Genomic DNA, 57671 nt, shown 5'->3' with positions numbered 1-57671 from the left:
TCTTCACCTTGTGAAATAGGGGCGGCTTCCCCTGTTAATTGGCTCACAATATATTGATAGGTTTTAATAACGACAATTAAAAATAAAAACCCCCATAAGTCTTTACGATATTCATAAAGTAGCTCAAACCACACCAACCCAAAGTCATACTGCATACCTTGTATGATGTAAATGAGTTTGCGAATAGCGACCATGATCCCTACATGCAATAACGAAAAAATAACGCTCGCGAATAAGTAAATGAGTAATGAGCGGGGGATTTTTTGCCAATTAAAAGGCTGGGTTTTTAATAGCCAAACTAAAGCGGGAAAAAGCAGTAAAGTACCAATAGCGCTTGAATACTCCCATACAAACGGCTCCCAAAGCATAAAAGTAAGTGGACCATCACGCTGGGCTTCCATAATGTTTGAGCTGGCATTTATAGTGTTGTTTATAAAAATATAACTACATAAAAATAAAGCAGCGTACCAAGTTTGGTGGCGTTGAAAGTGCGATAAAGTGATCATTATTATTGTTACTCTTTAAAAGGCCGTAATTAGACTAGCAAGAGAGTGATAGATCACCAAGTTTATCATCCCTGATATCCACCGTTTATCCCTACTGGCTGTTTTATCAGCCTTTTGTGATTGTTTAACGCAGTGTGTTGTTCATAGTTACTATTAATTAGTCATAAGCTAAATCTAACATGAACCTTAAATTAGTAATTAAAAACACAACACGTATGCTATTAAAGCCATGGTTAAATGCGTTTAACCAAGCCGAAGAATTACCACCGCGCTGTTATGATTTAGATTGGCTAAGAGTACTTGCCTTTGGCTTATTAATTTTTTATCACATAGGTATGCTATACAGTGAAAATTGGGGTTTTCATTTTAAAAGCCAGTACTTATCCAGCAGCATTGAAAATATCATGCTCTTATTATCACCTTGGCGGATGGGGCTAATTTGGTTTATTTCAGGTGTGGCGCTGCGCTTTATTGTTGCGCGTTTTAACCTAGGTATGTTTTTAACTACGCGCAGTGTAAAAATATTACTGCCTTTATTGTTTGGCATTTGGTTTATAGTGCCTATTCAGCTTTATGCGCAAATGAGCCAAGAGGTTGGTTTATCTATGAGCTTTTGGCAGTTTTATAGCCAGTTTTTTGATTTAACCAATCCTTTATTTGAAAAATACCAAGCAGGTATTTGGCCACATGTTGATGTAAATCACCTGTGGTATTTACGTTCCTTATGGCAATTTACTTTATTGCTGGTGTTAGTGCTTCCGCTGCTTCATCACGCTACTGCGCAAGCAATTATCACGCGTTTATGTAATCGATCCTTATTTACTGTTTTCATCACCTTGTTATTGCCGCTGTGTATTTTAAAGTTGAGCTGGCCAAGCGATACATTCAGATACCCCATGGGCGCGCTGTTTTTACTATACGGTTACTTGCTTGCGTGGCAGCCTGCATTTTTCAGTCAGCTACTTCGCCATTGGCGAGTGTTACTCGGTGCATTTATTGTTGGTTATTTGCTTGTGGTAGTGGGTTATCACATGATTTGGCTAAACCCTGCTGCCAGCCAATGGCAAATTACTAGTATTGATATGCTATATACTGCGCAACGATTAGTCGGCGTGTTATTAATGCTGGCATTAACAAAACGTTTTTTGAATCACGATCACCCTAAACTGGCTTTATTAAACGGTGCAGTATTCCCTTTTTATCTATTACATCAAAGTGTAATTATTGGTCTTGCGTTTTATTTGTCAAAACTTCAATTGGGTGGTTTTGTGGAGCCATTGCTTATACTGAGCCTCACTTTCATTATTTGTTGGCTGGTATTTATTGTTGCGCGCCGTGTCGACCTATTAAGCCCATTGCTAGGGATTAAAGTCACAGGGAAATATAAAGCATGGCAAGTTAAAGCAGGCTTTGGTTGTGGGCTAATATTAGTAAGCCCGCTGATCTTTAGATTGATTTAGCATCAAAAATATAATTTAGAATATTTTTTAAATGGTTGGTTTTAGGTGGTATGTGCTACAAAACTCGGTTAGATTAAAAGATTACTCTGTGGTTATAACTACAACCTTGGCAAAGCAAACTTATTTTAGGGATGATTGATGCGTTTTTTCTTACTGCTTGTTTTTTTATGGGGCTTGCCTAGCGTAGCTTTTGCTACAACAGCACCTAATTCAACGCCTGTAAATTCTGCTCCGATTATAGCTAATACGCAAAATAGCCAAGATTTGATGTATCAGCAACTATTTAGTATGCAAAGCCAGCTTGTTCGACTAGATGAAAAGCTACAGCAACAAAAATCACTCGGTAATGATATTAAGACCTTAGAAGCGGCGCAGCAAGCACTCAAAGTTCAACTTGCTAACTTACAAACTAAACTCGACGCGCAAAAGAATCTACAAGCTAATAAATTTATTGGTTTTAGTGGGCGAATTGGTGATTTAAAAGACTCAATAAATTGGTGGTTTTCTATATTAACGATTTTTCTCGCATTGGGCGGTTTACTTATTTATAAGCTAAGTAGAAAAGAAGCAGAAAATGTAGCGCATCAACAGATGGAAGGCTTTATTAGCAGTAATGCGGATAAAATTTTAGCCAATGCGCAAGTTTCTTTGGAAAAGCAATTAGGTGAGGCTAATACATCTGTTGAATATTTAAAGAAATATATCGATGAAGCCCATCAGATTATCGAAGAGAAGAGAAAAGAAGTTGAAGCAGCGGCTGACGATGTGCAAAGGTCTATTGCAGAGAAACAAGAGCCAAATCCTGAATCATTAAGAATATTAGAAAATAGCACTAATAAAATAAGTAAAGGGCATACAACAGCGCGTGAATACTTAAACCTAGCAAGTGTTGGCTATGGGAAAAATAACTATAAAGAGGCTCTAAAATATCTAAATTTAGCTATTAATACTTTGAAAGAGAGTGAAAAACAAACTCGATTTCATGCACAGCTGTTATGGAATACAGCTATTGCCCATTCTATGTTGCATGATGTAAATGCTGAACTTAAAGCTTATGATGGGTTAATACAAAACTTTAAAAGTATGCATAATGAAGAAAGTTGGAGTTTTGTTGCAAGAGCGATGTTACACCAAGGTGTCGTTTATGCTAAGCAAGAAAAGTTTGAAGACGCACTCGCCAGCTATGCGGCTTTGATTGAGCGGTTCAAAGACTCATCGAATGAAGAGATTCAAATTCAGGTGGCTAGGGCGATGGCTAACCAAGGTTTTGCTTATGGTCAGCAAGAAAAGTTTGAAGACGCACTCGCCAGCTATGCGGCTTTGATTGAGCGGTTCAAAGACTCATCGAATGAAGAGCTTCAAATTCGGGTGGCTAAAGCGATGGGTAACCAAGGTGTTGCTTATAGTAAGCAAGACAAACTTGAGGATGCACTCAACAGCTACGCAACCTTGATTGAGCAGTTTAAAGACTCATCGAATGAAGAGCTTCAACTTCAAGTGGTTAACGCGATGGCTAACCAAGGTGTTGCTTATGGTCAGCAAGGCAAGTATGAGGATGCACTCAGCAGCTTCGCAACCTTGATTGAGCAGTTCAAAGACTCATCGAATGAAGAGATTCAACTTCAAGTGGCTAACGCGATGGGTGACCAAGGCGTTACTTATGGTCAGCAAGGCAAGTTTGATGATGCACTCAGCAGCTTCGCAACTTTGATTGAGCAGTTCAAAGGTTCATCGAATGAAGAGATTCAAAAAACTATAGCTAATTCAAGAGCAAATATAGCTGAACAGGCTTTACTTTATGAAGCGCCAGAACAAGTCCTTACTCGTGTTGCAGAGGCTGAAAAATACTCAGAGAACCCACAGATCTTAGCCGTAATGCAGTTTATTCGCTTTCTACTTGACAATAAAACGATTGAGGAGGTGTTTACTGCTTTAAACGCAATCCCAACGGAAATGACATTAGCCTGGGGCTTTAGAGAGATTAAAGATTACCTAACCGATAATTTTGAAGGTACAAAGCAACAACAGATTCAAGCTGTTGTGCAGTATTTTGAGCAACATAAAGATATTGAGCGATTAAGGGTTGAATTAGGAATTAAAGGCTAGCTCAATACAAGTTAACTATCGCCGTAAATGACGACCTACAATATGCAATTAAATATCTTTGATTTTTATCGCGGGGTTACCGACAACAACAGTGTTCGCAGCCACACTTTTAGTTACTACTGACCCTGCGCCCACAACAGCGTTATCGCCAATGGTAACACCAGCCAAAATAATAACTCCCGCGCCAATCCACACGTTATTGCCGATTGTAATTGGTGCTGCAAAGTTTTCTTTGTTGAGCCGCTCTGTGGGGTTAACCGCATGAGAGACTGCCAGTAGCTGAACATTCGGGCCGATTAAACAATCGTCGCCAATGCTTATCGCACCTTCATTAATTGGAGCATCTAGCACAGTGCAGTTAATGTTTATAAAAGTACGATCACCAATTTTTATTTGTGAGCCATAGTCACAATGAAAGCCAGCTTCAATAATGACGCCCGAGCCGGAGTTAGCAAACAGTCCTGTTATGCGTTTTAAGTTGCCTTTACTTGGGCTTTTATTAAATAAACGGCATATTTCATGGGTGGCTTTGCGTGACTCGCGGGTACTTTTATCTAAGCTGTTAAATTGTGTGTTCATTATGACTCTTCAGGTAAACCGATGTGGGCGTGACCACGCTTGTAATCAATAGTAACTAAAAAATGTTTTAACACATCGTAACCAATAAGGCCTTCTACATTTCGACCTTTAATACGTGTGTTTGTTGCTTCAAACTGGCTTTTAAGGTTTGCTGTTTCACCTTCGTCGGGAATGCTAACGTGTACATTTTCCATTTCAAAAGGGCCAAACTTTAACCAAGGAATACGAAAGTTTTCAGTAATAGCGCTGGTGGTTGCACCTCTGCTAACTTGAGATTCACGCTCAATATTTTCAATCCAACCCATTCTGCGGGCTACGTTACGGTTAACTATTATTCCGCCATTGTTGCCGGTATCAAGGATTAACCAAATTGATTTACCTTCACTTAGCTCAACTTCAACAATAGGCATTCCAGAGCCTTTTTGTTTTTCCATCTTGATGTTTTTTATTTTACCCAAGTCCAAAGCATCATGAGTGACCAAGCGCATTTTTTGATTTGGGTAATCAAGTTGCATTATAAACTGTCGGAAAAAGCCAGCACCAAATAGCAGCGAGTTTTCATGATGACCTAGGTTTATTTCTACCGCATCATTAATCGTGGTCTCCATACCAAATAAATCGATAGGCACGTTATTATAAGTGGTTTTATCTTCAATACCGTACACCCCGCGTACTCGTGTTTTGCCCCCTTTATCAAGGTTGAGCTCATTCTTACTAATAAAGCGAGGATTAATACCATTTAATTGGGCGCCGGTATCTAGAATAGCCTTACTTGGAACGCCTGATACGGTGGTGGGAACTTTTATGTGACCATTTTCTAACGTGAAATCTAGCCAGGGTGTGACGCCTGCCAATACCGATGAACTAACGATGCCTAAGCACAGTGTAAGTAATAGTTTCATTATTATTCCTTTAACTTATTGTTTTTTATTGTTGTTATTTAACTATTGTGCAGGAAATTAAAATAACGTGCAAGATTAAAAATTGTCCATATACAAATGCATTTGTTTCGTTTAAAATCTCGCTTCTTTCGAAACGAAACTTACGATTAGGTATTTAATGACCAAACGAAACACTCAACAGCGTAGGCACACCATTCTAAGCCAAGTAAATGAACAAGGCGAAGTGAGTGTAGAGGTACTGGCTGAGCAGTTTCAAACGTCTGAAGTAACTATTCGAAAAGATTTAACAGCGCTTGAGAAAAGTGGTTTATTACTTCGCCGCTATGGTGGTGCTATTGCATTACCGCAAGAAATCGTTGCAAATAGCGATTCGCTTCGCAAAATGGCAATCGCCCAAGCAGCAGCAAGCCTCATTAAAGATCACAACCGCATCATTATAGACAGTGGTCGCACAACGGCTGCGATGATCCCTGAGCTGGCTAAAAAACGCGGATTAGTGGTCATGACTAACGCAATCAATGTAGCTAACCGTTTGCTTTCACTAGAAAATGAACCAACATTATTGATGACCGGAGGGACGTGGGATCCTCATTCTGAGTCGTTCCAAGGCCAAGTAGCGGAGAACGTTTTACGCTCTTACGACTTCGACCAGCTTTTTATTGGCGCTGATGGCATTGATGTTGAAAGAGGAACTACCACCTTTAATGAGTTAGTAGGCCTAAGCCAAGTAATGGCTGAAGCTGCTCGTGAGGTAATCGTGCTGGTTGAGTCTGAAAAAATTGGACGTCGAATACCTAATTTAGAACTACCTTGGCAAAGTGTAACAACACTTATCACCGACAGTGGCCTTGCGCTTGATACACGTAAGGCACTTGAAGCATGCGGTGTAAAGTTAGTTTGTGCCGAGGTTGAATAGCAATTTTCAATTTAGTTAAAAGTAAACCGACAACATTTGCTTTTATCTTGTAATCATTATGACAACACATACGGCCTAAAATTTAATTTTGGCACGTGCAAATGGAGAATATTATGTGTGGAATCGTTGGGGCAGTTGCAGAACGTCCAGTAAATAAAATTTTAGTAGAAGGTTTAAAGCGCCTTGAGTACCGTGGTTACGACTCAGCAGGTGTAGCACTTTTAGAAGGCAACACGCTGAACACCGTAAAAGCGGTTGGTAAAGTAGCTAACCTTGATAGCGCCCTTGAAAATGCCGGTGTAAAAGGCACTACCGGTATTGCACATACGCGTTGGGCAACCCATGGCGGCGTAACTGAAGCAAATGCGCACCCGCACATTTCAAACAGCGAAATTGCCTTAGTACATAACGGTATTATTGAAAACCATGCGAGCCTGCGTGAAGCGCTTAAAGGCGACGGATATGAGTTTTTATCAGATACTGATACCGAAGTAATGGTGCATTTAATTCATCAGCTTCGCCAACAGCACACAACTTTATTAGCGGCAGTGCAAGCGGCTGTGAAACAGTTTGAAGGTGCTTTTGGTACAGTGGTATTTGATAAAGCTAACGATAACGAAATTATCGTGGCTCGTTCAGGCAGCCCGCTAGTAATTGGTTTAGGCCTTGGTGAAAACTTTATTGCCTCTGATCAGTTAGCGTTATTACCAGTAACACGCAGCTTTATTTACCTTGAAGAAGGCGATGTAGCACGTATTACTCGTGACAGTGTAGAAATCTTTGATGCAAACGGTAACGCTGTTGAGCGTGAAGTGATTGAATCAAACATCACGCAAGATGCATCAGGTAAAGGTGAATACCGCCACTACATGCTAAAAGAAATTTATGAGCAGCCACTTGCTGTACGTAATACATTAGACGGGCGTTTAAATGACGACCGCGTTGCTATTGATGCTTTTGGCGACAGTGCACAGCAAATTTTTAAAGACGTAAAACACGTACAAATTATTGCCTGTGGTACTTCGTATCACTCAGGTATGGTTGCTCGCTACTGGCTTGAGCAATTTGCTGGTGTGAGCTGCAATGTTGAGATTGCCTCTGAATTTAGATACCGCCAATCGTTCGTACACGAAAATAGCCTACTTGTGACAATTTCACAATCAGGTGAAACAGCCGATACATTAGCTGCACTTCGTTTAGCGAAAGAGCAAGGTTATATGGCCTCAATGACCATTTGTAACGTGCCAGGTTCATCACTTGTGCGTGAATCTGACTTAGCTTTTATGACCAAAGCGGGCGCTGAAATTGGTGTTGCGTCTACTAAAGCATTTACCACACAATTAGTTGGTTTGTTAATGCTTACTGCGTCTGTAGCGCAAGAAAAAGGCTTAGATCAAAGCGTGATTGTTAACGCGATTAAAACGCTGCCAAACAAATTAGAAGAAGCGTTATTGCTAGCTGATGGCATCGAAGATTTAGCTGAAGAGTTTGCTGATAAGCATCACTCACTATTTTTAGGCCGCGGCTCACAATACCCAATCGCGATGGAAGGCGCGCTTAAACTTAAAGAGATTTCATACATCCACGCTGAAGCATATGCAGCTGGTGAACTTAAACACGGTCCATTAGCGCTTATTGACGCTGACATGCCAATTATTGTTGTAGCACCAAACAATGAATTGCTTGAAAAGCTTAAATCAAACGTAGAAGAAGTCCGTGCGCGCGGCGGTATTATCTATGTATTCGCTGACAAAGATTCACACTTTGAGTCAGACGACACAATGCGTGTAATTAACGTAAACCACGTAGATGACGTGATTGCCCCTGTGGTATATACAATTCCATTACAGTTACTGTCGTACTACGTAGCGGTAATTAAAGGCACAGACGTTGACCAACCACGTAACCTAGCGAAATCGGTTACTGTTGAGTAAAATCAACAGGTTGGTAAATCCAGAATAAAAATTAAAAAGGCGCTCAATGCGCCTTTTTTTATGCCTGAAACTCTGTTAGCTTAAGTAACTCATTATTCTCTAAGGGATTAGTTATGCGTTTATTTGCTGTGCTGTGTTTTATTATCTTTAGTATTTTTAGTTCACAAAGTGCCTTTGCACAATCTGGCACTAAACAGCAAAGTGCTGATTACTCTGTGCACACACATACATTTAAGTCGGCTGTTTTAAATGAAGAACGCACCGTTGTCGTTCAATTGCCTAAAAGCTACCAAGCTGAGTCCGATAAAGTTTATCCGGTAATATATCGCTTAGATGGTGAGGGTAATATACCGCTTGCCAGTGCTGTCATTGAGCGTTTACAAAATGATAATCGTGCGCCTGAGGTTATTATTGTCGCTATTGAAAACACTAATCGACTCCGAGATTTTTATCCTACAGTGAATAAAGAGCCGCAGGGTCCTGTCGGTGAAGGGGGCGGCGCGGCAAAGTTTTTAGCGTTCTTTGAACAAGAACTTATTCCTTTAGTAAATAAAAACTATCGTACGCATAATTATAAAGTGATTGCTGGCGCATCTGCTGGTGGTGTATTTGCGCTATACGCGTTGCAAGCCAAACCTGAGTTATTCCAAGCGCACATTGCTTATAGTCCTGCGGTATGGTGGAACTATGGCGCGTCAGTAAAAAGCACAAAATCGTTTATCGCTAAAAACAAAGAGCTTAATAGTTACGTTTATATGAATATCGGCGAAGAAGCCGGCATAATGCGTGAAAGGTACGATGAATTACAGCAATCACTACAATCGTATAAAGTACGAGGGTTACGCTTTTTTAGTGATGCGTTTGATGGCATCTCGCATAACTTAACTTCTGCTGCTGGCGCATTTAATGCTTATTACCACTTATTTTTACCTAAACAAATGCCCATAAGTGCTTTAACTGACGAGGTAGCCTCTATTAATACATACTACAAAACTTTGTCTCAGCAATGGGGTGAGCAGGTATCTCCACCCGATCGTGCTGTTAGATTACTTGGTTACAACCTAACGGACAGCAAGCAGTTTACCCGCGCTATAGAGGTGTTTAAGTACAATATAAAAAACTACCCAAAATCAGTTGATGCGCTTTCAGCCTTGTCCTACGGTTATGAAATGCAAGGTGATACTCGTCAAGCACTTGCACAAATGGAATCTGCTTTAGCAATCGCAGATGATTCATACCCTTATATAAATTACCTAAAAGAAACAAAAGCTAGGCTGCAAGCAGAACTAAGTAAGCGCTAATAATATTGCCAACTTAGTTGTTGGCTTTTTATGAATGCCTCGATAGGCTTGAAACACTGACACTGACACTGACACTGGCACTGACACTCTAATTCACTTGTGTTTCTATGAGGGGACAAGGTTCTGTAACTATAATTACTAAAATTCGGCAAAAAGCAATATCACAAATTAGCTCGTAACTTGTAGCTCGAAATTCGTGACTGTTAACTAAACCACATAAAAATCACTAATCCCTACTTAACGGGCAATAAATACGCTAAAATTGCAGGCTATTTTTAGTAATGAGCCGCACTTTTTATGACCTCAGCCGCAAACCCTAGTAATTTCAACGAACTTGGCCTTATTCCAGAGCTAATTGCTCGATTGTCTGATCTTGAATACACGCAACCTACGTCGATTCAGGCTAAAGCAATTCCAAGTATCTTGGCGGGAAGTGACTTAATTGCTGGGGCGAATACCGGCTCAGGTAAAACAGCAACGTTTGCATTACCTATGTTGCAAAAAGCTTTCCTAGAGCAGGGCGCTAAAAGTACTGCAAGTAAGGGTAACTTTGTAACAGGGCTTATTTTAGTGCCGACTCGTGAGCTTGCTACGCAAGTGGCCGATAGAGTTAAATCATACTCTGCAAACTTTAATGGCGCGATTAAAACAGTAGCTGTGTTTGGTGGTGTGTCGGTTAATACCCAAATGCAGGCACTTCGTGGTGGCGCTGATATTATTGTGGCAACACCAGGTCGTTTACTTGATTTAATCTCAAGCAATGCGATTAAGCTAGATAATGTAACCACGCTTGTGCTTGATGAAGCTGACCGTATGCTAAGCCTTGGCTTTACTGAAGAACTTGCTGAGCTATTAGCGTTAATGCCTGCTAAAAAACAAACTATGTTGTTCTCAGCGACCTTTCCTGAGCAAGTAACACAATTAACGCAAGAGCTGCTAAATAATCCAGTTGAAATACAAGTACAAAACAAAGAAGAGAGCACACTTGTACAGCGCGTGTTTAGTGTTAACAAAGGCGAGAAAACCACGGTTTTAGCGCATTTAATTAAAACTCATAAATGGCGCCAAGCACTGATTTTTGTGAACGCCAAAAAAGACTGTGAGCACTTAGCCAGCAAACTTGAAAAACGCGGTGTGAACGCGCAAGTATTCCACGGCGATAAAGGCCAAAGTGAACGAACTCGCGTAATAGAAAAATTTAAAGCGGGTGAGATTGAAGTGCTTATTGCAACCGATATTGCCGCCCGTGGTTTAGATATTGAAAAGCTGCCAGTGGTAATAAACTTTAACCTACCACGCAGCCCCGCTGATTACATGCACCGTATTGGCCGAAGTGGCCGTGCTGGTGAAGTAGGTTTAGCGTTATCACTAATTGATTACGAAGACTTTCATCACTTTAGAATCATCGAGAAGAAAAACAAACTACGTTTAGAGCGCGAAGAGGTTACAGGCTTTGCTGTAAACCAAGCCAACCTTGATGCCGCCGAGGCGCTTAAAAACGACAAGCCAATGGCTAAGCCTGAAGGCACCGGTAAGAAAAAGAACAAGAAGAAAGACGATATTGAAGATGTATGGAGTAGCTGGCGTCGTAAGTAGAACTACTTTTTAATGGCGATATAAAACGAAAAAGACGCGCCGGCGTCTTTTTCATTGAGATTGTATAACTAAGAACAATACTTAATCCAGAGCGTATTTTTCCTCAAACTTAGCCACTTGCTGTAAAATCTCATCAACACTCTCTTGTAATTCACCGCCCATTTTAGTGAGTTCATGGGGGAATTCATCCTGCATCAACGTCATTAAGGCATACCAAACAGGTTTGCACTTATCTTTTAAGGCATAACCGGGTAATTCGAGTAGCTCTTTTGCTTTATATAGCTGTTTTTTGGCCATAAGCAAAGTCAAATAAAGCGTAATGTCATAATCATTATGCTCTCCATCCATATCTAGCCATTGTAAAAATAACTTATCGCTTTGTGGTAAATGCTCAGTCCAAAGCAGAATAACGGCGTAGGCGTAATTATTAGAAAAGTTCGGGTCCTGTTCATAATCAGTTTTAATTAATTGTAATGCCTTATTTAAATCATAGCTTTGTTCAAAGTATAGCCAAGCTAAATATTCCTGAGCACTAGATATACCCGCATTAATAGCTTTTAAATAATAGCTTACAGCTTTATCAAAGAGCCCTTGAATATAATATATTTGACCAAGATTAAGTAATGCTCTGTTGTCATTATTTTCCAGTGCCTTTAAATAGTAACTCTCAGCTATATTAAATTGGTCTTGTTCGAAATATACATTACCTAAGTTAATTAAGACGGAATGATTTCCTTTTTTATACGCTGTTTGGTAGTGGTCTTTCGCTTTTTCGAATAGTCCTTGCTGGCAATATAGAGCTCCTAAATCTAGAAATGCATCGTTATCTCCATATTTAATTGCTAATTGATAGTAATTCTCAGCCTTTTCAAACTGATCTTTCTTAGCGTATAAATGACCTAAATAGAATGGTGCGTTATTGTCATTATTCTCACTGGCCTTTAAATAATAAGTTTCAGCTTTACTAAGCTGGTTTTGGTCGTAATACAAGTGGCCTAAATAGATAAGTGATTTGGTGACACCACTGTCAGCAGCTTTAAGGTAGTACTTCTCAGCCTCTTTAAAACACTTTTTCTCATGATACAGCATCCCTAAACAAAAAAGTGCATCATTACTACTCCCGCGCTTGAGAGACTGTAAATAATAGTACTCAGCCTCTTTAAAATTTCTGTTTCTGTAATAAATGTGAGCTATAAAAAATAAAATGCTAGCGCTATTTTTTTGTGAATTAATGAGCAGTCTAATTGCTACATCGACCTTATTTTTATCAGCTAATTGAAGGGCTTCTCTTATAACTTCTTTGTCTGACGCTGAAAGGTCATTTATGAAACTAGAGTTTTTTGAAGTTAAATAGGCTTTGGTGCTTTCCTTCATTTCATGTTCGATGTGTATATCTAAACCAGCATAACTGAGGGCTTCACACATGTGATAAACGTAAGACTCATGAATTTTACCATCGCGAATCGCATTCATAAAACCTTTGGCTCTACGCTCAAGATCCGCAGGGCTGCACCACGACGTTAAAAAGTTAACTAGCCACTCGACTTTTTGACGATCTTTTTTACGGCCAAAGCGCATTAAATACCAAATATTAAAAAATCGCTCTTCAATTTTATAAATCTTATTTTTACCGATGGAAATAGATTCAACAATGCCGTACTTAGTTTCTAATTGCTTAAGCTGGGCGGATACGGTTTTACTTTCTAAGCGGGTTTTTTTGGCAATATCTTTAGTACTGATGCCATCCCAGTTCATTGCTATGGTGTGCGTTATATCTTGTAACGTCTCAGGTAGGTCGTCCATGCGGTGTTTATACAAAGGGGTGGCATCATCGAGTATTTTTAATAAGTCATCAAATGCATTACCGCCATCATCGACAAAAATATCAAATAGCATCACCATTGTTCTTGGTACACCACCGGTTAAGCGGCGTAAAGTTTCTATGCGCTCGGGGGTATTTTTAATAATATAGGCTATTTTTTTCTTTTGTTGCTCATCGCCCATGCTGGCAAGAAAATCAAAACACTCTTGTTTATTTAAGCCGATAAGTTTAATAATGTTGAAAAACTCGTAAAACGGTTTTCCGTAGTCAAAATGCTGCTCGAGCATTTTAGTTGAGCCACCAATGATTTTGAGAGTTGGCGATGTGAGGAGTATTTCTCTGAGTCTGCGTTGCTCTTTTTCTTTTAATTTGCCTAGTAGCTCGTCAATGTTGTCTATCAACAGTAATAGTTTTTTATTTTTTGCTTTTACTGCTTTTTCTAAGTATGAAAAGCTTTTTAGTTCGTAATCGGCATCGTCAAAATGGCTTTCCATATCATCATGTATGCAAGCAAAGTCATCTTCAGCTGTGCATTGTAAGTAATCAGCAATTTCTTCCCATAGGCGGCTAAGCGAACGAATTTGATATTGTTCTTCTGAGAATTTTATAGGAATTAGAAAGTCGGCTAATGTTGGTTCAGCTTCTACTGCGAGTTTTATTTTTCTTAAAAGAGTTGTTTTGCCCTGACCTCGCTGGCCGACAATTATAAAGTGTTGGCTAGGAACTGTGTAATCACTGTTTTTAATGTCATCAAAAATGTCGTCAAAATCATGATTGCGTACAACAAACTTAGCTAAAAATTCTGTTTCATCAATTTCATCAGGCGTGTATTTATAGCGTGAGTAATTAGTTTGCGACATTTTTGTTCCACCACATTCTTAAGATCGGAGAGTTAAATTGATAGGTTTTATTGTTGTCGTTGTTGTTAATGTAGCCATCGTATATTAATGAGTGCAGGCAATCTTTTGCTTCACTGTCGTTTAAGTTATGTTTGCTGGCAATATTCATGATATCGAGAAAGTTAGTCTCTTTTTGGTTGGAAATAGCGTTCAGTACTTCTTTACAAAATAAATATTCATTTTTGCCTAATGCGGTTTTGAGTTTACTTTGCCAGCTCTCAAAGTGATTGCGATTATCTAGTGCATTATGAATTGCTTGATCAATAACCGTTTGGTCAAGTTTTTGCTCTCTTCGGTATATTTTTTTAATTTCTTGCGTAATGAGTTGGATATAAAACGGGATCAGCCAGTGTATGGTATTAAGTAAATAATCAATATCTGTTTGATTGATTTTAATCTCTGCACTTTGAAACAGTGCTATTGTAAACTTCTCTGCTTCGGGAGTCGTTAAAGGTGGGACTTTTATATTGTTTAAATCGTTAATGTGTTTAATTGCATCAATTTTGGATACTACGCTTTCTAAACCTATTGAGCCTGCGTAGATAAAAGTCACTTTTTGTGAAAACTTTTGATCTTGTCGTAATTCTCTATGGGCTTTTAGTAGGCTAATAGCGTTCTTAGGTTCTTCGTACTTTATTATGTTTTCAATGGTTTGAGCAAACTCATCAATCATAATAATGAGCTTTTGATCATGATCTAAATCTTTAATCAACCTGTGAAAAGCTTGTTTGTGATCTAGCATTTTGCCATCACCAAACTCAACGCCGTCCATCGTTATTGAAGCTATTTTTATGCTTTTAATTTTATCCCAGAAGTTTTTAGTTTTTGTTTTCAGGCTGGCAATGAAGTCTTCTTCCATTAATGCATTAAAAACTTTTGACCAAAATTCTGCCTCGGAATCAGCAGACTCTGTATCAATATAAATAGGAATATAATTTGCTTTAGGTTCATCAACTATTTTATACATTATTGATGTTTTACCTACACGGCGAGGGGCGCAAAGGAGAATATGACTGCCGTTGTCTATTGCCTCCCAAATATCTGCGAGTTCATAGGGTCTATCCCAAAAGTTCGTACTTCTCGCAGCCTGACCAACAATGTTTTTCATAACACACCTCGTGACAAATTATATTTTGTCAGGTTAGTTGGCAAATTATTTTTTGTCAAACGTTATGGCAAATTATAATTTGTTATTTTTTAAATTAGAGGAATCGTTTTTAAACGTATATTTGAGAAGATATAAAAAACCCGTGATTAGAAATCTAATTACGGGTTTTGTCATTTTGTGGCTTTAGCCCAAAACTCTAACTGGTCAATACACTATAAACCTAGTGTTCGTGAGCGTGTTCTTCCTCTTGTGCAATACCTAACCAAGTAATAGCTGCTGGTGGGAATGTAAGTTCTAGTTCGCCTTCAATTTCTAAGTCTTCTAGGTGTACTTGCACAACGTGTTGGGCTATTGGGTCGGCTACGTAAGCAAACTGACCATTTTGCGCCACTGTCATACTAAACTTCATGCCTTCAGGCATGGTTGTTACGTCTTGTTCAGTGATATCAACTTGGCCTGCTAGTTCCCAGTGCATGTGGCCGTCGTGCGTATGTGCTTCCAGCACGTTTAAAAAGCCTAGGCTGTCTAAAACTAAAAAGTGCTCGCCATTCGCTGAGAAAGAGTAAGACACTGCACTTGCGCCATCGGCTAGTTGCCATTCTAATTCTTCCATTTCAGCTTCGCTCGGATTGATGCTTAGCATTACTACAGGGCCACCGCCATGGCCAGAGGCAATACCAATAAAGGTTTCGCTGGCTTCATGGCCGTAAATTCTACCAATACGTAAGTCACCTACCGCATCAATGTTTGCCACTTTTTCAGCTTCGTATTCGTCGTCGTGTTGATGCGCTAATAGCACGCCATCGCTACAGCCAAATGCAATATAGTCGTGGTTTTGTGCTGCACCGTGTAAATCAGGGCAAGTAAGCTCTAATGTTTGTTCAAGCTCATATTCGCCATCATGAAAATGATAAACACCCACTTGGTCAGGCAGGATTTTAGCGTTTGATGTACTTTGAGCATCATCGCGGCGAATGGTCGCTAATAAGTGCTCACCACGCGGCTCTGCCACGCCGTGCATATTAATATCGTAGCTTATACCAGGAAGGGTATCTGATGCGCTCGTGATATCGTTATCTGTTAATACTTCAACAGATGCAACCGTACCTGACTCTGCATCGCCATCGTAAAATATGGCTAACTTACCATCGTGTTTAACTAGGTGTGTTGGGCGGCTCCCGCTCGTTAGCTCATAACTGATAGCTGCCGGGCTTTGCTTGTAATCATGTAAATGCTCACCATGATCTTCACGCCATAAGCCACCGTCGATAAAGCCTAAGTAATCTTGTGCGCGAGAAGCGATCACTGCATAACGAAAATCAGGTGATGACGACAGTGTGTTTGAATCATTGTTAAGGGTAAAGGTTTCAAGCAGCTCATTATCGTCTAGGTCAAAGAAGCTTGCCGCGTTGCTGTCGCTAGCTAGTACGACAAGTCTACCCAATGAATCAATTGTATATTCATCGCCGTGGTCATGGTCGTCACCATGGTCATGCTCATCAGGTACTTCAATAGGGTCTTTCTCAACGATATTTGTTTCAGCATCGCCACAAGCGGTGATTAATGTGCTGCTTATTGCTAGTGCAATTAGTTTTAATTTGAATAGTTTAGTCATAATAATTTCCTTTATTTATAATTTTTTAGCGCTTAAAAATAACCGCGAATACCCAGTGCAAAGCTACGACCAGGACGTGGCGCTATATTCTTTAAAAATGAGCTATGAACGCGCGCTTCGGTGTCTGTTAAGTTAGTGCCACGTAGATACAGTGAAACATCTTGGTCTAGCACTGATAAATCATATGAAACGCTGGCATCAAGCATGGTGTAACCATCTGTAGCTGTTTCTTCTGACGCGATGCGGTCTTGTTCTTGATAGCGAGTTACGTGAAGGTGCGCACTCAGCTTATTTGTTTGATAGCTAAACTCAGTACCAAAACGTAGCGGTGGTGTGCGTGGTAAATCGCCACCGTCTTTGAGGCGGGCGCGTACGTAATCTGAGAATAAATCTACTTTAAATTCATTGGTTAACTGCCATGCAACTTGGGCTTCAAAACCATGTAAAATTACGTCATCTGTTTTAAATAAATAAACTGGGAGTTCAGATGAGTGATCATGCTCGTCACCGTGGTCGTGCTCATCACCATGGTCGTGGCCGCTTTCGGCGTATAGGCCTGTGTCGATTTGGTAATAATAATTGTCGACTTGGTTGTAGAAAGCATTAAGAATGAAACCGATATCACCTTGGGTTTTACGAAACGTTAAATCAATATTGTTTGCTGTTTCTAGGTCAATTGCTTGCTCAGATAAACCCAAATGGCCGTCTTCATGAATATCAAATAGTGCGCCTACTTCATAAGTAGCTGTGCCTATGTGAGGCCCGAATGATAATAACTCTGAGGCAGAAGGGGCACGCTCAGAACGAGATACCGATAAACCCAAGTTGTAACTAGGTGCAAAATCCCACACCACACCAGTTGATAAACTGACTGGAGTAAACTCTTGCTCTACATCAAATACGCGAATTATATCAGCGTGTTCTTCGTGGCTGTGCTCATGGCTATCGTGGTCATGATCAACACTTTCATCATGTGCGTGTGCATCAATGTTTGGTAATAGTACGTTGTCTGCATCAATCGTTACACGTTCAACACGACCACCTAATTGCACTAAAAAGTCACCAAAGTGTCTTTCTTCCATTAGTGCTATAGCAAAACTTTGCGTTTGTGAAGGTGGTGTAAATGCCTCTGAGCCTTGTGCTTTTACATCACTGTGTTTGTAATGAAAGCTCAAACCACCATTCCACTGCGCAACCGGGTTATGCATTAAGTCTAGGCGTAACTCATTGGTTTCGTTTTCAAACGTGGTGCCCACTGCACCATGTTCAATTTCAGCATGTTCGTAATCTGTAAAACCTGCACGTAGGTTTACTTTATTAAGCCATTTATTATCGAGGTTATATTCACCAAGCAACTGCACTTTAGTTTGCTCTAAATCGGCATATACGCTTTGCTCAGCGCTATGATCTTCTTCGCCGCCATGAGTGTGTCCAGGAATACCATATTGACGATTAAATTGTTCAACAGCTATCCCAACAAAACCTTGGTCAAATAGATAGCTAGTTCCAAGGGTGAAACCATCAGATTCTTCACTGCTGTTTGCAACGGAGTAATCGCCACTATGCTCTTCATGGTCATGGTCATCGTGGGCTAATTCAGCTGCCACAGGTATTTCATAGTCGTCAGCTTCACGCCAAAAGGCATCGGCATAAAAAGCGAATGAATCAGTACCGGTAGTGGCATTAAACGAGGCTACTTTTTGATTATCAACAGAGTTATGTTCAAGGTTCCATTCGCCGCGAGTTGTGCTGTCTGTTGGTACACGGTTATCAACTACATTAACAACACCGCCAATTGCACCGCTGCCATAAAATAAAGTGGCAGGGCCACGTAATACTTCGATTTGTTTTGCGGTTGACGCCTCTGATGCGACGGAGTGATCAGGGCCCACTCTTGACACATCACTGACATCGAGGCCGTTTTGAGTAATGAGTACGCGAGGACCGCTTAAGCCGCGAATGATGGGTGTGCTGGCTACTTTTGCATGAAAGTTGGTATTAACACCTGGCAGTTTTTCAAGACTATCGCCAAGAGTTGCAGCTTGCTGGCGTCTTAATTGTTCGCCTGATAAAACGCTAACTGGTGAGGCGGACTCCATTGCCGACATATGAATTGGGGTGGCTTCAATGTCAATTACTTCAATTGGTGAACGTTGTAAGTTAAAAGTAATAGATTGATTTTCATTGTTGTCAAATGAGATGTCGCGATGAAGGTGAGCATAACCAGGAGCGGTAATGTGAAACTCTTTTAATCCATCTTTTAAATCGGTGATGACAAATTTACCATTTTTATCCGTGGCGACTTTCACATCTGAGCCCTCAACTTCCACAGTGGCGTTGATAACTACTTTGCCTTGTTTGTTTAACACAATGCCTTCTATGGAATTTGCAAGCACACTTGCTGGTAATAAAGCTGCAATTAGTACAGCTAATTGAGATCTTCGTTTCATTTGACTACCTTGTTGGATGTTATACTGTATCAATTGTGCTTGAAATGTTATAATGTATCAAGTGAAAGTTAAAGAATGTTATTCGAATTACTTAATTGGGTCGAAAAATAAACCACAATTTACATTCAAAGCTGGGCATAAGTTAAACGATTTTATGAAAGCTATTTTTGTAGGTTAACTATTGATGATGTAGATAAAGTAAGTTATCCAAAATAGGTAAGATGGAGTTATAAGGAGCAAGGAATGACAGAGATTAAGCCCAAACCACTACAGTTAGTGTGGATAATGTGAACAAACAGCAACTAAAAAAAACAATTCGGTTTGCCTATACAAAGTGTGAAGCCTCTGGCAAAAAACTGACAGAAAAACGTCAACAAGTATTAGAAATTCTACTGCATGCAAAAACGCCATTATCTGCTTATGAGCTGACTGATCAGTTTAACAAGGTGATGGATGTGCCAATTTTAGCGATGTCGGTATATCGGATTTTAGATGTTTTAGAATCTGTAGGTTTAGTACATCGCTTAAAATCAGAGAATAAGTTTATGGCATGCAGTCACCTTAATACTGGTTGCCAGCATCAGCCCTCGATGTTTTTAATTTGTAGTTCATGTAACAAAGTGGTTGAGATGGATGATGCAAACGACAAAGTGAAGGCTTTATTCAACCAAGTCGAGCTAACGGGGTTTACACCGAGTGGGTCACAGTTAGAAATTTCGGGGCTGTGTTGTCAATGTAAGCCTAAGCCGCCTAAAACAAATTAGAGGAAACAGAATGAAACCGACTCAAAGTGTAATGGATAAGCTTGCGATTGGGCTTTCGATGATGTGTACAGTCCACTGTTTTGCAACACCTATTTTACTCACACTGTTACCTAGCTTTGCAGCACTACAACTAGATAACGAACAGTTTCATTTATGGATATTAGCGGCTGTTATTCCTACCAGTGTGCTTGCATTAAGTTTGGGTTGTAAAAAGCATAAGCGCTTGCGTTATATGGTTTCAGGATTCGTAGGCGTTACTTTAATGGTACTCGCCGTGACAGTGGGTGAGGCGCTATTTGGTGAGTTGGGCGAGAAAGGGCTTACGCTTGTTGGTGCAGCGTTTATTGCTGTTGCGCATTGGTTTAACTATCGCCAGTGTTTAGCAAAAAGTGATGATGATTGCCCGTGTTCCACTAGTGTATCAGGGTAATAAAGATGACTTTACCTGATGTTACTTCAAAACAACTTACAACAGCTTCGTTACCTTTAAAATGGGTGGGTATGGAAGGTATTGCGCTACCTATCACACTCGTTGAGCAACCTAATTCATCTTTATCTGCTAAAGCGAATGTATTTGTCAGTTTAGATAAAGCGGATGCGAAAGGCATTCATATGTCGCGGCTATATTTGAAGTTAAAAGAGTCATTAACCAATGAACCTCTCACAATGGATGCTCTGGCAACGTTATTACAGACCTTGGTAAGTTCACAAGGGGGATTAAGTTTAGCTGCAAGGCTACAATTAGACTTTGAATTAACCATGCGTAAACCTGCGTTGTTGAGTGGGCAGTTTGGTTATCAAACATATCCGGTGAGTATTCGTTGTGAATATATTAATGAGCAGATAATTACCGAATTATCGTTAAGTATTCCATATTCAAGTACTTGTCCTTGCTCCGCTGCTTTATCAAGACAAGCGATGAGTGATGCAATTGCCGAGCAATTTAGTGAAGAAGTCGTATCAAAAGAGGCACTGTTAGCGTGGATCACCTCGCAACAAGGCTCAGTTGCAACTCCTCATAGTCAGCGGTCATTTGCTTATTTAAAAATGCAATGGCAGCATAACACTCTGCCCAACTTTTCAGCGATGATTGAACACTTTGAAGAGGTTATTGGCACGCCAGTGCAAACGGCGGTAAAACGCGAAGACGAACAAGCATTTGCAAAGCTAAACGCCGAAAACCTGATGTTTTGTGAAGATGCCGCAAGGCGTATAAAGCAAGCGCTGGAGAATAACGAGCAAATCTCAGATTACTGGTTTAAAGTAGAGCACCAAGAGAGTTTGCATGCGCATAATGCCGTGGTTGTTGATCATAAACTTCCACATGGCTACGCAAAGCTATAGTCATAGTAGCTGTTTAACAGACATAAAAACGCCGACTTGAGTCGGCGTAATAGTATTAACAGTAAACAGTTAGTTTATTTGTAAAATACTTCAACAGTGCCTTTTACTTTCATAAGTAAAGGCTGGCCGCGGCGGTCTAGTGCTTTTGGTGCCGCTACTTTGATCCAACCTTCGCTGATGCAGTATTCTTCAACGTCAAAACGTTCTTTGCCGTTAAGGTTTACACCAATCTCATGTTCAAATACTTCTTCAACATAAAACTTGCTGCGTGGGTTGATCGAAAGTTGATCAGGTAATTCTGGTTTATTGGTATCAGTCATAATTGTGTCTGCATTGAATAGATTGTGCGTCATTGTAGGCAATCAAAGCATTTTGCTCAATCTAAATTACTTACAACCTTGTAGAAGTTGCACTAACGCAAGCCGAAGTAATTAAATAACGGGGTTAGCACATAGCTATGGTGTGGGTCGTTGTTACTATTTTATCTAGTTGATAATTAGAGCGTAAGTTTGTTGTTATTCAGAGTTGTTTAGCGTAGTAAAATTGCTTAAAAATCCAATTGTAATACTATAACATCTGATTTTGTTGTGTTATATTGTAACAAATAAGCCTAGCAACATTAAAAGTGGATTATGAAGTACTCAGCATTAACACTCACATTTTTAGCAATATCTTTTGGCTCTTTTGCAGCGCAGTCAGATATAGAAACCATTACTATTGAACACAAACAAGCCTTTAGAGGTGATATCCCGCTTAAAGAGCTACCACAGTCTATTACCACTTTAGATCAACAAATGATGATTGATAATGGTATTACCAAGTTTAGAGATGCGCTAGATTTCTCGGCCAGTATTTCTCGTAAAAATAACGGCGGTGCACTGTGGGATAGCTACTCTATTCGCGGTTTGTCAGGTAACGAGAATATGCCCTCGGGCTATTTAATTAACGGCTTTAGTGGTGGTAAAGGGTTTGCGGGCCCGCGGGATGTGTCAAATATCGATTATATTGAGGTAATTAAAGGTCCGGGTTCAGCTTTATATGGTCGCTCTGAGCCTGGCGGCACAATCAACATTATTACTAAAAAGCCACAGTTTTATCAGCAAGGCCAATTAAAAGCTGAGCTGGGTAGTGACAATCATAAACGTATACAAGGTGATTACACTGGCGCCCTTACTGATGATATCGCTTTTAGAATAAATGGTGCATGGCAAGACAGCGACAGCTTTAGAGATTACGTGCACCACGATAAGTTTGTGATCACGCCTTCGCTTTATTATCAAATTAACGATAAGTCATCATTAACGTACGAATTTGAATATGTTGATCAGCAACAAATGTATGACCGCGGTATTGTCGTTCTTAATGATAATTTTGATACTGTGCCTGAAAACCGCTTCTTAGGTAATCCAAACGATGGCCCTACTGAGGTTCATTCACGAGGTCATCAGCTAAGCTATGACTATGATCTTATTAGTAGCGACTGGACATTATTACTGGGTGCAAACTACCGTACAGCAACGTTAAATGGCTTTTCTTCTGATGCGGAACTTTCGCCATCACGCCAATCATTATTTGATGATGGCAGAACCTTAACACGTCAGCATCGCTATCGTGATTATGAGTCTGAGGATTTAAGCTTACGTTTTGAGCTCAGTGGTCATTTTGAATTAGCGGGTATCACTAATCATGTTTTGATTGGTGCTGATGCTTATGATTACGAACTACGCACTGGGCTGTATCGTTATCGTGGTGGTAATGGCACGTATACTATTGATATTTATGAGCCAAATTATAGTACTGGCCAAGGCCCAGATGTTGAGATGCAGTATGAAAACAATGAAGAGCAAAACGCATACGGTATCTATTTACAAGATCAGTTAGACATTACTGAACGCTTTAAAGTGATGGTGGGCCTGCGTTTTGATGAAATTGAACAAGATATTTTAGAAACCAAATCTAGTGTTGCCTCAAATAGTAAAGAAAACCGTGTTAGTCCGCGTTTTGGTATGGTGTATCAATTAAACGATGCGATTAACCTTTATACCAGTTATTCGGAAGGCTTTTTGCCATTAAGCGGTACTGATGCACAAGGTGAACCGTTTGGTTTTGAAGAAAGTGACTCGTTTGAAGTGGGTGTGAAGTTTGGTTTTGATGACATCAGCGGTACCATTGCACTGTTTGATGCGAGTAAGAGCAATATGCTGGTGGCCGACCCAGTTAATGTTGGTTATTCAGCACCTGTTGGTAAAGCAAACAGTCAAGGTGTGGAAGTTGATTTAACGGGTAACTTAGGCGTTAATACTGAGTACACAATTTCCTATGCTTACGTTAAGGCCGAAACAGCGAAAGATGTTGTTAATGCTGATTGGTTAGTGCCAATTCCCAAAGGCAGCCCGCTTGTTAATGTGCCAGAAAACAACTTCTCTATGTCGATAAATCATGACACTCGTGTATTTGAGCAAGACATCAAAATTGGTGGGCATTATCAATATATTTCAGACCGACTTGGTGACCCTGCGGATTTGACATTTCGTTTACCGAGTTACCAGTTAGTGGGTTTATTCGCTAAATGGCAAGCAACCAATCGTACGGCAGTGTCACTGAATGTTGATAATGTATTTGATGAAGGTTATATCGCCAGTAGCTATAACGCTTTGTGGGCATACCCAGGCGCACCAACACAGTTTAAATTGGGTATAAGCTATGACTTCTGAGCAAATAAAAAATCGCATCCATAGCATTGATATAATGCGTGGTGTGGTTATCTTGCTTATGCTACTTGATCATGTGCGAGAGCGGTTCTTTTTGCATATGCAGGTGTCTGATCCTATGGATGTAGACGCAACAAGCCCTGGGCTTTTTTGGAGCCGTTTTGCGGCGCACTTTTGTGCGCCCACCTTCATATTTTTAACCGGGCTTTCTGCTTGGTTATATAGCCACCCAGCTAATGGTATAGCGCGTTCAGCCCGTAGCTTTTTAGTTAAGCGGGGGCTGTTTTTAATCGCTCTTGAAGTGACTGTGATTTGTTTTTCGTGGATGGGCTATTTTCATACGATTTGGCTACAAGTGATGTGGGCAATAGGTTTGTGTATGCTCACGCTCGCACTACTTATTAAGTTGCCGCAACGGGTGTTATTGGTGCTAGGTTTGCTGATTGTGTTTGGTCATAACTTACTTACACCAATTAGTTTTAGCCCAGATGAGTGGGGTTATACCCTGTGGACTATATTGCACGACCGCGGCTATATCTCCCAAGGTGGTCTAATTGATGTAAAAATTAGTTACCCAGTTTTGCCTTGGATTGGTGTGATATTACTCGGTTATTGTGCAGGCCCGTTGTATGCGACTAGTCGTGATGGCGATAACCGTAAACAATGGTTAGTCGGTCTAGGTTTGGCCTGTGTTGCACTTTTTGCCATTTTGCGCGGTTTTAATATTTATGGTGAAACTTTGCCTTGGCAACAGTTTGCAAGTACATCAGAGACCTTAATGTCGGTGTTTAATGTTACTAAATATCCACCATCGTTAAGCTTTTTACTGATTACATTAGCAATGATGTTTTTTGGCCTATGGTTATTTGAAAGACCGCTAAACCGCTTTTTAAATCCATTGCGTACCTTTGGCTCAGTGCCAATGTTTTTCTATATTGTGCACCTATATGCGTTACTCGTGCTATACACTATTGGGCATGCTATATATGGCGCTAATCAGGGCAGTTATTTTGGTGTTGACCATATTGGTTGGATTTGGCTTATAGCAGCTATACTCGCAATCGGTTTGTATTGGCCGACCAAGTGGTTTAGTCAGTACAAGCGAGCAACGAAAAAGCCGTGGTTAAAGTATTTATAGCCAAGTTAGATAATAAAGCGGTGTTATGAAGTTTTTTATAACACCGCTTAAAATTTAAATTTTACCAACAACGTTTTCGTTGAGTATGGTTACTTCTCGTTGTGGGAACGGAATAGCGATATCGTTAGCTTTAAGCGTTTCTAAAATGATTAACAGTAAGTCCCCGCCAACGCGGTTTTTACCGTCATCAATACCTTGCATCCAAAACTCGACAAACATATTAATGCCGTTATCACCAAAGCTATCTATTTCACAGTCTGGGCGTTCTTCAAATGGTATTTCAGGACCACTTATAACTTGTGGGTGCTCGGCAACGGCTTGTTTAATTATTTCGACCATTGCTCGTACATCAGTGGCGTACGCCACACTAAAATCAACCCGGTAACGTTGCTTTGGATCTTTATGGGTCCAGTTGGTGAGCAGTGATGAAATAAAGGTTTCGTTAGGAACCAGTATGTCTTTGCCGTCATAAGTTTCTAAAATAGCATGGCGCATTTTAAACTCTCTAACAAAGCCACTTTTACCGTTTTCTAGCTCCACAAAATCACCAATAGTGAGTGATTTATCGAGTAAGATGATAATGCCTGATATGAAATTAGAAGCGATGGTTTGTAAACCTAACCCCAAGCCAACCCCCAAAGCGCCACCAAATACGGCCAATGCGGTGAGGTTTACGCCCATAATATTCAATAATAATAGGGCGATAATACAAAATAAGCCGACTTCAAATAGCTTAGTGAATACCTCGCGAGTACTTATATCGAGAGTTTGTTGGTTGCGAATTATCACCTTGCCAACATTGCTTGATGCGCGCCCTAGCCAAAATAATATGGCACCAAAAAATAGTACTCGTGACAGCCCATACAGGCTAATTTGAATATTGCCTAAGTTAATCGATACTGCTTCCAGGGTTTTAATAAATGTTGGTAAATAACCTAGCAAATGTAACAACAAGATAGGTAAGCCCACCACTTTAAAAAGTGCAGACATAAAGCTATTACTGACAAACTCTTTGATAACTGAATAGGCAAACACTAATACCGCTATATTAAGCGCAGTATTAATGAGCCACACTTGTAAATCAGCAGTGATGCCAATGGAGGTGAAAACGCGCAATAAAATTATCGCCACCAATGGGTAGACAACATTACTAAGGCGAAACAGCATGATATTAATGGGATGATCTGATGCGACCTTACTGTGTTTATCAACACGTTTTTTTACTGTTTTTGAATAAATCCAGTAAGCTGCGGCGTAGCTGGCGATAATCACCAGTAATTGCAGGTAAGTTGCTGGTTGGATTAGCATTGATTGGATTGATAACCAAACAGAATCAAGTTGTTTGGAAAAAAGCTCACTATCCATATTAGATACTTTTTAGATTAAATAGATGCTTTACTATGGCTCATAAGTTTTAAAATTTACAGTATTATTATCAGTTGTGAGTAACTTGGAAAGTGGTGCTTTTAATCAAAGCTTGTTTACCACTGTTAGCGACATTGATAGTTGTTGAACTGTAGGGTATCTCTATGAATCAATTCGCTTATGAGGAGCAGCTTAGGCAATAATACTCAACAATACCCCAGGGTCGCTAATACCGGCTTCTTTCATGGCATCGCCAATGCCTTGCATTAGCGCAATAACCTGCTTTTCAAGCTCCATAACCATTTCACTTTGTATTTCAATTTGCTGTTGCATTGCATCACTTTGGCTATCTTTATGTTGCTTTAGCTCAGCGAGTCGTTCTTTAGCGAGTTCAAGCTGCTCTTTTAGCTTTTCTAATTGCTCAATCATTCTTTTGATATGATCAGGTACATCGGGCTCATCTGCTTTGGGGAGCTGCTTTTCTGCACGGCCAGCGAGCTTGTTTTGCTCGTCCTTTGAAAGGCGATAATGAGTTGCAGTGTCAGCCTTGATGCTGCTTGAGTGTTCAGTATTTACTCTTTGTAGTGAATCGCTTGTATCGATATTCATACTTTAGCTAGTTGGGGTGATATCTATGTATATTAGTATCGGCTTAGGTACTAAACTCTTTAGTAAATACAAAACAATTAGCTGTGCTTTATAAGGCGAGTATTTCGTCGCGATTACTTGGTGACCATGCTTTTTCAGCCGCCTGTTGCTGTGATAACCACATATAGTCAGTATGTTCGCAGGGATCGAGTCGAATGCTAATATCATCAGGGACGCATATACTAAACACATGCTCAGTATTGATTAGTGCATTAGCATGGTAGCGATGACGCCAGCTTTCGCGGATTGTATACTGGTTTGTTTTTTGATGGTCACGAATGGCCAAGCCTAATGCTGATGCATCAATGCCTGTTTCTTCGAGTAACTCTCTGTGTGCAGTCTTTAAGGGTTTTTCTCCCTCATCAATACCGCCTGTGACTGATTGCCAAAAGTTTGCATCATCTGCTCGCTGGATCAGTAAGCAATCTTTGTTTTGTTTATAAATAACCACTAAAACTGAGAAAGGTTGGCGTAGATTTGTGCTTGTAGGCAAGGTAAGCCCCTGTAATATTGTTAATATTTATTGAGTTGTGCAAACATCGAGTCTGTCTACTGTATCGGCGATATTAGGACTGTGTCGATTCCAATAGTTGATGGCGCAGTAAACTTATAAAAGTACGCGCTGCCGGCCCTAACCGATCGCCGTCTTTAAAGAGTAAGTGCAGTTTCGCGTTTCTTGTCGTGTTGTGGGCAAGGTTCAGCGGCTTCACCAGGCCATGTTTAAGTTGCTCACTGATGGTACTTTTTGGCAGCCATGCAAAGCCAAAGCCATTGCATATCATCTCAACTGAGGTGCGCATATGACTCACCGTCCAACGTTGCTCTGCACCGAGCCAGCCGCCATCTTGTTTGTTTTGCAGTGCAGAATCACGTACTACAATTTGTCGATATGATTTAAGGTCTTCGAGTGTGAGTGGGCGGCTAATACCATGGAGGGCGTGCTCAGGGTGAGCAACAGCAACGAATTCTATTGAGCATAGCTCTTCACTAAAGCCAGCTGCATCGGTAAAGCCAGAAATTGCAATATCAGCATGGGTATTTTCAAGTAACTCATTAGCACCAGTGAGTATTGATTCATGTAATTCAATTCGTAATAACGGGTATTGCTCTGATGTTGCATTGAGTACTTTATAAAGTAATGCCTGAGGAAATATTTCATCAACAGCAATACTTAGTTTACTTTCGACTCCTTCACTTAATGTATGTCCAACCGCTTCTATTTTTGCGGCCTCGTCTAGTAAATAATTAGCCCGTCGTAGCATCATTTCGCCCGCTTCGGTGAGCACTGTTTTACGACCTTCAATCATCAATAATTTCACATTGAGTGAGGCTTCAATTTTGCTCACCGCATTATGAATACTCGATTGACTCTTATGAATTTTTTGCGCCGCTTGGTTAAAACCACCGTGTTCAACAACAGCCCTAAACATGCGCCACTGTTCTAGCGTTATTCTAAGCATCTTTGTTGTAGTCCTCGCAATCACCATGGTCACATGAGTTTAGCTTCGATCTTGCGAGTTTATCTTGTTGTAATACTTGCTTTAAATCCTCCATACGCTGACGCACGGCTACGCCATAACTGGCATCATCACCCCATAGTTCGGCAAGTTGCAATACCGCTGCACGGTCGTGATCTCTAAATAACTTACCTGCACGCTCAGCATCTTCTTTGCTATTACCAAGCAATTGCAACGATTCTATGGCTAAGTTTATGGCTGAGTCGACGGTTTCGCGGTTAAAAGCATCTACTTTTAAATTAAGTAATTGGTATGCATGGCGGCGATCTATGGCGCGCGCTACTATTTTTAATTGGGGATAGTTTTTATGCGCCAGCTTAATAATCTCAATGGTTTTGTCAGGGTTATCAATCGCCACAACCAACATTTGTGCAGTCTGTGCGCCTGCGGCTTCAAGCAGTTCTTGGCGTGCCGCATCACCATAAAATACGGTATTACCAAAGCGGCGCAGCAGTTCTATTTGACTTGGGCTGTGATCAAGTACGGTAATTTCGTAGCCTTGAGCATGTAATAAACGCCCCATTATTTGTCCAAAACGACCGTATCCGGCAATGATCACATGTTTGGCTGTGCTTATTTGTTCCGGTTTATCAAACTCAGGTGCCGTGCTGCTATAGCTGCGCTTTTGAATTTGCTCATACAGCATAAGCAGTAAAGGTGCTATTAGCATGGAAACGGCAACCACAAGGGTAACTAAATTAGTTTGCTCTGGGGTTAAAATACTCAAGGTGGTTGTTACACTAAGCAGCACAAAGGCAAACTCGCCGCCCTGAGCAAGGGCTAAGGTAAATAGAAGTTGTTGTTTACGGCTAATATTAAAAGCCATTGCCAAAGCAAATAAAATACAGGCTTTAATGGCAATTAAAAACACCACTAATGCAATCACGATACTGAATTGGTTAAATAGCAATTCAAAATTAATTGATGCGCCAACCGTGATAAAAAATAATCCCAGTAATAAGCCTTTAAAGGGCTCTATATCGGCTTCTAGCTCGTGTCTAAATTCACTTTCGGCCAATACAACACCGGCTAAAAAAGTACCGAGTGCGGGCGATAACCCAATACTTTGCATCACCAGCGAAATAGCCACCACTAAAAACAATGCAAAAATAGTGAATATTTCACGCATGTGGGTTTGTGCTATGTATCTAAATAATGGTGCCGAAACATATTTACCGCCAGCAATGATAGCGGCAATAACAGCAACAGAAACACCTACTTGCTGCCAAATAGGCCAGCTAGCAATGATGGAGTCGTTAATGTCTTTTGAGTTACCTTGTGGTGCAAAAGCGAGTAGCGGAAGTAGCGCTAAAATAGGAATAATCGCAATATCTTGAAATAATAAAACCGAAAATGCATTTTGCCCAGCTTCTTGTTTTAGCCAGCCTTTTTCTTCAAGGCTTTGCAGCACAATAGCAGTTGAAGACAACGCGAGCATTAAACCAATAGCTAAAGCCGTTTGCCAATGCATGGCAAAAAACCAATAACAAAAGGCAAAAATAGCCGCTGCACTTAGTACCACCTGTAATCCGCCAAGCCCTAATATTGAGTGGCGCAGAGTCCACAAACGCGAAGGTTGCAGTTCAAGGCCGACTAAAAATAGCATCATCACTACGCCAAATTCGGCGAAATGCATTACATCGGTTTGATCGCCCACTACCCCTAATGCATAGGGGCCAATGAGTATGCCGGCAATTAAGTAACCCAGTACCGAGCCAAGGCCCACTCGCTTGGCGATAGGCACCGCCACAATAGCCGCAGCTAAGTATATTAACGCTATTTCTAACACATGCTTACCTTATTAACGTTGAGATAATTAGCATGGCTTAGGTACGTTTAAAATACAACGGCTTATGTGGCTCAATGTTGTTATTTATTGTGTGCGCTTTAAAAATGCACACGTAAAGTTATATATTACATATGTTTATAATGGCCAAACGTGGCTCGTCAGACGCTGAATAAAAAATAGTAATAGGCGAATTAAGTGTATTCTCAACGTTGCTTTCGGTTACCGTTATCTCAAATTTAGCAGTTGCTGGTAGGTCTATAAGCAGCTCGCTATATAGGTAGGTGCTTCCTGATTTTTGCAAAACGAGTGCCTGAGTTTGGTTAAATTGATATTCAAAACGTGCAGAGGCTAGCAGTGTTTCGGTCATGTTAAAGTTTACGTTAATGGTATCTGGCCCAGTAAACTCAGGACATACAAATACGGTAACCTCCACACTTTGAAATACGGGTAAACTGTTTTGTTCTAAGTCTATCGTAAAGTTATTTTGGGTAATTGCGGGAGAGTTATAGGTAGCATTAGCAAGGCGCGGATCGTTGCTGGTTATAGTAATGTTTTCACCTTCAGCTAAATTAAGTGTTTCGTTAAACTGGCCTGCGCTATTTGTAGTGTACAACACATCGTTAATTGTGAGTTTGGCATTACTAATGGCGGTTCGTTGCACGTTGGTAATTTGCCCTTTTATGTTGCCCGTTATTTGTGAAGAATCAGTGGCTGTAACTGTAAATTGAATGCTAGCTTGGTAGTTGTCAGCATCAGTCACCGTGAGCGTTAAGGTGTAGTTACCAGTTAGATCAGGTGTTAATTCGGTTATGCTTTGGTTGGTGCTACTTAAACTAGCAGATGAACCTGCTGGTATAGAGAGCTCCCATTCATAGCTAAGCGCGGTGCCCTCTGGATCATAGCTTTGGCTAGCATCAAAGTTAACGGTGCTACCAACGGTGCTGTAGCGAGCTTTATCACCGGTATGCATAATAACGGGCTTGGCGTTTTGTGTAACATTAATAGTGAGTGTTTGTGTGTCTGAAAACTGCTCACCATCATTGGTTTTAAGTGAAACAACAACTTGCCCTTCTGCTGGCGCGCTAAGCGTGGGGGCTGAGCTACTTGTACTGCTTAATACAGCTTGATTTGACGACGAAACTATTTCCCAATGGTAACTTAAAACTGCGCCTTCGGGGTCGTAACTGGCTGAGGCATCTAAAGTAACTTGCTCATTAACATTAATTGAAGACTTGTAACTTACTAGAGTAACTGGTTTTTTATTATCCTTTGTATGCAGCACCGAGGTTACTTGTGGTGAGCTGAGCTCACCGTCAGATACAACTAGGGTAACAACGTAATCGCCTTCAACATCAGCAGTAAGCGAAGGGGTAGCCGATGTGCTTTGCTGTAATTGCGCAGTGCTACTTTCAGGTTTTGCTTGCAGTTGCCAGTTGTAAATTAGAGGGCCGCTATCGGGGTCGCTACATTGTAGGCATTGTAGGGTAGTTAATGTATTTAAGGTTATATCAGTTTGCTCTGCAAGAACGGCAATAGGCGCTTTGTTTTCGGTGGTAACGCTTAAGGTTACTTGCGCGGTATCACTTAGATTACCTTCATCGGTTACGATTAGGGAGATTGTGTACTCACCCAATTCATTCGATGCAAAGCCTGCATTTTTGGTAATTGCATTCGATAAACTTGGGTTGCTGTTCTCAGGCTTAGAGGTTATTGCCCATTGATAACTTAGCGTGTCGTTTGCATCTGGATCAGTACTTTTTTCACCGTTTAACGTTACGAGTTGGTTGGGTGAAAGTTTACTGTTTTGAACTGAAATAACAGCGTTTGGCGCAGAATTTACAGCAAGCTGCTCACTTTTTATAAGCACGTTACTGCTCGCAGTATCGCCAACTGAGTTAGTAATAGTTAATTTAACGCTGTACTCGCCTACTTTATCAGCAATAAATTGGCTGTTAACGCGGGTGCTATTTTCAAGTTGTGCAGCGCTTGATGTAGGTGTTTTGATAAATTGCCATTGGTAGCTATTAATTACCGCATTAGTAGCGGTGCTTTGTGCTGCTGTTAATTCAACTACATCACCTTGTTTTACGGTTTGTGTGCTGCCTGCGTTTGCAATGAGCTGTGCGTTTGAGGTAACGGTAATTTGTTTGCTTACTACTGAGCTTGAAATTTTGCCGTCGTTCACAACCAGCTTTAAGGTGTAACTTTGTGCTTGTGCTACCGAAAACGTCACAGTGCGTTGGTTGTTGGTATTAAGCGATATGTTTTGTTGCTCGTCTGCGCTAAGAAGTTGCCAATGGTATGTGAGTGTATCGCCATCAGGATCGCTACTATTTGCAGCACTAAAAGTAATCGGTGTATTGGTTTTATATTCTGATTGTTCAGTGCCAATAACAGCCACTGGTTGCGCATTTGTGCTAACTGGGGGAGTGACTTGCTTAGTTTCAGAGCTGCCTGAGCCGCCACACCCGAGAAGTGTGAGTAAAGTGGGTAATATAATTAAAAGTATCCGTTTCATATTAATATCCTTATAAAATTGATATTAATATGTACCTAAAAAAGAAATAAAGCAAAAAAAAACAAAGTTTTTTGTCGCTCCTAAGTGATTTGGTTTTTAGTTACTGATTTAGTTAAGTAAACGCGCTTATTGCGTGTAAAAATCAACCGAAAACCCACTTAAGTGAACGCATTACTGTTATGGTATCGTTTATATATCGAGCCATATTTTTATTACAGGAATAACCTTTTCTTTATGATTTCGCTAAATAATGTGTTTTTTACTCGCCAGGATGGTGGCTTGAAACGACAAATAATTAATGACTTATCGTTAACTATTTTGCCTGCGGCGCACATTGCCTTACTCGGTGATAGTGGCTCGGGTAAAACAACATTATTAAATTTATTAGCCGGTTTACTGTCTCCAGATGCAGGAACTATTACGGTTAATGAGCAAAAAATTAGTGAATTGAGTGCCAATGAACTTGCTCTTTATCGGCGTAAAATAGGTATTATTTTTCAGCACTATCAATTGCTCAGTCCATTAAATGTGAAAGACAATATGTGTTTTCAAGCAAGGCTTAATAGGTTATCGCCTAGCGACGATGAAGTAAATACGATGGCTAAAAAACTGGGGTTAGAAGGCAAGCTTACAGCAATGCCTGAGCAACTTTCAGGTGGGGAGCAGCAACGAGTGGGTATAGGTCGTGCGCTATTAAATAAGCCTAAGCTATTATTGGCTGATGAACCTACGGGTAACCTTGATGCCGCTCGCTCACTCGATATCGTTACGCTACTAAAAAGCCTGTGCGAAGAGCAACAAATAATACTTATTATGGTCACTCATAGTCAGCGATTGGCCGATCAGTTTTCTACGCAATTGTTTTTAAAAGATGGCCAAATTAATGGCTGAACTTAAACTTATTTTAATAACGTATATGCAGTTTTATCGCCGTCATGTTGGGCTGTTATTACTGTTTTTCATTGGTTTTAGTTTAGGCGCGGCGCTACTTACTGCAATACAGGGCTTAAATTTAGAGGCCGGTAAACGCTATCAACAAACCACAGCACTAATTGCAAACCCAGTGACGCATTTTGTACGCCCTGTGCTAGGTGAAAACAGGTTGCCCAATAGTTTGTGGTCACGTATTAGGGCGGCTGGCTTTACGCAGGTTCAACCGGTTTTAGAAGGCGTAATTGAAACCGATACGCAGCAAAAACTCGCGCTTAGGGGGGTCAATTTATTACAGTGGCTTACAGAAAATACCGGCGGCTCAGCATCAACAACCAACAATCGTTATTCTGGGTTTGAACAGTTACTAAATACTGTTTATATCGACCCTAAATTAATGCAGCGGCTAAATTTAAAAAACAACCGTATCAATATAAACATGGGCGATGCCACTGTTACTTTAGCAGTAAGCGAAATACAAGGTTTAGGCATGACCATGCTGGTGGATATTAGCCTTGCCGACAAGTTACTGCGCGCAAATGGGGCAATTAATTACCTTGAAGTAAGTGGCTTAAATAACAAACAAGCAGCCCAGTTAAACGTATTGTTAGGCGATCAAGCACGCCTTGAAGCTGCGCAAGAGCAGGCTTTTGATGCGCTCTCTGAGGCTTTTTTCTTTAATTTACAAGCGCTGGCTTTGTTAGGTTATGTGGTTGGTGCGTTTTTAAGTTTTAATGCAATTAAGCTGGCGTACAATGCGCGTGCTCACTTGCAGCAGCAAATGTGGGTGCTGGGTTGTCAAAGGTCAGTGTTAATTAAGGCGCTGGTTATTGAATTAACGGTGCTTAGTTTTTTTGCTGCGTTATTAGGTGCGTTACTAGGCGCGGCACTGGCAAACGCCTTAGTTATGGATGTATCGGCAACTCTTAGAGGGCTTTACCAACTAGATAGAAGCTTTGTAGTAAGCCTTGATAGCAGCATGATTGCCAGCGGTTTTACACTTAATGTTGTTGTTTTGTTGGGGTTTTTAGCCAGTCAATCGGCTCGGTTAAGTACTTTTTTAGCGCGTATTAAATGGCTAATGTTTGCGTTAGCTATTTTTGCAGCCAGCTACTTAGCGTTAACGGCAAATACCAAAATAAGTGCCTTATTGCTGTGTGTTTGTGTGCTACTCCTCTTTTTTGTAATTACACCACCGGTAGTTAAAGCCGTTTTTAAACTGCCATGGCCAACACAAAACCCCATTATTCAGTGGTTAAAAGCCGACAGCCTAGTGCAATTACCCGCATTACTCAGCTCAGTGCTCGCTATTTTAATGGCAATGGGTGCAGCCGTAGGTATGCAAATTATGGTTGGCAGTTTTAGCGACACCTTAGATACACACCTTGAAAAACGCCTAAGCGCCGATTTATACGTAAGGCCCGATCAAAATATTCAAGCGTTAGGGGCTAAGTTGCGTGAACTCCCAGAGGTCGAAAAAGTAGGCGTATATTGGTCAGCTAACAGTGAGCTTAAAACACCTAAAAATACCATAGCTGTTGATGTTATGGCATTTGGTGCAACGGCCAGCTACAACCAACACCTTACTTTGTTAAACAATAAAGCACCTACATCTGCAGTATTTGAAAAGAACAAAAATGGGGTTGTGGGTTGCTTAGTGAACGAACCCGCCTTGCTGCAGTACTCGCTTAAAGTAGGTGATGTAATAACCCTAAAACAGCATATTAATACACTAACGTGCCAAGTACGTGCTGCCTATTTTGATTACGGCGAGCAAGGGTTAAATGTTGTTGTAACAACTAATGCATTATTGAATAGCAGCTTAAATTACACCGAGTATGGTTTATCGCTTTGGTTAAAGCCCCATAGTGACGTTGACGCCATAGCCGAATATATTCAAAAACAGCACCAATTAGATAGCCAACAAGTCATTGCTAATCAGCAGTTTAAACGCTTTGCAAAACAGCTATTTGGTAAAACTTTTTATGTTACTCAGGCGCTTAATATATTTATTATGCTGATTGCATTATTTGGCATGTGGGTAAGCTTTTTAACTTTAGGGCGCGGGCAATTACAGCCCATGGCGGTATTACAAACGCTGGGTGTCACCCAACAGCAATTATTGGAAGCAAAAGTACTGCAAGCTGCACTCATAATTTTAACCACCTTGTTATTAGCTATACCACTGGGGCTTAGCCTTGGGTGGGTACTACTAACCTACGTCATGCCAATTGCCTTTGGTTGGACCATGGCCATGACCGTCAATTGGCTACAATTAGGTGGCTTTACGGTGTTTATGTTTATGTTAGCTTTATTTGTGAGCGCGTTACCGCTAATAAAATTAACGCGAAGCGCCGTTGCCGATAATGTTGCCAAGTTATAGGACTTACATGAATATACTCAAAGCAGCCGTTACCTTTATTTTTATTAGCGCATTAAGCGCGTGCCAGCCCGAAGCAGAGCAAGTAAATCAAAATAAACCAATGCATAGCGGGTTTGCACAACAATTTGGTGAGCCTGTAAATAAACGCCAAGGGCTGAGCTTTCCACGCGATCATGGGGCGCACCATCAGCAAGGTATTGAATGGTGGTACGTAACAGCTAATTTAAAAGCAGATAATGGCGACACTTTTGGTGTGCAATGGACTTTATTTAGGCTCTCGGTAGATGAGCAAAGCACACAAACAAAATCATCACCTTGGTGGAATGGGCAACTATATTTCGCTCACTTTGCAATACAAACCGATTCACAGCATCAAGCGTTCGAGAAATATGGCCGCTCGGGACAAGTAAAGATAACAGCGCAGCCATTTGAGGCTCACCTAGATGATTGGCAGTTAGCAAGTAAGAATGCTGCATTTTTACCGCTTAGTTTAAAGGCGCAGCAGGAAAATTACAGTGCTAACCTGGTGCTGGCTAATAGCCCACTTGTAAAACATGGCGAGCAAGGTTATAGCCAAAAAACTCACCAGGGGCATGCCTCTTACTATTACAGCTATCCGTTTTTACACGCCCAAGGCGACATCACATTTGCGGGTAAAACTTTTAAAGTAACTGGAGATGCTTGGTTAGACAGAGAGTGGTCTTCGGCGTTAATCGATCCTACCCAAAATGGTTGGGACTGGTTTAGCATTCAGGCTGATGATCCCGCTTTAGGTGGCTTGATGGCGTTTTGTATTCGCAATAGTCAGCAAGAGTATGATTATTGCAGTGCATCACATATTACCCGTACTGGGCAGGTACGTGCCATTGCCAATCAAGAGGTGAGTCTACAAGTATTAAAAACATACGAGCTTGCAACGAAAACCTACCCAATTAAATGGGCGCTTAACATAAAAGGGTTTGAATCTATTATAATCGATGCACGTAATCCCGATTCACGTAATCAATTAAGTATCCCGTATTGGGAAGGGCGTATTAAAACCCATGTTGGATTTGAAGGGAAAGGGTACGCAGAATTGGTGGGCTATTAAAAGCTTACCAATTCGCGTAGAAAGTGCTGCTGAAGGTTGGCTTGTTCGCTAACATTCAGTTTCGTTAACCTGTTATTTAATTAAGTTTTACTGGGCCATTAATATTGTCGATACTCAAATCGCCCGAGCCATCATCGATAATGGTCAGGCCTTTAGCATGGTTAACACGAATGCTGCCTGAGCCATCTTCAATAGTAACTAAGCCATTAACATGCTCGACATATATATCACCAGAGCCGTCTTCAATCGTTAAATAATTACCTAAACGTTTTGCATTGATGCTGCCAGAATTATCATCAATCTCTACGCTACCAGTTATATCAGTTAAGTTTAAATCGCCTGAGCTGTCTTCAATGTCCACCATGCCAGCAACATTTTTTGCGGTAATACTGCCTGAGCCATCACTTATCTCTATATTTCCAGTGATGTTTTGTAAGTAGATATCGCCTGAACCATCATCTATTTCGAGGTCATGACCTTGTTCTATATTGATACTGCCTGAACCATCATCGATGTCCATATCGCCTAGTACACCCATAATATTAATATCACCAGAGCCGTCATCAATATCAAGGTTAAATGAATTTGGTACAGTCACAACTAAATCGATACTTGGAGAGTTGCCTTGGTAAACAATCATGCCTGATGCACTCTCATTTTTGGCAACAAGAACTGCTTTGTCGCCCTTTTGCTCAAGCGTTAAGATGTATGGGTCATCAACGTTTGCGGTGTAAATGCTTGCATTAACAGTGATTTCAGTGGCGGTATTTGAACCTATTACTTTTAGTGAGCCGGCTTCTGCTTCAATATCGAGTTGTTGTAATTGAGCCGCTGATAAAGTGCGTTGTTGCTGTTGTTCTATATTGGCACTTGCCGTAGAAATATGAACAACACAGCCGCTCATCAAAAGAAGGCTTGTTGCAATAGGAAGTGTTTTAGTGAGTAAAGAGAGTGATTTATTCATCATTGTTAGTATGCTCGTTTTTTATTTAGATTAACTGCTTAGGTTTCTAAAAGCAAAAACAAAGCCAACATTTAACATGCTGTTTTATAAGTAACTAATCTATATTAGTTTAAATAACCCCATATGCGTTTAGCGAGCAATACTAAAAAGTAGTGAAAGTGGCTAACATTGTTAACCACTCTATAAAAGTCGACTATTCAGGCGCAACGTCTAAAGTAGTAAACAAAGCGTAGCGAACAGTGTCGATACCTTTTTCAGTTGAATCTTCACTTACACTTGCCTCAATAAGATATAAACCAGGGTGCTGCCAAGTATTTGTAAAGAAGCCCTGCTGATCAGTTGTTACTTTTACTTCGTTGCGTTCGTTGCGGTAGCGTGTGTCACCTTTTAAAATCGCAAGCTCAACATTTGCAGCTGGTTTACCATCTTTCAATAATTGAAAGCGTGCTTCTTCACCAACAAATAAATCATTTGGGTGAGTTGGGCCACTGATCTCTAAACCGCTACCTAGTAGGGCAGGCTTGGATGTGCCGTTACGGCTAACAAAAGTATCAACAGTTGAGAATGACTTCATGGTTCTGATATCTTTTGCACCGGCTGGAATGTCTTTGCTATTTTTAGGGCCAAATACGCGGCCACGCTCGCCTTGCGCATCTTTGTAAAAAGTCATTATGCGCGGCTCACGTTTCATAGCGATATGATAAGTGCCTTCATCAGCTAATTTTACTGCTGCTGAGTTTTTACGTTGTAAGTAGTAGGCACGAATTCTATCACTTACCAGCTCACCATTAGGGTCAAGAGCCATGATCAGGTTATCGTCATACTCTGCCCCTTTTTGTTTTGGGCGATACGCTTTATCAGCAGAAAAAATTTCGTTAGAGATGCTGGCATCGATCATTACATAATGCGCTTTATCACCAGATAGCGATGTATGCGAAGGCACTAACCACTGTGCATGGGCACTTGCATAGCTAGAGGCAAGGGCGGTTAATGTTAGCGCGCCAACAAGAGCGCTTTTAAGTAAATTGATTTTCATGATCTTTCCTTATTTAAATAATGTATAAGCATTTTTTACTTGCTAGTTATTGCTGTTATTTGGCTTTGATCGTGATGAAACTCTCAGAGAATTCTTTTTTGCCTGCAATAGTCATTTTTCCATCTTCGCTTAAATCCAGTTCCATGCGTTTATAATCTCTGCCACCTTCTTCGCGCACTACTTCTAAATTAAGTAGGTATTTACCCGCGATGACAGGATTTCCTTCTAGGTCTTTGCCATTCCAGTTAATTGTGTAGCTGCCTGGGCGTTTTGTTGCGCCTGTTACACCGTCAAAATTGGCATCGCTTTTACCTGCTTTACGCCACCATTGGCGTAAGTCTTTAAACCATTCAGCTTTCTCTACCCATAGTGCAACAGTGGTTACATGTTTACGTTGAGGGGTTTCAAGCCACACTGCCACATATGGGCGGTGATAAGGTTGTACATCAAGCTCTGGTAAGGTGAGCTCTATTTCGAGCTCTGCTGCGCTGGTATTTGATTGAAATAAAGCAGCAGTAAATATTATTATTGCACTGCAAAAGGTATTAATTTTTAACATTAAGACACTCCTTTTAGTTGTGGAACCCAGCATAAATAAATGACAGCAGGCGTTGCGACCCCAAGCACTGTTAGCCATATTCCTACCAAGCGTTTTTTTCTATTTTGAAACAAAATAATCATGCCTGTGATTGCAAAAAGAATCATTAATGCGGCAGAAATATCAATTACCCAGCTCCATGCTTTGCCAGTGTGGCGACCTTTATGTAAGTCACCAATTAGGCTTAATAAACCACCGGTTTGATATTCAAGATTGAGCTCACCACTCATAAAATCAATTTCAGCAAAGGCAAAGCCGGCAGGGAGTGGGTAGTCGAGCATGACTAGCGCATCTTCTTTTTCCCAATCGATACTTTTAACCTGTGTTAGGCCATGCTCTGCAGCTAAATAGGCTTCTATTTCAGGGTAAAGAGAGGGAAGTGAATCAATATTATGTTTGGCTTTAGTTATCAAAGCGTGGGGCAATACGATGGTTTGTTGACCATCCGTTTTGTCGCCTTTAAGCCAATCAACATGATTTAATACAATGCCACTGATACAAAACAAAATAAGTAAAAATAACAGGGCGGTAGAAAGGTAAATGTGCAGCATACGGCTAATACTGTACATCGCACGTTTATTCAAAAATGGCATAGACAACAAAGTAAAACTAACTAGATGTGTGTATGATAATGATTTGCATTAATTATAACAACTAAATTTACGAACTTTACATTTTTGGTATGTGTGAAGGGCGTGTTAGTAAATAGGTCATAACAGCTAGTTCAATTCCCGCAACAAGAGCGATTATCCAACTAGGTGGAGTGCTTAAAACTAATAAAATAAAGCCAGCAAGCATGCCCAAGCCAGCAAACCATTTAGCTTTTAGTGGCACGACCTTATGGCTGTGCCAATGGCGCAAAGTAGCGCCATAACGAGGGTGTTCAAGTAACCAAGTCGCAAGCTTTGGCGATGAACGTGTAAAACACGCCAATGCCAAAATAAAGAAAATAGTGGTTGGCATGACAGGTAATAAAATGCCAATAATCCCCAAACCAACTAACGCTAAGCCTAATAGTTGGTATCCCATATTCTTATATGCGACTAAAGCGACCTTTAAATTCATGAATAGACATGCGCCTGAAAAAGTTGAAATCGAGTAAACGCTTGGCGTGCACCATTGATCAATGCGCGCTCTTGTGTGTCATTTAGCTCAATACTATCAATTAATTGTACTAGATGACGCCAGTCACTGCCACGACCTGCACCTGGGCCAGATAAGTAACGAGCGCCATACTCTTTTGTTAACTGTAGTCTAGCTTGCGCTTGTTTGCCTAGCATTGCAGCGCCCACTTTTGAACCTTCTACTACATAAAGCCAGCCTAGCGCTGTTGCTAAGTCGGTATCGTTGCTAATTTGAGAGATGAAGGGCGTATTAGGTATTGGGTGCTCAAAATCATGAAAGTCTTGTTCAAGCATATTTAAACGCTGGCGCGCTGATAAATTTTCAATGACCATATTTAATTCGCTGTGGTCATAAAGCGCAGACACATCATTTAAGAAGTAATATTGCAGTGTTAAAAACTGGATATAGTTCTGTGTGTTTGCAAATGGGTCTTTAACCATAATGCTTTTATCAATGTTATTGTGTACATCGGCAGTAGCAAGTTTTAAATTTTGCGCACGAGAATGGGGAGGGGCGACGGTCGTCATGAATGCTCCAAAAAGTAGTTGCACTGAGTGAGCTATATCACTCAATGCGGGTTTATGATCTTAATTAGATTTTTTGAAATTACCGAGACTTAAAGTTTGAACTCAAAGCCTATTGAAATGGTTTGGCCCGGTTCAGGCATTGCCACGATAGAGCCGGTCGAGACTTTATACTGATCGGTTAAATTAGTGATGGCGATATTGCCTGTGATGTCGTCACTAAAAGTGTAATCAAAATAAAAGTCTAGCTGGTAACCTGCTGGAATATACTCTAGTGCGGTGACACCGGTGCCTGATAAAAAGCCACCCGGATGATGCTTTTCTGTGTGCTTTTTATAAGTGAAACCGGTGTCGATAGCATCGTTAAAGAGTTTAGTACCAACAATGGCGATGTAGCTTTTCTCAGGTGGTACACGAAGTGGCGTTAAACTACCCGCAAAGCCACCGCTATTACAGCTCTCGACTTCTGCAGCTTGTGCCATAAGACTTGAACACATTTCTACGTTTGAATACTTGGTGTAAGACAGCTTGCTGTAGAAAAAGTCGCTCTGGTAGTAAACCCCTAGCTCTGTACCTGGTAGCTCGAATTTGTCATAGTTAGTGAAAGTAAACTTCTGATCCCAAGCTGGTTTATCAGGCTTAGGTAAAAAGCCCGTCGCTAACATATTTTCAATATTGGTGTAGAAGTACTCCGCAGATAAAACTAGTTTATCGCCACTTTGCATTAAATTAGTGAATTCACTCTCGATGCCAATGTCATAAGATTTTGTTTTTTCAGGGGTGATAGGATAATCACTCGAATAAGAAAACACTTCATTCGAAACAGTTGTTTCATACAAGTTTGGCATTCTGTAAGCATTACTGTATTTGGCTTTAACCGCGGTGTTATCAAGCAGGTGATATTTTGCCTGCAGGGTAAAATCGGTTTTGCCATCAAATTTAAGGGTATTCTCGTCCTGATAATCTTGGTTCACAGAATCATGGTGGTTGAGGTTTAAAGCCAGCTCAACTGGTGCGAAATCTATTTGCACATTGGCAAAAATTGCGCGCTTAGTTTGTTCACCGTGACGCGAAGTTGATTTGAGTTTAAAGTCTGTCGGTTGCCAATCACGTTTAAAGTTATCTTGCCAATCTTTATGCGGAGAAAGTGTTTCGGTCTGCCAAGATAAACCATAAGTCAGTGTGATTGGTTTGTTTGCAACTGCAAAAGCCGACGCGTTTAACACGCTCACACCATGGCGCTTATTATTCACACGGTGAAAATATTGTCCGGCATTATCACCTAGATTACTGCCAAGAGCATTGTACTGTTGCAAACGGGCGCTGGTGCGCCATACGTTTACACTCAGATCGATTAATGCGTTACTACTCGGCACAAAGCGATAAAGTGCACTGGCACTGTTTACCAGTGCAGAGCCCGGCTGCCATTGCGGCATTGTTTCAACGCCTTCTGGAATTTCTTCAGACATCCATTGATCTTCGCCATGTTCGTCTGTCACTTTCCAAAACTTTGTGTCGCCAGCACCTTGCTTGTACCAATAAGATGCAAGCATTTCACCCGCTTCTTGTTTATGAAAACGGGTGTTTACTTCAAGCGATTGCTCGTCAGTGAACTCGTAAGTTAGCTTGGCAAGATATGAGTCACTCTCAAAGCTGGTGTTTACGACTTCACCATTTTGGTTAACTGGAGGCGGAATTAACACAATATAAGGTATTTCGTCATATGTTCCGGCTTCTGTTTTTGAAGGTTCCCAGCGAATGTATTCTTTCTCTTCGACAAATTCTTCAAAACCATTTGAACCGGCAAAATAGTTACCGACTTTTTTCTTGCTGTAAGCCAGTACAGCTTTCAGATTGTCATGATCGTATGCGGTTGCCAGAGTAAAGCCGCCGCCAGCAAAATCTAACGTGTCATTGTTATTGCTTACTTCGTAATAGTTTTGTAGCCCAAAGCTCTCTGGTACATCCGGCGTATGGTTATTGTTATGGGTGTTTACTTTGACCAGCGCACCAAGCTGTTCACCACTTTTTAAAATGTCTTGAGTATCTAGTGTGCGAATACTCACCATGCCGCCAATTGCACCTGAACTAAATGGTGACGCTTTTGCGGAAGCCCCTTTTTCAATATTTACTTTGCTGATCAAGTTTGAATCGATATAAGTTCTGTCAGATGTCCCCATGTAACCGCGGTTAGTATGGGTTGATTGCAAGCTGCCATCAATAAAGATTGGCACGCGACCTTGACCTTGTACGCCACGAATACCGATATCTAATGCGCCCGCTTCATTGCGTAGGTTGTTTGCTTCGATGCCTGCAAAGCTTGAGAAGATATCTGAGTTTGATAAACCTTTGGTACGAGCTATTTGCTCGCGGTGCATATGTAATCTATCCCCTTTGACTTCAATTACTTCAATATCTTGTTGCGAGCTGTTGGCGCCATCAGCCACAAAGCTTGTTTGTCTTTTATGGTTTGAAGAAGTTTGTGCGCTTACAGCCGCTTCAATGATGATGTTATTGTCGATAATACGCGCGGTTAAATTGCTATTTCGCAGGGCCAACTCTAGCGCTTGGTTTAAGCTAATTTCACCTTGAAGTGCAGGTGCTTGTAGGCCATTTAACAGTTTTGCATCTGCGATTAAGTTCATGCTCGCGGCTTTGGCAACTTGAGTCAGAGTATGGCTCATAGGCTGTTTTACAAGGTTAAATTCATATAATGAAAGCTGATTCTGTGCAGCAGCAGGCAGGCTTAAGCTCAGAGCGAGCGTGAATACAAGGGGAGTGAGTCGTGTGTTTAGTACAGAGCGAGTTCTCATTTTTATACGTCCAAATAAATTACCTATTATTAAAACGAATGAGAATGAGAACTCCTCAATGAATTTTAAAGTTTTTTTGATTTAATTTCGTTTGCTTATAATTAGATGATTATTCAGGTTTTTAACTTCAACAGGCAAAGCGTGTGGTAACAAGGTTACGAAGTTTTCTAACTCTGAAACTAAAAAAGTGCCTGATATAGTTAACTCGTCATGAGATTTAGTTGCTAAGGTGTAACTAAAATCATGATAACGATTGAAGGTTTCAAGCGCTTCATTAAGTGGGGTGTTATCAAACATTAAGCGGCCTCGCTTAAACGCATCGACAAGCGTGATCTCAGGGTCAAATTTGCTGATTACTATACCAGAAGCATAAATAGTCGCTACGTCACCTTTGCTTAACTCAATACGTTCGTGCTGGTTTTGTATGCTTACTCGCCCATGTTCAACCATCACTCTTGTACTATGAGATTTTTTATCCACCGAAAAGCGCGTACCTAAAACGGTAATTTTACTGTTACCCGTACCTATCACAAAAGGCCGGGCTTTATCGCTTGCAACATCGAACAATACACGTCCTTTGAGGAGTTTATTCATTCTTTTCTCGCTATCGAAATTAACAGAAATAGACGCTTTTGCATCGAGTGTGAGCTTACTCTGATCTGGTAATTCGATATCTGTGATTTCTCCACGTTTTGTTTGATAACTGGCTTGAAAGGAAGCAGAGTTTAACGAGGTTGGCCAGTTTAGATAACCAAACATGCAAACACATATTAACGCAAGGCATGCAGCCATCGTCCAAGGGCTTTTGCCCGAATGTCTGGTTGATTGATTTGGTCTACTGGTGGTTTGCTCAAGGCATTGAATGTCTTGCTTAGAGAGTTGCGACAATAATTGCTCTACTTGCTGACTTTCTTGGTAAGCGAGTAAATGTTTACGGTCTGCATCAAGCCAATGCCCTAAGGCGAGTGCTTGTTCATGCGTTAGCCCTTGCTTTTCTAATGCTAGCCAATGATCCACTTGCTGTTGAATGATTAAATTTTGACGGTCCATTTCGTTTCTCTTATTGTTTTTTTAATTCACTGCGGCACGCAAGCATCGCTACAGCGAGATGCTTTTCAACCATACTGACAGAAATACCCATTTGTTCAGCGATTTGTTTTTGGTTTAGGCTTTTAAATTTGTAGAGTACGAAGGCTTGTTTAGTTTTCTGAGGTAATTGCTCGATGCACCTATAAAGCAAATTAAGTTGCTGTTGGCTGGCCAGCTTTGCTTCAGGTTCATAATCACTAGGTGCGATTAACTCTTGCTCAACAGGGTCGGTCACGGCGTAATTACGGCGATAGTTATCAATAACGATGTGTTTAGCCGTTTTGAAAAATAAAGCCCGTTGCTGGGAAGTATCATGTTCTGGGTTACGTTTACGGTAGCTCAACAAACGTGTGTACGCTTCTTGGACTATGTTTTGTGCTTTATCCTTGCATCCAACCGATCGGGAAATATAACTTAATACTTCAGCGTAATAGCGTTCCAAGTAGCACCAATTTAAAGTTTCTAAAAAGGGTGCGGATACTAACGTTAAATTTAATAAATGACAATAGTTTTTATTTGTATTTGTGCGGTTTGAAAGCAGCTGAATGATTTAAGTTCAGCCCAGTATAACTACTGGGCTGAGGGGGGATTAAAAGTAATAACCAACGTTTATATTAAAGCGACGCTCTGTTTCACTGCTATCACCAGCAATGGAACCGCCAACAAATGGTTGGTTTTTAGCGAAGACATAATCTACGTAAGTGAACAGGCCGCCAGCGGCAATTGAAAAGCCGGTTACGTTCATCCAAGTATCTTCAGTGTTATCTGATTTATCATAAATAACACCGTAGTCATTATAAAATTGCAACCCTGTTACCGGGCCCCACTCCACAGGTACACTGTAAGCAATGTTTGCATTGGTCATGGTTGCTTCTGCGGCAATACTGTCATAGAACGAGTAAGCGCCAACGGCCATGCGGTTGGCATTATCTACGTCGTAGTTGTATTCACCGTGTTGTAGCTGAAAGTTCCACTGACCTACAGTGCTATTTAAGTGCATTGCCCATGCATTGTAATCACCAGCACGATCAACACCGTCATGTAGGCCACCTGCTAAGGCTGAAAAACCTAACTCTGTAGTGCCACCCTCGTGTTCAAAGTGATAACCATAGCGCCCTGAAAAAGTATTGTATTCGCCTATCGCACTTGCAGGCTCTGCGTAAACGCCTTCACCGGCAGTTCTAAAGCCAACAACATCATATGAGTAACGATCGCTACGGTTATCAACATAGCCATCAACTCCCCCTTGCTCATCATTTTTGAAAAAGCCAAGATCGAGTTGCCAGTTGTCGGCGATTTTACGTTTAAAGAGCACACCCATATCGTGGTCATCTTCAAGGCCAATGTAATATGTAGTACCAAAGAAATAGTTATGAGAATTATATGGCCAGTTGCCGAATGGCACTTTAGTGATACCTGCTTGGACTTGCCAGTCATCGGCAAAGTCATAAGCAGCATACGCATACTTTACAGCGGTCATGTAATCAAAAAAACGAATTTCTGCATTAAGCATTACGTCGCCTACATCACCAGAGAAGTTCAGTCTGAAAATATCAAAGTCGTAGTCACCACCACGATCTTTACTGCCTTCATTGTATGATGTGTGGCTGTAGTTGGTTCTTACTGCGCCGCCAACTTTTATACCCTGCGACTTTTTAGCAGGCTTGGCTTCAGCAACTAGCTGCTCTTCAACTTTTTGTTGTTTCGCTATTTGCTGATCAATGGCTTGCTGTTGTTGTGTTGATTTTTGCTCAGCAGCATCCAGTTTTTGCTGAAGTTGCTGCATCTGTTTTTGCAGTAGTTTTAGCTGAGCTTGCATGTCATCAATATCTGATGCATTTGAAGTGGTTGAAACGGTGCCCAGCATAATTGCGAGGGCTATCTTTGAAGGTTTAAGCATGAGTCATCGCTAGTGTTAATTTAGGTAGTATTTAGGATAGATTAAATTAGCTTTTAACCCAAGTCGTGACGGTAAATTAGACGTAAAAAGCAATAAATTTCAAAAATTAAGTCGTTTTAAATAAATAGCTTCTTGTTGTATTGCTGTATGGATGTGAGCTAATAAGAAAACTTATTAGCCGTTATGAAGCCTACTTGATTACTAGGGTCTGTTGACCTTTGAGCACCACCCAATACAAATAGGCTTGTAAACTCTATTGTTCAGGTGTTTTTTGCTCAGCGTGCTTTGTTAACGCACCTACTTCAAGTAATGGAGATGCGTCTATTTTATCTGCATCCATCATTGCAGCAATTCGCTGCATAGATGATAGCAATTGGCTTTGTTCCCACTCATCTAAGGCAGTAAATTTTTCGATAAAGTGCTCTTGTAAAGGCTGTGGGGCATTAGCGAGCAGCTCTTTACCTGTCTGTGTTAGATACAAGCTAACACGGCGCTTGTCTAATTGGCTTCGTACACGATTTACCAAGTTACGGTTTTCAAGACGGTCGAGAATATTCGTTACGGTAGCAGGGCTCAAATTGACATTCTGAGCGATGCGGCTGGCTGTTATGCCATCGCTTTGATCAACCTCATGCATAATAAGTAGCTGGGGGCCAGTTAAGCCAGATGTTTTATTTAATTGCTTTGAATGAAGATCAATAGCCCGGATCACGCGGCGTAAAGCGACCAGTAACTCATCATATTTTTGCATTTTGTATCTCGTAAAAAGGGAGGTTGTCACGATCTTAGTATGACCACAGTTGTTAAATATTACACTTCAAATAAATAGAGTTCAAATAGAAAAATGTGTTTGTGTGTTGAGGGAAAAGTTTAATCAATTTATTGCTACTAAGCACTCTGTGTAGCATAAGCAATGCATAATTTTTAAATGTAAGGGCAAAGCAAAGATAATCGAGATGCTGCTTTGAAAGTGAATAATTTTAGCTTAATAGATATGATGAAAAGAGGTTAAAATTGTTTTGAGTTGAAATAAAAATAACTTAACAGGGCTCTCATTTTATTAAATGTTGTGTGCACTCACATTACTGAACTTAGGCGACAGAGTGAGAAATTATAACTTTGAGCTAAAAACGCTTAATAAATATTTACTATTGCGTAAAGTATTGGGTAAGGTATGGCAGGCTTTTTCATTATTATGGGACGTATTATGAAGTTATCTCCATCTGTAAGTATCGAACATTCTGACTCAGGCTTAGAGTATATTAATGTCGCAAGTGACACATGCACGGCTAAAATTTATCTGCAAGGTGCGCAGTTAACCCAGTTCACGCCGGCGGGGAAAAAGCCGCTGATTTGGGTATCAAGTGAAGAAGATTATCAAGAAGGTAAAAGTATACGTGGTGGTATTCCTATTTGTTGGCCTTGGTTTGGTGTTAACTCCAACCCTGATTGGCCTATCCATGGTGTAGCACGCACTAGCCTTTGGCGTGCCGATGAAGTATCAGAAAATGATGGTGTAATACGGGTTAGTTTAACGCTCCCAATGACGCAAATTGATGAGACATATTGGCCTCACAAATCGACTCTCAAAGTCGAGTTTATTCTTACCGAAAAGCTTGAAGTGCGTTTAACCACTACCAATCTTAGTGACCAAACAATTACTTTCACTCAAGCTTTACACACGTATTTCCCTACACCCGCAATTGAAGAAACTAAAGTAGACGGGCTTCAAGGTTCTAAATTCATAGAGTTCGGTGAAGGTCCATTTGATCAAAGTGAGTTGGTGGGGTTTGCCCGTGAAACCGATATGGTTTATACCCAAGCGCCTGCTAAACAAAGAATTATTACCCCTGATGGGATTATAGAAGTGGGTCGCGAAAACTCAACTTCTTGTGTGCTATGGAACCCTTGGATAGATAAATCTAAGCGCTTATCTAACTTTGCTGATGATGAATACCATACAATGCTGTGTTTAGAAGCTGCAAATGTGATGGATGATAGTGCAACGGTCGCGCCTGGGCAAAGCCACACATTAGGCACTACTATTAGCTGGGTTTGATAGTTTACAGATAGCAAAACCAAGCCAACGTAATTTTGTTGGCTTGTAAAAGGATATATGTACCGTGTTTGAAAATCACCAACTCGACTCTTTACCACAGCACCAAGATATCGTATTTAAACCGCTTGCAGACAATGCATTACTTTATGTGCAACTGAGTTGGTTGTTGTTCTACGTGCCCTTAATGTTAGTTCTTGCTGCTGTTTGTTATTTTAATGATAAATTTGCCAGCATCGCGCAAACCCCTTTGTTAATAGCGCTCCCGATTATTTTAATTTTGTCATTAGCTTATAACGTACTAAGTGTAAGGCTGCGGGGAATAGCAGTACGGAGCCATGATATAGCCTTTAAAAAAGGCGTTATTTGGCAGCAAGTTACAATTTTACCGCTCTCTCGAGTACAACATACAGAAATACATAGAGGCCCTTTAGAGCGAAAGTTAGGCCTTGGCAGTCTTCGTTTATATAGTGCCGGGGGAATGAGTGCTGACTTAAGCATTAGTGGTTTAAGTCACCATGATTGCAAAGATATCCGCCAATTTGTACAAGATTATACTCAGCCTACACACTCAAACACCCAACCCAATGACACAACAATGAGTGAAGCACCAAGCAATGGATGAGCAACAATGGCAAAGAGTATCGCCGTGGGCGTTAGTGTACTTTGTATTACACTTTGCTTTTCGGTTTATAAAAGATGGCATTTTTAATTTATTGCCAATTGCAGTCCTATTTGTAACTCAGGTCCAAAACAAATTATTTTGGGGTCAAATTGCTGCGGGTGTTGCTGTTACAGCGTTACTTATTTATTCGGTTGCCTACTATATAAACTTTCGTTTTTGTATAACCGATGAGCACGACATATTACTCAACAAAGGTGTATTCAAAAAAGAGCGCTTAACGCTGAGTTTTTTGCGAGTGCAGAATGTAAATGTAGCCGAGCCCTTTTATTTTAAGCCACTAGGCTTGGTTAATTGTATTTTCGACGCCGCAGGAAGTGTGTCACAAGAAGTCATATTGCCCGGTGTAACGACTGATTATGCAGATGCCATACGTGAGCGTGTACTTACTTATAAAGAAAATGAGCAAGAACTGAGCTCAGATCCATCGGCAACAGATATTACTGAAGAACAGTCGCAACGAAACTTAACGCTCAGTAATACAGAGGTGGCTAAGTTTGGTTTAATGTCGAATATGGCTATTCTTGCGCTTGCTGCCTTAGCGCCGTTTATGAATGTTCTATTTGAGTTTTTAGAGGAAGCGGTTATTAATCGTCTCGAAACTTTTTATGAGCAAGAGGTTGGCATGCTAGTAAATGCAGCTGCATTGGCTGTATTTTCGATCTTATTTCTAGTGGTTATCATCGCCATTTTCCTGTCTGTGGTGATGGCGCTGATCCGATTTTATAATTATGAGTTATATTTCAGTGAAGGTAAGTTTAAACGTATTGCGGGCTTATTAGAGCGACACCAGTTATCAGTGAGCTTGGAAAAGGTTCAATCAATATCTATTAAACAAAACCTGATTGCACGTGTTTTAAAACGTTACACCATCCAATGCTTTCAGGCCACCAGTGGGCATGCAATGGGCGCAAAAAACAAACAAAGTTTAGTTATGCCTGTACTCGATGTTACGCAAGTCAATCAAATGCTGTTGTGGATTTACCCTTGGCTGGAGCAGACTGGGTTTGACTTAAAAGCACTAAACTTTAAAGGTGTTGAGAGGGCTTTTTTGCTAAAAAACCTAGGCTTTTATGCGCTGGTTCCAAGTGTGTTATTGGCCGCTTTTAGTTATGTTACAGCAACTTTCAATCCCTTGTTTTGTTTGCTTATCTTTGCTGTTTTAAGCATGTTCGTATTTTTGTCATATAAACGGTATGGGTATTATTTTTATCAGCATGAAGGGCGTTACTACGGTATTTTCAGGAGCGGCATGCTGGGTGTGCAATATCGCGTATTTGAATTATATAAAGCGCAAAGTGCTAATAGCATCAGCACTTACTTTATGCGTAAGAGTGGTTTAAAAAGCTTGTCTATACAACTAGCGTCAGGCACGGTTTCATTACCTTATCTTAAAAAGGACATCGCTAATGGTATAATCGACTTTACGATGTTTCAGGCTGAATCAGAGAAACGAAACTGGATGTAAAATACCTTTATTGCAAATAGTTATCAATTGCATTGACTCTTTTCACACTGATATTATACTAATTAATATCAGTTTTTAAAGAATCAGGGATATGATGGTTTTAACATTATGTTTATTAGCGTTTTGCTGTGTATTGGTATTAATGTTTCATATTCGCTGCTGCAAAAAAGCATCACTTTTATGTGCTCGTTGTGGCGTGTTAATAGTCGGATGTTTAATTACGTTGGCTATGTATAGTGGTGGTATTGGGCTCTTGAGGGCATTGTTAGTCTTTGTTGTTTCAGTTTTTATAGTCAGTTTGCTCGTTAGCTTAGTGCAGCCTTTAGAGATTGAGTAACACGTTTTTTTACATTTAAACACTCACTTTTTTTGTCGATTACGCGCATAATACCTGAAAATAAAATATCAGGGATCGTGATGAAAAAAGTACTCGCCACCATATTTTTACTACTTGCAACTAATCTCTATGCGCAAGCAAACTGGCAAACTATCCACACAGAACACTTTAATATTCATTACACGCAAGAGTCCCATGATTGGGCTCGCTCCGCTGCAAATGAGTTAGAAATAGTGCGGACTAAAGTGTTAGCACAGCAAAATCGTGCGCTTGACGAAATAGTCGATGTTATCGTTTTTGACCCACTAAACAGCGCAAATGGGTTTGCAATTCCTCCTTCAACAAATCCAATGATGGCACTTTTTACAACGCCTCCTCAATCTGACACTGTAGTGTCAAACACTGCTGGTTGGCAGCAATTACTCATATTACATGAATATGTTCACTTGGTGCATTTAGCACAGCCTACGCGTAGTGACTGGCGTCAAGCCATCAGAGAGGTGTGGGATTTATACGATTTAACATATGAGTCTATGCCGCGTTGGGCCGCTGAAGGTTATGCAACGTTATTAGAGTCTAAAATGACAGGGCGTGGTCGGTTATTTGATAATTACAGTGAGGCTATTTTAACGGAGTTTGCTCAACAAGGCTCATTACCAAGTTATGACCAGCTCAGTGATGTAGAGGGCGGCTATATGGCAGGTTCCATGGCTTACTTGTTGGGGGCTCGCTTTTTACGCTGGTTAGAGGAGCGTCACTCAGAAGATACCTTAGATGCCGTGTGGACTCGTATGCAAGGGGTTAAAAAGCGCGATTTTGATGAAGCATTTAGCGGCGTATTCGGTGATTCTGCGAAGATGCTTTATCGTCGTTTTATTGCTGAATATACCTATAAAGCCATGGCCAAAGAGCAAACTGAAATTAAGCTAGAGAGCAAAGCTTGGCTCGATTTGGCGTTTCACGCAAGTAACCCTGCTTTATCGCCCAATAAGCAGCAAGTTGCGGTTGTTGAAAGGGATAAAGACGGTAAAACGCAACTCATTATTTACAGTACAGAGCAAAATACGCAAGCAGCAGAGGAATTTGCACAAGCTCAGCAGGAAATTTTGAACGATGATCCGCTCGATATCGTCGATTCAGCACCTGCGGTATTTAAACGAAAACAACAAAAAGTATTGAACCAAATTAACCGTGCGGGCATTCAAAACCCTCAGTGGCTAAACGATGAGGAAATATATTTTGGTGCGTACACGAATAATGATGATGTAAATAACACCCGAGTAGCGGATATCTTTAGTTGGCATATAAATACTGGCGAAGTGAAGCAACTGACTGATCTTGCAGGGCTACGTCGCTTTAGCATTGCTGACAATGGCCAGACTTTATACGCTGAACGTTCTCGCTCAGGTTACTCTGAATTGGTGAAATACGATGTTCAAACGGCCACAGCTACGCCTTTATTCGATAAAAGCTTAGAAGATGTATTTGATTACCCAGTACTTAGCCCTAATAAAGCTAAATTAGCTTACTTAAGAACAACCTATAACCACAATTGGCAGTTGTATATACAAGATTTAAAGGCAGGAGAAACCCATAGCGTGCCAATGCCCAAGGGCTACCAATACTTGTCTCAGCCAAGCTGGGGACGTAATGGTCAATCGTTGTATTTTGTGGCAGGGTTAAGCGGCGCACTCGATATTTATCGCTTTGATATAGCTGAAAATACATTAATCCAAATGACACGAGGTCAAGAAGCGTTCGCTCATCCTCAGGTAATGAACGATGGTACTATTTTGTATCTATCCATTACACATGAAGGATTAAACTTTAAACAACTTGCACCTACCCACAAAGGCGAGGTTATAACAGAGCTTGCAACAAACACCCTTGCGCCGCAATTTATTGTTGAGAAGCACCAACTACCAGCAGCAAAGGTATACACCGCTGAGGTTGGTAAGTCGCTTGATTATGATCCATGGCAACAAAATGCAACAGCGGCTTTGGGAGCGCAATATAACTCTGCCTCAACATCACTGGTTAATGTAAGTCTAAAAGGCAGCGATTTACTTAAGCAGTTTGATTGGCAAATAGGTTACAGCGCAAGCATTAATAATGAGGCGCTTTCAGGGGCATTTGCCGAGGTGAAATATGGATTGAATCACTTGGAATATAATGCCAAGTTGTTTATGTTTGATATGGATGCCACAAAGCAATCGCGCGCAACAAATAGCCCTGAACATACCAAACATGGTGGCTATGTTGATGTGAAATACTTATTTAGTCTCGGCCAGCTTAAAATAACCCCCTCAATTGCATACAACTACACTGATATAGACACAAAGGGTGACAGCGAAAGCAATCAGCAATGGTTAAGAGCAGCTGTTTCACAGCGTTGGAGCCATGATCGCCAATCATTTTCTATTGGCCAAAGTGTGCTTGCTCAATGGTATGAAGGTGATAATGATAACCATGATTGGCAAGGCTATGACTTTGCAGCCAAGTTATTCGGTAAAGCGTATGACATCCCTTTATATGTGAACTACCAACAACGGTATCGTGATAATACCCGTTTGACGCTCGGTAGTTTTAGTTCAACGTTAATTGCTAATAATGCCCATGCAGAATATGTGTTTGCGAAAGAACTCCCCTTTAATGCTGCAACGGCAGAGCGTTACCAGGGCTATGGCGGCGGGATGAGTTTTGCCCAAGGTATGCCGTGGTTCTATTATCAGCAACATCAAGTTGACAGTGAAGTGTTCGCTCAGAGCTACGGCATTAAATGGCAAGACTCAATAGGTTTTGGTCTTGCAAGCGCGGGCATAAACGACCTTCATGTTGATTTTGGCTTGGCAAAAGTTGAAGGTGATAGCTTCGAGGATGAATTAAGAGGATGGTTAGGCTTTTATTATTCTCTTTAATCACGCTAATGCCTTGATGAACTTCAAGGCATTTTTCTCAAATTACTTCAAGCCGCCGATACTCTTAGTTGAAGTTATGCTTACTTTTTTTTTGTAAAAACAGATGCCAGCTTTGCAGCATATACACTGCGTTGTGTTTCATCTCGCTCAAGCTTCATAGCTTGTTCCAGCAGCCTTTTAGTGGCACCTAGATGACCTTGTTGGTAGCGAATTTTTGCTAATGCTACATAGGGCTCAGATAAGTAAGGGGCTTTATCGATGGCTTCATTGATGTATTTTTTAGCAGGCAAATATTGCCCGCTTAATGCCTCTGTTTCACCTAAAACAATTAGCTGATAAGGATCTTTTTCCGTTTGGTCTAATTTTTGGTTAATCTTTTCAACCAGCATCTCGTTGCCAACATCTTCAGCCAATGCTTTGTAATTGCTTAATAAGTTCAAGCTTTCTAATTGATGGTCAAAGGCGCTTTGGTAAATACGATGTGTTGTTGCTTGATCATCCACACGCCTGTGAAGAATAGCGGCTAAATTAAACAACTCAGGATCATCAGGCGTGAACGTATTGGCTTTGGTTAATAAGCTATAAGTTAAATTGTAGTTCTCTTGCAACAGCGCTTCTGCTGCAAGATTGCTGTAATATTTTGCAATGAGATCATTAATGCTTGCGCTACCGGAGTAAAAGCTCCCTCTTGATGGAAAGTAATCAACGATTACACCTGGGCGGATAAAAATAATTTGACCTTCTTGCTTTTCAAGCGGTTTATACAGCTTGGTTCTGAAATGATTTGCGATAAACACCAAATTGCCCTCTTTGGCATAAACAGGCTCGCTAGTCATTTCTTGGAAGGCTGTTTCAAGGCCAATAACATTGGCATATGCTTGAGTCACAATGGCTAGGCTTATACAGTTGCCATGGGCTTTATCGAGCGTTTGTGATGCCGTTAGCGTATCTCCATGATAGGTAAACCCGTCTAAACTGCTTTCAATATAATTATACAAAATGAGTTCGTCAGATTCGCCTAGTAAGCGGTTCGCGTTTACGTAAGCCATAAATTTTTGCTGTTCTTGCTGCGGAAGTTGAAAAAGTTGTTGCTGGGAAGGCACGGCTTCAATTTCAAATAAGGAGTGATTTATCAGTTGCGCTAATGATGGGGTCTTTTGAGTTGAGGGGGCTTTGGGAGCCGTAGTTGTGGTGCACCCTGCTAATAAGCCAATAAAAAATATAAAATAAATTTTCATAATCACCTCGCATTTATTTTTACATTACGCCGAAGTACATTTTTTATCAAGCAAGAAAATTAGCGTGGGTTGTCACCTCTTTCTTAATCAATTTGATACTAAACGCGTATAAAAACTGTTCATACTGTAATGCTAACTTGCCAGTTGATGATTGCTTTTATTTTCATCAATAGTTGCGTGTTAGATTTAGATCTATACAATGCCGCGCCTCACATAAATCAAATTAAAACAGCAGTTTACATAAAGCTTTTGTTTTATTTAAAAGTCTTTAACCTATTAACTAATTTGTAACGAGCGAGGTTTGCTTTGGCGCATTATTTGCCTATATTATCATCATTTATTTTAGTGTTTAGTTTTTTACCGCTATTAAATAAAATCCGCAAAAACCGAAGTGTATCGGGATTATCATTATTGATGATGACGTTTGGCGTAGCGCAAAGTACGTATTTTATTACCTATAACGTGTATTTTGAGCGTTTTTACATGGTATTGCCCTTTGTCGTAACGGGTGGCTTAAGTGGCCTTATTTTGTATTACTTTGCGCGCTACAATGCCAAGCGTGAACAGCGTATCCAGTTAGCAGCAATGTTAGGTTTTTCACTATTACCTTTTTTGTTATTGTTAAACCCACTGTTAGAGGCTGCTCAAGTACTTACGTGGTTGACGTTTGTTGGCTTGATCATGAGCTCTGTGCGTGTGATGCCCCAAACATATAAAACACTTCGCAGTGGTGACATTAGCAATTTAAGCGCTCGTTACTTTAGCTTGCAGTTTATAGCGGGCCTATGTGGCTTATTTGCCGAGCTTGCAATGGCGACCCCAAGCACTTCACACATCTTAACGTTTGTCATGATACTGCTGACAAATGCTGCTCAACTTGGCTGTATTCAATATTACAAAATGCGCCCAGTCGCAGCTTAGCCCACCAAAAGTGAAATAGCTTTGATGCTCAATTAGTTTGTGTATGGAGGTTTACCGTAAATAGACTTCCATGCACTGAGCTTTAAATGCAATTAACTATTCATCAAATAGACGCGTTTTCCAGTGAGTTATTTAAAGGTATTTCGCCGCTGTAATTGATTTAGATACATAGCTTAGTGATCAGCTGATGCTAATGAAACCGCGTTTACGTGCAAACAAGCCGATGGCAGTTCCAAAGCAAGCACCTGAAGAGATACAGGTTATCCCGCCAGCACTGTATAAAGTCTTGTCTATACAACCATCTAAGGTGTTGAAAAATAGTTAAGCTTACTTAAAATATTGTATCCACTTGATGTTGTTGCAACCGCACCAAGCACACAATGTGATTTTATTTTATGTTATTTTTGGCCCGCCAGTGGGGGTGATGAAGGTTATGTTACCGGCTCAATTCATACGGGTCTGGCGCCTTACTGGGCGCAGCAAATAGGTAAAAAGTCACTCAGCGCGTATCGAGCTTCAAGCCGGGGTGGGCCTATGCAATGTGATGTAAGTGATGATGAGGTAACTTTAACAGGGCGAACTGTACGCTATATGCAAGTCATGATTTATTT

The 57671-nt window shown here is 40.7% G+C and carries 46 protein-coding genes (2 of these 46 running past the window's edge); 20 read left to right on the top strand and 26 right to left on the bottom strand.

Annotated features, from left to right (window positions below; all coding sequences use genetic code 11):
- Positions 1–503 carry the 5' portion of a LytR/AlgR family response regulator transcription factor gene (locus ACHUE3_RS15875; RefSeq protein ID WP_394193343.1) on the bottom strand. The gene continues 361 nt to the left of window position 1, outside the view, so 503 of the gene's 864 nt are visible here — the first part of the coding sequence; the start codon lies at positions 501–503; the stop codon falls past the left edge of the window.
- A 182-nt stretch (positions 504–685) separates the two neighbouring features.
- Between ACHUE3_RS15875 and ACHUE3_RS15870 the strand changes: the two genes are divergently transcribed.
- Together ACHUE3_RS15870 and ACHUE3_RS15865 are read left to right on the top strand one after the other, a co-directional pair.
- Positions 686–1966, top strand: coding sequence for an acyltransferase family protein (locus tag ACHUE3_RS15870; protein ID WP_394193333.1), 1281 nt, complete (start codon positions 686–688; stop codon positions 1964–1966).
- A gap of 138 nt (positions 1967–2104) precedes the next feature.
- The gene (locus tag ACHUE3_RS15865; RefSeq protein ID WP_394193332.1) at positions 2105–4072 is read left to right on the top strand and encodes a tetratricopeptide repeat protein; all 1968 of its coding nucleotides are present in this window, start codon (positions 2105–2107) and stop codon (positions 4070–4072) included.
- Positions 4073–4120: 48 nt separating this feature from the next.
- Here ACHUE3_RS15865 and ACHUE3_RS15860 read toward each other — a convergent pair whose 3' ends face one another.
- The gene (locus ACHUE3_RS15860) at positions 4121–4651 is read right to left on the bottom strand and encodes a sugar O-acetyltransferase (protein WP_394193331.1); all 531 of its coding nucleotides are present in this window, start codon (positions 4649–4651) and stop codon (positions 4121–4123) included.
- The gene (locus ACHUE3_RS15855; RefSeq protein ID WP_394193330.1) at positions 4651–5553 is read right to left on the bottom strand and encodes a pepsin/retropepsin-like aspartic protease family protein; all 903 of its coding nucleotides are present in this window, start codon (positions 5551–5553) and stop codon (positions 4651–4653) included. The genes ACHUE3_RS15860 and ACHUE3_RS15855 overlap by 1 nt, the downstream gene beginning before the upstream one ends.
- A 157-nt stretch (positions 5554–5710) precedes the next feature.
- Between ACHUE3_RS15855 and ACHUE3_RS15850 the strand changes: the two genes are divergently transcribed.
- The 4 genes from ACHUE3_RS15850 (at position 5711) to ACHUE3_RS15835 (ending at position 11300) form a co-directional block, all read left to right on the top strand.
- Positions 5711–6469, top strand: coding sequence for a DeoR/GlpR family DNA-binding transcription regulator (locus ACHUE3_RS15850; protein WP_099295092.1), 759 nt, complete (start codon positions 5711–5713; stop codon positions 6467–6469).
- Positions 6470–6582: 113 nt separating this feature from the next.
- Positions 6583–8403 carry a glutamine--fructose-6-phosphate transaminase (isomerizing) gene (gene glmS, locus ACHUE3_RS15845; RefSeq protein ID WP_394193329.1) on the top strand — a complete coding sequence of 607 codons (1821 nt, stop codon included), beginning with the start codon at positions 6583–6585 and terminating at the stop codon, positions 8401–8403.
- A gap of 113 nt (positions 8404–8516) precedes the next feature.
- Entirely contained in the window at positions 8517–9704 is a 1188-nt protein-coding gene (locus tag ACHUE3_RS15840) for an alpha/beta hydrolase (protein ID WP_394193328.1), read from the top strand.
- A gap of 297 nt (positions 9705–10001) precedes the next feature.
- Positions 10002–11300: a DEAD/DEAH box helicase gene (locus tag ACHUE3_RS15835; protein WP_394193327.1), complete on the top strand. Its 1299-nt coding sequence runs from the start codon at positions 10002–10004 to the stop codon at positions 11298–11300.
- Positions 11301–11381: 81 nt separating this feature from the next.
- On the opposite strand, the gene ACHUE3_RS15830 is transcribed toward ACHUE3_RS15835, so the two are convergent.
- The 4 genes from ACHUE3_RS15830 to ACHUE3_RS15815 all read right to left on the bottom strand — a co-directional run bounded on the left by ACHUE3_RS15830 (position 11382) and on the right by ACHUE3_RS15815 (position 19194).
- Positions 11382–13982 (bottom strand): tetratricopeptide repeat protein, encoded by a 2601-nt coding sequence (locus ACHUE3_RS15830; protein ID WP_394193326.1) that lies wholly within the window; start codon positions 13980–13982, stop codon positions 11382–11384.
- Positions 13969–15129 carry an ATP-binding protein gene (locus ACHUE3_RS15825; protein WP_394193325.1) on the bottom strand — a complete coding sequence of 387 codons (1161 nt, stop codon included), beginning with the start codon at positions 15127–15129 and terminating at the stop codon, positions 13969–13971. The genes ACHUE3_RS15830 and ACHUE3_RS15825 overlap by 14 nt, the downstream gene beginning before the upstream one ends.
- A gap of 220 nt (positions 15130–15349) precedes the next feature.
- Entirely contained in the window at positions 15350–16744 is a 1395-nt protein-coding gene (locus ACHUE3_RS15820; RefSeq protein ID WP_394193324.1) for a 5-methyltetrahydrofolate--homocysteine methyltransferase, read from the bottom strand.
- 32 nt (positions 16745–16776) lie between these two features.
- A complete protein-coding gene (locus ACHUE3_RS15815) occupies positions 16777–19194 on the bottom strand; it encodes a TonB-dependent receptor (RefSeq protein ID WP_394193323.1) in 2418 nt (805 codons plus the stop codon).
- 287 nt (positions 19195–19481) lie between these two features.
- Here ACHUE3_RS15815 and ACHUE3_RS15810 point away from each other — a divergent pair, with 287 nt between their 5' ends.
- From ACHUE3_RS15810 to folE2, 3 genes are read left to right on the top strand one after another with little or no spacing between them, the layout of a single operon-like run.
- Entirely contained in the window at positions 19482–19958 is a 477-nt protein-coding gene (locus ACHUE3_RS15810) for a Fur family transcriptional regulator (protein ID WP_394193322.1), read from the top strand.
- Between the two features lie 10 nt (positions 19959–19968).
- Positions 19969–20388: a MerC domain-containing protein gene (locus ACHUE3_RS15805; RefSeq protein WP_394193321.1), complete on the top strand. Its 420-nt coding sequence runs from the start codon at positions 19969–19971 to the stop codon at positions 20386–20388.
- On the top strand, positions 20388–21302 hold the full coding sequence (folE2, locus tag ACHUE3_RS15800; RefSeq protein WP_394193342.1) for a GTP cyclohydrolase FolE2: 915 nt from the start codon (positions 20388–20390) through the stop codon (positions 21300–21302). The genes ACHUE3_RS15805 and folE2 overlap by 1 nt, the downstream gene beginning before the upstream one ends.
- A gap of 74 nt (positions 21303–21376) precedes the next feature.
- Here the strand turns inward: folE2 and ACHUE3_RS15795 are convergent, their stop codons facing one another.
- Positions 21377–21622: a DUF3297 family protein gene (locus ACHUE3_RS15795; protein WP_099295100.1), complete on the bottom strand. Its 246-nt coding sequence runs from the start codon at positions 21620–21622 to the stop codon at positions 21377–21379.
- 312 nt (positions 21623–21934) lie between these two features.
- On the opposite strand from ACHUE3_RS15795, the gene ACHUE3_RS15790 reads away from it, so the two are divergent.
- Complete coding sequence (locus ACHUE3_RS15790; protein WP_394193320.1) at positions 21935–24016, top strand: TonB-dependent siderophore receptor; 2082 nt, start codon at positions 21935–21937, stop codon at positions 24014–24016.
- The gene (locus tag ACHUE3_RS15785; RefSeq protein WP_394193319.1) at positions 24006–25151 is read left to right on the top strand and encodes an acetyltransferase domain-containing protein; all 1146 of its coding nucleotides are present in this window, start codon (positions 24006–24008) and stop codon (positions 25149–25151) included. Before ACHUE3_RS15790 ends, ACHUE3_RS15785 begins: the two co-directional genes overlap by 11 nt.
- A 54-nt stretch (positions 25152–25205) precedes the next feature.
- Here ACHUE3_RS15785 and ACHUE3_RS15780 read toward each other — a convergent pair whose 3' ends face one another.
- The 6 genes from ACHUE3_RS15780 to ACHUE3_RS15755 form a co-directional block, all read right to left on the bottom strand.
- On the bottom strand, positions 25206–26516 hold the full coding sequence (locus ACHUE3_RS15780) for a mechanosensitive ion channel family protein (protein ID WP_394193318.1): 1311 nt from the start codon (positions 26514–26516) through the stop codon (positions 25206–25208).
- A 192-nt stretch (positions 26517–26708) separates the two neighbouring features.
- Complete coding sequence (locus ACHUE3_RS15775) at positions 26709–27125, bottom strand: hypothetical protein (RefSeq protein ID WP_394193317.1); 417 nt, start codon at positions 27123–27125, stop codon at positions 26709–26711.
- An 88-nt stretch (positions 27126–27213) separates the two neighbouring features.
- Entirely contained in the window at positions 27214–27657 is a 444-nt protein-coding gene (gene nudB, locus ACHUE3_RS15770; protein ID WP_394193316.1) for a dihydroneopterin triphosphate diphosphatase, read from the bottom strand.
- Positions 27658–27730: 73 nt separating this feature from the next.
- Positions 27731–28624 (bottom strand): LysR family transcriptional regulator, encoded by an 894-nt coding sequence (locus tag ACHUE3_RS15765; protein ID WP_394193315.1) that lies wholly within the window; start codon positions 28622–28624, stop codon positions 27731–27733.
- On the bottom strand, positions 28617–30470 hold the full coding sequence (locus tag ACHUE3_RS15760) for a monovalent cation:proton antiporter-2 (CPA2) family protein (protein WP_394193314.1): 1854 nt from the start codon (positions 30468–30470) through the stop codon (positions 28617–28619). Before ACHUE3_RS15760 ends, ACHUE3_RS15765 begins: the two co-directional genes overlap by 8 nt.
- Before the next feature lie 118 nt (positions 30471–30588).
- Positions 30589–32988, bottom strand: coding sequence for a PKD domain-containing protein (locus ACHUE3_RS15755; RefSeq protein WP_394193313.1), 2400 nt, complete (start codon positions 32986–32988; stop codon positions 30589–30591).
- 234 nt (positions 32989–33222) lie between these two features.
- Between ACHUE3_RS15755 and ACHUE3_RS15750 the strand changes: the two genes are divergently transcribed.
- The 3 genes from ACHUE3_RS15750 to ACHUE3_RS15740 are packed head-to-tail and all read left to right on the top strand — an operon-like array spanning position 33223 to position 37391.
- Positions 33223–33879, top strand: a complete 657-nt coding sequence (locus ACHUE3_RS15750; protein WP_394193312.1) for an ABC transporter ATP-binding protein — start codon at positions 33223–33225, stop codon at positions 33877–33879.
- Positions 33872–36301: an FtsX-like permease family protein gene (locus ACHUE3_RS15745; protein WP_394193311.1), complete on the top strand. Its 2430-nt coding sequence runs from the start codon at positions 33872–33874 to the stop codon at positions 36299–36301. The genes ACHUE3_RS15750 and ACHUE3_RS15745 overlap by 8 nt, the downstream gene beginning before the upstream one ends.
- Positions 36302–36308: 7 nt before the next feature.
- Positions 36309–37391, top strand: coding sequence for a lipocalin-like domain-containing protein (locus ACHUE3_RS15740; RefSeq protein ID WP_394193310.1), 1083 nt, complete (start codon positions 36309–36311; stop codon positions 37389–37391).
- Positions 37392–37467: 76 nt separating this feature from the next.
- Here ACHUE3_RS15740 and ACHUE3_RS15735 read toward each other — a convergent pair whose 3' ends face one another.
- The 11 genes from ACHUE3_RS15735 to ACHUE3_RS15685 all read right to left on the bottom strand — a co-directional run bounded on the left by ACHUE3_RS15735 (position 37468) and on the right by ACHUE3_RS15685 (position 48191).
- Positions 37468–38358 carry a DUF4097 family beta strand repeat-containing protein gene (locus ACHUE3_RS15735; RefSeq protein WP_394193309.1) on the bottom strand — a complete coding sequence of 297 codons (891 nt, stop codon included), beginning with the start codon at positions 38356–38358 and terminating at the stop codon, positions 37468–37470.
- 190 nt (positions 38359–38548) lie between these two features.
- Positions 38549–39391: a DUF4198 domain-containing protein gene (locus tag ACHUE3_RS15730; RefSeq protein WP_394193308.1), complete on the bottom strand. Its 843-nt coding sequence runs from the start codon at positions 39389–39391 to the stop codon at positions 38549–38551.
- Positions 39392–39446: 55 nt separating this feature from the next.
- On the bottom strand, positions 39447–39950 hold the full coding sequence (locus ACHUE3_RS15725) for a DUF2271 domain-containing protein (RefSeq protein ID WP_394193307.1): 504 nt from the start codon (positions 39948–39950) through the stop codon (positions 39447–39449).
- Positions 39950–40582 (bottom strand): PepSY-associated TM helix domain-containing protein, encoded by a 633-nt coding sequence (locus ACHUE3_RS15720; RefSeq protein WP_394193306.1) that lies wholly within the window; start codon positions 40580–40582, stop codon positions 39950–39952. Before ACHUE3_RS15720 ends, ACHUE3_RS15725 begins: the two co-directional genes overlap by 1 nt.
- A gap of 76 nt (positions 40583–40658) precedes the next feature.
- Positions 40659–41054: a YbaN family protein gene (locus ACHUE3_RS15715; RefSeq protein WP_394193305.1), complete on the bottom strand. Its 396-nt coding sequence runs from the start codon at positions 41052–41054 to the stop codon at positions 40659–40661.
- Complete coding sequence (locus ACHUE3_RS15710) at positions 41051–41641, bottom strand: biliverdin-producing heme oxygenase (protein ID WP_394193304.1); 591 nt, start codon at positions 41639–41641, stop codon at positions 41051–41053. The genes ACHUE3_RS15715 and ACHUE3_RS15710 overlap by 4 nt, the downstream gene beginning before the upstream one ends.
- 89 nt (positions 41642–41730) lie before the next feature.
- Entirely contained in the window at positions 41731–44451 is a 2721-nt protein-coding gene (locus tag ACHUE3_RS15705) for a TonB-dependent receptor (RefSeq protein WP_394193303.1), read from the bottom strand.
- A gap of 81 nt (positions 44452–44532) precedes the next feature.
- Positions 44533–45501, bottom strand: coding sequence for a FecR family protein (locus tag ACHUE3_RS15700; protein WP_394193302.1), 969 nt, complete (start codon positions 45499–45501; stop codon positions 44533–44535).
- A 10-nt stretch (positions 45502–45511) separates the two neighbouring features.
- Complete coding sequence (locus tag ACHUE3_RS15695) at positions 45512–45982, bottom strand: RNA polymerase sigma factor (RefSeq protein WP_394193301.1); 471 nt, start codon at positions 45980–45982, stop codon at positions 45512–45514.
- A gap of 147 nt (positions 45983–46129) precedes the next feature.
- Positions 46130–47440: a porin gene (locus ACHUE3_RS15690; protein ID WP_394193300.1), complete on the bottom strand. Its 1311-nt coding sequence runs from the start codon at positions 47438–47440 to the stop codon at positions 46130–46132.
- Positions 47441–47693: 253 nt separating this feature from the next.
- The gene (locus tag ACHUE3_RS15685) at positions 47694–48191 is read right to left on the bottom strand and encodes a MarR family winged helix-turn-helix transcriptional regulator (RefSeq protein WP_394193299.1); all 498 of its coding nucleotides are present in this window, start codon (positions 48189–48191) and stop codon (positions 47694–47696) included.
- Positions 48192–48647: 456 nt separating this feature from the next.
- On the opposite strand from ACHUE3_RS15685, the gene ACHUE3_RS15680 reads away from it, so the two are divergent.
- The 4 genes from ACHUE3_RS15680 (at position 48648) to ACHUE3_RS15665 (ending at position 54901) form a co-directional block, all read left to right on the top strand.
- Positions 48648–49499 (top strand): D-hexose-6-phosphate mutarotase, encoded by an 852-nt coding sequence (locus ACHUE3_RS15680; RefSeq protein WP_394193298.1) that lies wholly within the window; start codon positions 48648–48650, stop codon positions 49497–49499.
- A 64-nt stretch (positions 49500–49563) separates the two neighbouring features.
- Complete coding sequence (locus tag ACHUE3_RS15675) at positions 49564–50121, top strand: PH domain-containing protein (RefSeq protein WP_394193297.1); 558 nt, start codon at positions 49564–49566, stop codon at positions 50119–50121.
- Positions 50114–51646 (top strand): PH domain-containing protein, encoded by a 1533-nt coding sequence (locus tag ACHUE3_RS15670; RefSeq protein WP_394193341.1) that lies wholly within the window; start codon positions 50114–50116, stop codon positions 51644–51646. Before ACHUE3_RS15675 ends, ACHUE3_RS15670 begins: the two co-directional genes overlap by 8 nt.
- Positions 51647–52063: 417 nt before the next feature.
- Positions 52064–54901 carry a TolB family protein gene (locus ACHUE3_RS15665; RefSeq protein ID WP_394193296.1) on the top strand — a complete coding sequence of 946 codons (2838 nt, stop codon included), beginning with the start codon at positions 52064–52066 and terminating at the stop codon, positions 54899–54901.
- 80 nt (positions 54902–54981) lie between these two features.
- On the opposite strand, the gene ACHUE3_RS15660 is transcribed toward ACHUE3_RS15665, so the two are convergent.
- Entirely contained in the window at positions 54982–56139 is a 1158-nt protein-coding gene (locus ACHUE3_RS15660) for a tetratricopeptide repeat protein (protein ID WP_394193295.1), read from the bottom strand.
- A gap of 306 nt (positions 56140–56445) precedes the next feature.
- On the opposite strand from ACHUE3_RS15660, the gene ACHUE3_RS15655 reads away from it, so the two are divergent.
- Together ACHUE3_RS15655 and ACHUE3_RS15650 are read left to right on the top strand one after the other, a co-directional pair.
- The gene (locus tag ACHUE3_RS15655; protein WP_394193294.1) at positions 56446–57060 is read left to right on the top strand and encodes a SemiSWEET family transporter; all 615 of its coding nucleotides are present in this window, start codon (positions 56446–56448) and stop codon (positions 57058–57060) included.
- A gap of 339 nt (positions 57061–57399) precedes the next feature.
- Positions 57400–57671 carry the 5' portion of a PhzF family phenazine biosynthesis protein gene (locus ACHUE3_RS15650; protein ID WP_394193293.1) on the top strand. The gene runs 4 nt beyond the window's last position, so the window shows 272 of its 276 coding nt (coding positions 1–272); it begins with the start codon at positions 57400–57402; the stop codon falls past the right edge of the window.

The organism is Pseudoalteromonas atlantica (genome assembly GCF_043641955.1).
Classification (GTDB): domain Bacteria; phylum Pseudomonadota; class Gammaproteobacteria; order Enterobacterales; family Alteromonadaceae; genus Pseudoalteromonas; species Pseudoalteromonas atlantica_A.
Note: the sequence above shows the minus strand (reverse complement) of the source record. Positions and strands in the feature narration are given on the sequence as shown.

What these genes read in the sequence shown, in the direction of transcription:
- ACHUE3_RS15870 (WP_394193333.1), top strand. Translation starts at nt 686, where the DNA reads ATGAACCTTAAATTAGTAATTAAAAACACAACACGTATGCTATTAAAG.
- ACHUE3_RS15865 (WP_394193332.1), top strand. Translation starts at nt 2,105, where the DNA reads ATGCGTTTTTTCTTACTGCTTGTTTTTTTATGGGGCTTGCCTAGCGTA.
- ACHUE3_RS15860 (WP_394193331.1), bottom strand. Translation starts at nt 4,651, where the DNA reads ATGAACACACAATTTAACAGCTTAGATAAAAGTACCCGCGAGTCACGC.
- ACHUE3_RS15855 (WP_394193330.1), bottom strand. Translation starts at nt 5,553, where the DNA reads ATGAAACTATTACTTACACTGTGCTTAGGCATCGTTAGTTCATCGGTA.
- ACHUE3_RS15850 (WP_099295092.1), top strand. Translation starts at nt 5,711, where the DNA reads ATGACCAAACGAAACACTCAACAGCGTAGGCACACCATTCTAAGCCAA.
- glmS (WP_394193329.1), top strand. Translation starts at nt 6,583, where the DNA reads ATGTGTGGAATCGTTGGGGCAGTTGCAGAACGTCCAGTAAATAAAATT.
- ACHUE3_RS15840 (WP_394193328.1), top strand. Translation starts at nt 8,517, where the DNA reads ATGCGTTTATTTGCTGTGCTGTGTTTTATTATCTTTAGTATTTTTAGT.
- ACHUE3_RS15835 (WP_394193327.1), top strand. Translation starts at nt 10,002, where the DNA reads ATGACCTCAGCCGCAAACCCTAGTAATTTCAACGAACTTGGCCTTATT.
- ACHUE3_RS15830 (WP_394193326.1), bottom strand. Translation starts at nt 13,982, where the DNA reads ATGTCGCAAACTAATTACTCACGCTATAAATACACGCCTGATGAAATT.
- ACHUE3_RS15825 (WP_394193325.1), bottom strand. Translation starts at nt 15,129, where the DNA reads ATGAAAAACATTGTTGGTCAGGCTGCGAGAAGTACGAACTTTTGGGAT.
- ACHUE3_RS15820 (WP_394193324.1), bottom strand. Translation starts at nt 16,744, where the DNA reads ATGACTAAACTATTCAAATTAAAACTAATTGCACTAGCAATAAGCAGC.
- ACHUE3_RS15815 (WP_394193323.1), bottom strand. Translation starts at nt 19,194, where the DNA reads ATGAAACGAAGATCTCAATTAGCTGTACTAATTGCAGCTTTATTACCA.
- ACHUE3_RS15805 (WP_394193321.1), top strand. Translation starts at nt 19,969, where the DNA reads ATGAAACCGACTCAAAGTGTAATGGATAAGCTTGCGATTGGGCTTTCG.
- ACHUE3_RS15795 (WP_099295100.1), bottom strand. Translation starts at nt 21,622, where the DNA reads ATGACTGATACCAATAAACCAGAATTACCTGATCAACTTTCGATCAAC.
- ACHUE3_RS15790 (WP_394193320.1), top strand. Translation starts at nt 21,935, where the DNA reads ATGAAGTACTCAGCATTAACACTCACATTTTTAGCAATATCTTTTGGC.
- ACHUE3_RS15785 (WP_394193319.1), top strand. Translation starts at nt 24,006, where the DNA reads ATGACTTCTGAGCAAATAAAAAATCGCATCCATAGCATTGATATAATG.
- ACHUE3_RS15780 (WP_394193318.1), bottom strand. Translation starts at nt 26,516, where the DNA reads ATGGATAGTGAGCTTTTTTCCAAACAACTTGATTCTGTTTGGTTATCA.
- ACHUE3_RS15775 (WP_394193317.1), bottom strand. Translation starts at nt 27,125, where the DNA reads ATGAATATCGATACAAGCGATTCACTACAAAGAGTAAATACTGAACAC.
- ACHUE3_RS15765 (WP_394193315.1), bottom strand. Translation starts at nt 28,624, where the DNA reads ATGCTTAGAATAACGCTAGAACAGTGGCGCATGTTTAGGGCTGTTGTT.
- ACHUE3_RS15755 (WP_394193313.1), bottom strand. Translation starts at nt 32,988, where the DNA reads ATGAAACGGATACTTTTAATTATATTACCCACTTTACTCACACTTCTC.
- ACHUE3_RS15750 (WP_394193312.1), top strand. Translation starts at nt 33,223, where the DNA reads ATGATTTCGCTAAATAATGTGTTTTTTACTCGCCAGGATGGTGGCTTG.
- ACHUE3_RS15745 (WP_394193311.1), top strand. Translation starts at nt 33,872, where the DNA reads ATGGCTGAACTTAAACTTATTTTAATAACGTATATGCAGTTTTATCGC.
- ACHUE3_RS15740 (WP_394193310.1), top strand. Translation starts at nt 36,309, where the DNA reads ATGAATATACTCAAAGCAGCCGTTACCTTTATTTTTATTAGCGCATTA.
- ACHUE3_RS15735 (WP_394193309.1), bottom strand. Translation starts at nt 38,358, where the DNA reads ATGATGAATAAATCACTCTCTTTACTCACTAAAACACTTCCTATTGCA.
- ACHUE3_RS15730 (WP_394193308.1), bottom strand. Translation starts at nt 39,391, where the DNA reads ATGAAAATCAATTTACTTAAAAGCGCTCTTGTTGGCGCGCTAACATTA.
- ACHUE3_RS15725 (WP_394193307.1), bottom strand. Translation starts at nt 39,950, where the DNA reads ATGTTAAAAATTAATACCTTTTGCAGTGCAATAATAATATTTACTGCT.
- ACHUE3_RS15720 (WP_394193306.1), bottom strand. Translation starts at nt 40,582, where the DNA reads ATGCCATTTTTGAATAAACGTGCGATGTACAGTATTAGCCGTATGCTG.
- ACHUE3_RS15715 (WP_394193305.1), bottom strand. Translation starts at nt 41,054, where the DNA reads ATGAATTTAAAGGTCGCTTTAGTCGCATATAAGAATATGGGATACCAA.
- ACHUE3_RS15710 (WP_394193304.1), bottom strand. Translation starts at nt 41,641, where the DNA reads ATGACGACCGTCGCCCCTCCCCATTCTCGTGCGCAAAATTTAAAACTT.
- ACHUE3_RS15705 (WP_394193303.1), bottom strand. Translation starts at nt 44,451, where the DNA reads ATGAGAACTCGCTCTGTACTAAACACACGACTCACTCCCCTTGTATTC.
- ACHUE3_RS15700 (WP_394193302.1), bottom strand. Translation starts at nt 45,501, where the DNA reads ATGGACCGTCAAAATTTAATCATTCAACAGCAAGTGGATCATTGGCTA.
- ACHUE3_RS15690 (WP_394193300.1), bottom strand. Translation starts at nt 47,440, where the DNA reads ATGCTTAAACCTTCAAAGATAGCCCTCGCAATTATGCTGGGCACCGTT.
- ACHUE3_RS15685 (WP_394193299.1), bottom strand. Translation starts at nt 48,191, where the DNA reads ATGCAAAAATATGATGAGTTACTGGTCGCTTTACGCCGCGTGATCCGG.
- ACHUE3_RS15680 (WP_394193298.1), top strand. Translation starts at nt 48,648, where the DNA reads ATGAAGTTATCTCCATCTGTAAGTATCGAACATTCTGACTCAGGCTTA.
- ACHUE3_RS15670 (WP_394193341.1), top strand. Translation starts at nt 50,114, where the DNA reads ATGGATGAGCAACAATGGCAAAGAGTATCGCCGTGGGCGTTAGTGTAC.
- ACHUE3_RS15665 (WP_394193296.1), top strand. Translation starts at nt 52,064, where the DNA reads ATGAAAAAAGTACTCGCCACCATATTTTTACTACTTGCAACTAATCTC.
- ACHUE3_RS15660 (WP_394193295.1), bottom strand. Translation starts at nt 56,139, where the DNA reads ATGAAAATTTATTTTATATTTTTTATTGGCTTATTAGCAGGGTGCACC.